At 49.9% G+C, this 55,244-nt stretch carries 48 protein-coding genes, 1 tRNA gene and 2 pseudogenes (1 of these 51 only partly in view); 16 read left to right on the top strand and 35 right to left on the bottom strand.

Features of this window, described 5'->3' with window-relative positions:
- A pseudogene (locus BUB38_RS16355) lies at nt 1–238 on the top strand (hypothetical protein); the annotation flags it as partial.
- Between the two features lie 41 nt (nt 239–279).
- Here BUB38_RS16355 and BUB38_RS09320 read toward each other — a convergent pair.
- From BUB38_RS09320 to BUB38_RS09305, 4 genes are all read right to left on the bottom strand, one after another.
- Nucleotides 280–633, bottom strand: a complete 354-nt coding sequence (locus BUB38_RS09320; protein ID WP_073159856.1) for a hypothetical protein — start codon at nt 631–633, stop codon at nt 280–282.
- Complete coding sequence (locus BUB38_RS09315; RefSeq protein ID WP_254794923.1) at nt 633–1,697, bottom strand: GGDEF domain-containing protein; 1,065 nt, start codon at nt 1,695–1,697, stop codon at nt 633–635. Before BUB38_RS09315 ends, BUB38_RS09320 begins: the two co-directional genes overlap by 1 nt.
- A 139-nt stretch (nt 1,698–1,836) precedes the next feature.
- Complete coding sequence (locus BUB38_RS09310; protein ID WP_073159852.1) at nt 1,837–2,238, bottom strand: hypothetical protein; 402 nt, start codon at nt 2,236–2,238, stop codon at nt 1,837–1,839.
- Nucleotides 2,239–2,351: 113 nt separating this feature from the next.
- A complete protein-coding gene (locus BUB38_RS09305; protein WP_139258380.1) occupies nt 2,352–2,774 on the bottom strand; it encodes a hypothetical protein in 423 nt (140 codons plus the stop codon).
- 151 nt (nt 2,775–2,925) lie between these two features.
- Between BUB38_RS09305 and BUB38_RS17010 the strand changes: the two are divergent.
- Nucleotides 2,926–3,663 (top strand): annotated as a pseudogene (locus BUB38_RS17010) (Gfo/Idh/MocA family protein); the annotation flags it as partial.
- 300 nt (nt 3,664–3,963) lie between these two features.
- Nucleotides 3,964–4,881, top strand: a complete 918-nt coding sequence (locus tag BUB38_RS17005; RefSeq protein WP_371328337.1) for a TolB family protein — start codon at nt 3,964–3,966, stop codon at nt 4,879–4,881.
- Nucleotides 4,882–4,964: 83 nt separating this feature from the next.
- Here BUB38_RS17005 and BUB38_RS09295 read toward each other — a convergent pair whose 3' ends face one another.
- From BUB38_RS09295 to BUB38_RS09255, 9 genes are all read right to left on the bottom strand, one after another.
- A complete protein-coding gene (locus BUB38_RS09295; protein ID WP_139258377.1) occupies nt 4,965–6,251 on the bottom strand; it encodes a hypothetical protein in 1,287 nt (428 codons plus the stop codon).
- Between the two features lie 2 nt (nt 6,252–6,253).
- Nucleotides 6,254–8,158, bottom strand: coding sequence for a hypothetical protein (locus BUB38_RS09290; protein ID WP_073159844.1), 1,905 nt, complete (start codon nt 8,156–8,158; stop codon nt 6,254–6,256).
- A gap of 128 nt (nt 8,159–8,286) precedes the next feature.
- Nucleotides 8,287–10,104: a S8/S53 family peptidase gene (locus BUB38_RS09285; RefSeq protein WP_073159842.1), complete on the bottom strand. Its 1,818-nt coding sequence runs from the start codon at nt 10,102–10,104 to the stop codon at nt 8,287–8,289.
- A gap of 485 nt (nt 10,105–10,589) precedes the next feature.
- On the bottom strand, nt 10,590–11,156 hold the full coding sequence (locus tag BUB38_RS09280; RefSeq protein WP_139258374.1) for a hypothetical protein: 567 nt from the start codon (nt 11,154–11,156) through the stop codon (nt 10,590–10,592).
- A 104-nt stretch (nt 11,157–11,260) separates the two neighbouring features.
- Nucleotides 11,261–12,904 (bottom strand): glycosyl hydrolase family 8, encoded by a 1,644-nt coding sequence (locus BUB38_RS09275; RefSeq protein ID WP_073159838.1) that lies wholly within the window; start codon nt 12,902–12,904, stop codon nt 11,261–11,263.
- A gap of 88 nt (nt 12,905–12,992) precedes the next feature.
- Entirely contained in the window at nt 12,993–13,619 is a 627-nt protein-coding gene (locus BUB38_RS09270) for a hypothetical protein (protein ID WP_139258372.1), read from the bottom strand.
- 8 nt (nt 13,620–13,627) lie between these two features.
- Entirely contained in the window at nt 13,628–14,722 is a 1,095-nt protein-coding gene (locus BUB38_RS09265) for a hypothetical protein (protein ID WP_073159834.1), read from the bottom strand.
- 151 nt (nt 14,723–14,873) lie between these two features.
- Nucleotides 14,874–16,691, bottom strand: coding sequence for a PEGA domain-containing protein (locus BUB38_RS09260; protein ID WP_139258370.1), 1,818 nt, complete (start codon nt 16,689–16,691; stop codon nt 14,874–14,876).
- Nucleotides 16,692–16,735: 44 nt separating this feature from the next.
- Nucleotides 16,736–18,169, bottom strand: coding sequence for a hypothetical protein (locus tag BUB38_RS09255; RefSeq protein WP_175547667.1), 1,434 nt, complete (start codon nt 18,167–18,169; stop codon nt 16,736–16,738).
- Between the two features lie 239 nt (nt 18,170–18,408).
- Between BUB38_RS09255 and BUB38_RS09250 the strand changes: the two genes are divergently transcribed.
- The 3 genes from BUB38_RS09250 to BUB38_RS09240 all read left to right on the top strand — a co-directional run bounded on the left by BUB38_RS09250 (nt 18,409) and on the right by BUB38_RS09240 (nt 21,674).
- Nucleotides 18,409–20,217 (top strand): collagen-like domain-containing protein, encoded by a 1,809-nt coding sequence (locus BUB38_RS09250; protein ID WP_217650874.1) that lies wholly within the window; start codon nt 18,409–18,411, stop codon nt 20,215–20,217.
- A gap of 83 nt (nt 20,218–20,300) precedes the next feature.
- On the top strand, nt 20,301–20,756 hold the full coding sequence (locus BUB38_RS09245; protein WP_073159826.1) for a hypothetical protein: 456 nt from the start codon (nt 20,301–20,303) through the stop codon (nt 20,754–20,756).
- Nucleotides 20,757–20,894: 138 nt separating this feature from the next.
- Nucleotides 20,895–21,674, top strand: a complete 780-nt coding sequence (locus tag BUB38_RS09240; RefSeq protein WP_073159824.1) for a hypothetical protein — start codon at nt 20,895–20,897, stop codon at nt 21,672–21,674.
- Here BUB38_RS09240 and dacB read toward each other — a convergent pair.
- The 3 genes from dacB to aroA are packed head-to-tail and all read right to left on the bottom strand — an operon-like array spanning nt 21,661 to nt 26,835.
- On the bottom strand, nt 21,661–23,865 hold the full coding sequence (gene dacB, locus BUB38_RS09235; protein WP_083542055.1) for a D-alanyl-D-alanine carboxypeptidase/D-alanyl-D-alanine endopeptidase: 2,205 nt from the start codon (nt 23,863–23,865) through the stop codon (nt 21,661–21,663). The two genes, BUB38_RS09240 and dacB, sit on opposite strands and share 14 nt — an antisense overlap.
- Before the next feature lie 21 nt (nt 23,866–23,886).
- A complete protein-coding gene (locus BUB38_RS09230; protein ID WP_073159820.1) occupies nt 23,887–25,479 on the bottom strand; it encodes an extracellular solute-binding protein in 1,593 nt (530 codons plus the stop codon).
- Nucleotides 25,480–25,503: 24 nt separating this feature from the next.
- Nucleotides 25,504–26,835 (bottom strand): 3-phosphoshikimate 1-carboxyvinyltransferase, encoded by a 1,332-nt coding sequence (gene aroA, locus BUB38_RS09225; protein ID WP_073159818.1) that lies wholly within the window; start codon nt 26,833–26,835, stop codon nt 25,504–25,506.
- A 92-nt stretch (nt 26,836–26,927) separates the two neighbouring features.
- Here aroA and BUB38_RS09220 point away from each other — a divergent pair, with 92 nt between their 5' ends.
- Complete coding sequence (locus tag BUB38_RS09220; protein ID WP_249269379.1) at nt 26,928–27,884, top strand: acyl-[acyl-carrier-protein] thioesterase; 957 nt, start codon at nt 26,928–26,930, stop codon at nt 27,882–27,884.
- A 354-nt stretch (nt 27,885–28,238) separates the two neighbouring features.
- Here the strand turns inward: BUB38_RS09220 and BUB38_RS09215 are convergent, their stop codons facing one another.
- A complete protein-coding gene (locus tag BUB38_RS09215; protein WP_073159817.1) occupies nt 28,239–29,369 on the bottom strand; it encodes a ComEC/Rec2 family competence protein in 1,131 nt (376 codons plus the stop codon).
- Between the two features lie 110 nt (nt 29,370–29,479).
- Here BUB38_RS09215 and BUB38_RS09210 point away from each other — a divergent pair, with 110 nt between their 5' ends.
- Nucleotides 29,480–29,845, top strand: coding sequence for a hypothetical protein (locus tag BUB38_RS09210; RefSeq protein WP_073159815.1), 366 nt, complete (start codon nt 29,480–29,482; stop codon nt 29,843–29,845).
- Between the two features lie 104 nt (nt 29,846–29,949).
- Nucleotides 29,950–30,023 (top strand) — tRNA-His (locus BUB38_RS09205).
- Nucleotides 30,024–30,266: 243 nt separating this feature from the next.
- On the opposite strand, the gene BUB38_RS16350 is transcribed toward BUB38_RS09205, so the two are convergent.
- The 12 genes from BUB38_RS16350 to BUB38_RS09145 form a co-directional block, all read right to left on the bottom strand.
- Nucleotides 30,267–30,413 (bottom strand): hypothetical protein, encoded by a 147-nt coding sequence (locus BUB38_RS16350; protein WP_175547666.1) that lies wholly within the window; start codon nt 30,411–30,413, stop codon nt 30,267–30,269.
- A 58-nt stretch (nt 30,414–30,471) separates the two neighbouring features.
- Nucleotides 30,472–32,169: an FISUMP domain-containing protein gene (locus tag BUB38_RS09200; RefSeq protein WP_073159813.1), complete on the bottom strand. Its 1,698-nt coding sequence runs from the start codon at nt 32,167–32,169 to the stop codon at nt 30,472–30,474.
- Between the two features lie 10 nt (nt 32,170–32,179).
- Entirely contained in the window at nt 32,180–33,013 is an 834-nt protein-coding gene (locus BUB38_RS09195; protein ID WP_073159811.1) for a TIGR02147 family protein, read from the bottom strand.
- Between the two features lie 220 nt (nt 33,014–33,233).
- Nucleotides 33,234–34,532, bottom strand: coding sequence for a hypothetical protein (locus BUB38_RS09190; RefSeq protein WP_073159809.1), 1,299 nt, complete (start codon nt 34,530–34,532; stop codon nt 33,234–33,236).
- Between the two features lie 268 nt (nt 34,533–34,800).
- A complete protein-coding gene (locus tag BUB38_RS09180; RefSeq protein ID WP_073159805.1) occupies nt 34,801–35,115 on the bottom strand; it encodes a hypothetical protein in 315 nt (104 codons plus the stop codon).
- Between the two features lie 171 nt (nt 35,116–35,286).
- The gene (locus BUB38_RS09175) at nt 35,287–35,556 is read right to left on the bottom strand and encodes a PIN domain-containing protein (RefSeq protein ID WP_073159803.1); all 270 of its coding nucleotides are present in this window, start codon (nt 35,554–35,556) and stop codon (nt 35,287–35,289) included.
- Nucleotides 35,556–35,834, bottom strand: a complete 279-nt coding sequence (locus tag BUB38_RS09170) for a hypothetical protein (RefSeq protein ID WP_073159801.1) — start codon at nt 35,832–35,834, stop codon at nt 35,556–35,558. Before BUB38_RS09170 ends, BUB38_RS09175 begins: the two co-directional genes overlap by 1 nt.
- 158 nt (nt 35,835–35,992) lie before the next feature.
- Nucleotides 35,993–37,153, bottom strand: coding sequence for a sodium ion-translocating decarboxylase subunit beta (locus BUB38_RS09165; protein ID WP_073159799.1), 1,161 nt, complete (start codon nt 37,151–37,153; stop codon nt 35,993–35,995).
- Nucleotides 37,154–37,177: 24 nt separating this feature from the next.
- Nucleotides 37,178–37,549, bottom strand: coding sequence for an acyl-CoA carboxylase biotin carboxyl carrier protein subunit (locus BUB38_RS09160; protein WP_073159797.1), 372 nt, complete (start codon nt 37,547–37,549; stop codon nt 37,178–37,180).
- Nucleotides 37,550–37,604: 55 nt separating this feature from the next.
- Nucleotides 37,605–38,444 (bottom strand): hypothetical protein, encoded by an 840-nt coding sequence (locus tag BUB38_RS09155; RefSeq protein WP_073159795.1) that lies wholly within the window; start codon nt 38,442–38,444, stop codon nt 37,605–37,607.
- Nucleotides 38,445–38,654: 210 nt separating this feature from the next.
- Nucleotides 38,655–40,850 (bottom strand): histidine phosphatase family protein, encoded by a 2,196-nt coding sequence (locus BUB38_RS09150; RefSeq protein WP_217650873.1) that lies wholly within the window; start codon nt 40,848–40,850, stop codon nt 38,655–38,657.
- Between the two features lie 125 nt (nt 40,851–40,975).
- The gene (locus BUB38_RS09145; protein ID WP_254793710.1) at nt 40,976–42,463 is read right to left on the bottom strand and encodes an acetyl-CoA hydrolase/transferase family protein; all 1,488 of its coding nucleotides are present in this window, start codon (nt 42,461–42,463) and stop codon (nt 40,976–40,978) included.
- A gap of 31 nt (nt 42,464–42,494) precedes the next feature.
- Here BUB38_RS09145 and BUB38_RS09140 point away from each other — a divergent pair, with 31 nt between their 5' ends.
- Nucleotides 42,495–42,914, top strand: a complete 420-nt coding sequence (locus BUB38_RS09140) for a GtrA family protein (protein ID WP_073159790.1) — start codon at nt 42,495–42,497, stop codon at nt 42,912–42,914.
- Here BUB38_RS09140 and BUB38_RS16895 read toward each other — a convergent pair.
- Nucleotides 42,901–43,671, bottom strand: coding sequence for an OmpA family protein (locus BUB38_RS16895; protein WP_176421819.1), 771 nt, complete (start codon nt 43,669–43,671; stop codon nt 42,901–42,903). The genes BUB38_RS09140 and BUB38_RS16895 overlap by 14 nt on opposite strands.
- Nucleotides 43,672–43,783: 112 nt before the next feature.
- Here BUB38_RS16895 and BUB38_RS09130 point away from each other — a divergent pair, with 112 nt between their 5' ends.
- From BUB38_RS09130 to BUB38_RS09115, 4 genes are all read left to right on the top strand, one after another.
- Nucleotides 43,784–44,569 (top strand): ABC transporter ATP-binding protein, encoded by a 786-nt coding sequence (locus tag BUB38_RS09130; RefSeq protein ID WP_073159787.1) that lies wholly within the window; start codon nt 43,784–43,786, stop codon nt 44,567–44,569.
- The gene (locus BUB38_RS09125; protein ID WP_073159785.1) at nt 44,569–45,774 is read left to right on the top strand and encodes an ABC transporter permease; all 1,206 of its coding nucleotides are present in this window, start codon (nt 44,569–44,571) and stop codon (nt 45,772–45,774) included. Before BUB38_RS09130 ends, BUB38_RS09125 begins: the two co-directional genes overlap by 1 nt.
- Before the next feature lie 64 nt (nt 45,775–45,838).
- Nucleotides 45,839–49,045 carry a glycoside hydrolase family 9 protein gene (locus BUB38_RS09120; protein ID WP_073159783.1) on the top strand — a complete coding sequence of 1,069 codons (3,207 nt, stop codon included), beginning with the start codon at nt 45,839–45,841 and terminating at the stop codon, nt 49,043–49,045.
- A 164-nt stretch (nt 49,046–49,209) separates the two neighbouring features.
- Nucleotides 49,210–49,851: a bifunctional 4-hydroxy-2-oxoglutarate aldolase/2-dehydro-3-deoxy-phosphogluconate aldolase gene (locus BUB38_RS09115; RefSeq protein WP_073159875.1), complete on the top strand. Its 642-nt coding sequence runs from the start codon at nt 49,210–49,212 to the stop codon at nt 49,849–49,851.
- 268 nt (nt 49,852–50,119) lie between these two features.
- Here the strand turns inward: BUB38_RS09115 and BUB38_RS09110 are convergent, their stop codons facing one another.
- Both BUB38_RS09110 and BUB38_RS09105 read right to left on the bottom strand, forming a co-directional pair.
- Nucleotides 50,120–50,986 (bottom strand): GGDEF domain-containing response regulator, encoded by an 867-nt coding sequence (locus BUB38_RS09110; protein ID WP_073159781.1) that lies wholly within the window; start codon nt 50,984–50,986, stop codon nt 50,120–50,122.
- 84 nt (nt 50,987–51,070) lie between these two features.
- A complete protein-coding gene (locus BUB38_RS09105) occupies nt 51,071–51,895 on the bottom strand; it encodes a menaquinone biosynthetic enzyme MqnA/MqnD family protein (protein ID WP_073159779.1) in 825 nt (274 codons plus the stop codon).
- A gap of 90 nt (nt 51,896–51,985) precedes the next feature.
- Here BUB38_RS09105 and BUB38_RS09100 point away from each other — a divergent pair, with 90 nt between their 5' ends.
- The gene (locus tag BUB38_RS09100; protein WP_073159777.1) at nt 51,986–52,276 is read left to right on the top strand and encodes a hypothetical protein; all 291 of its coding nucleotides are present in this window, start codon (nt 51,986–51,988) and stop codon (nt 52,274–52,276) included.
- 54 nt (nt 52,277–52,330) lie between these two features.
- Nucleotides 52,331–53,404, top strand: coding sequence for a glycoside hydrolase family 5 protein (locus BUB38_RS09095; RefSeq protein WP_073159775.1), 1,074 nt, complete (start codon nt 52,331–52,333; stop codon nt 53,402–53,404).
- 82 nt (nt 53,405–53,486) lie between these two features.
- Here the strand turns inward: BUB38_RS09095 and BUB38_RS09090 are convergent, their stop codons facing one another.
- The 3 genes from BUB38_RS09090 to BUB38_RS09080 form a co-directional block, all read right to left on the bottom strand.
- Nucleotides 53,487–54,008, bottom strand: coding sequence for a hypothetical protein (locus BUB38_RS09090; protein WP_073235998.1), 522 nt, complete (start codon nt 54,006–54,008; stop codon nt 53,487–53,489).
- 363 nt (nt 54,009–54,371) lie between these two features.
- Nucleotides 54,372–54,620 (bottom strand): hypothetical protein, encoded by a 249-nt coding sequence (locus BUB38_RS16050; RefSeq protein ID WP_139258368.1) that lies wholly within the window; start codon nt 54,618–54,620, stop codon nt 54,372–54,374.
- A gap of 309 nt (nt 54,621–54,929) precedes the next feature.
- On the bottom strand, nt 54,930–55,244 hold the 3' portion of the coding sequence (locus BUB38_RS09080) for a hypothetical protein (RefSeq protein WP_073159769.1). The gene runs 156 nt beyond the window's last position; the window shows 315 of its 471 coding nt (coding positions 157–471); the start codon falls outside the window, past its right edge — the gene reads right to left on this strand; the stop codon is at nt 54,930–54,932.

Below are 55,244 nucleotides of genomic sequence, written 5' to 3'. Positions count from 1 at the left end.
CCGCAAGGAAATGGAGGAGCGTCGTAGACTGGACGCGATTTCTACCCGCAAGTACACCGAAGAGCTGATCAAACAGCAGGAAGAGGAAATCGCAGAACAAAAGCAGGCCATCGAAGCCAACAGGCAAGAACTAGCCGCGAACAAACAGGAGCTAGAAGCAGTGAAAGCCCAAGCCGACAAAAACGCCAAGGAACGAGACGCATACGCCGAGATTCTCAGGCAGCACGGCTTGCTATAATTTCAAATAAAAAAAGGCTGCGCTAAATTTCAGATTTAGCTTTACTTCAGCAGAATCTTCAGGAGAGATTCTGCCGTTTCATTTTCAACGAAACGGACGCCTGTCACGGGCCTATATTTAAAGGCCATGTACTTTGCAAGTTGCAGGGCAGCGAACTTGCGGTCCTGAGAATAGCAGACGGAAAGTTCATACGTTCCATCTTCTGCAGATGACAGGCAATCCATCTTTGAAGCCATTTCACAGATGGTCTCGTCAGGCAGTTCCAGCAGTTCCTTGATCTTATCGCCGTCTTCGGAATTCAATTTCAGCTCGACGCAATCAACATCTGATTTCGTCGTATTGGAGAAAATCGATTCCTTAAGGCCTAGTAAGGTTTTGTTGTTTGAAATTTGCATTAGCGAGACTTCTTGATTCTATAAAGTTTTTTGTCGGCACGATCAAATAGATCGGGAATGGTCTCGCCAGATTCCTTGACCGCATCATAGCCGATGCTTACGGACAGGGGACAAACAAAGTTAGCGGACTCCGCCGTCAGCGCATCCTTGATTTCCTGCACAAGGCCATCGCACTCCTGCTCGCCATTGTACTTGGCCACCACCACAAACTCGTCGCCGCCAAAACGGGAAATAAAATGCCCCTTCGGACCACAGACTTTCTTGAGGACATTGGAAACAATGAGCAAGGCCTCGTCACCCTTCATGTGGCCAAAGTCATCGTTGATATGCTTGAACTTGTCCATGTCCAGCACGAACAAGTAAGCCTTGCCTTCGACAGGCGGATTCTGGATAAGACGATCCAGATAAATGTTAAACTGGTTCCTGTTATTCAGCTTGGTCAAGGGATCCGCAGAAACCTGCCCACGCTGATCCGACAGATGGTTGGTCAACAAGGTCAGCGCCATGCCCATGGCAGAACTGGGAAGATCCGGAAAGAACACTTCCAACGTCATGCCCACAATGGTAAAAAAGCCGAAGGACGACAGGGAAAGATACATGGATCGGTCTACATAGAAGCGCTTATTGAATGCCCTGCTCAGGCAGCCAAACATGGGAACAAGCAGGTAAACGCCAAGAATAGCCACGTAAGGCAAGTACAAGGGACCGCGCATATAGCCATCGGCCGCATCCACATAAAAGACCCAGCCATTCCAAATAGAGAGAATGCTAGCCACCGCGAAGAACGCCACCGGCAAGGAAATCAAAATACGAATCCAGGTGCTAAGACTTGGCTTAATGAACACGCGTCTCACCATGTAGACAAGCCACATCCAGGGCAGCAAGGCCGTCACCGCAAAATAAAGTCCATTGAAAGCCCGGGTCAGAAAAATTCCATCAGCACCAAAGAAGCCTGGATAGGTCCCGATATAGAGAAGACAGGAAGTGATGGCCACCAGCACGCTACGTACAAACAGAGCCCGGACGCCGCTATGGCGGATAGGCACATAGGCACTTTGCAGCACCAGCAGCAAAATGAAAATACAGAAAAATAAGACTCTTACAGATTGAGGGGTCATTGACATTAATATAAATACAAACCGAAAGGGGCGGCCAATCTTTTTCAGCCGCCCCACACTCTAGGCCGCTTTAAACCGCAACGATCTACTTTACAAAGGGCCGCAGGAGGATTTCAGCCTCGTCGCCTTCCGCAAAACGGATGTCGCATGTGGGAACGTAATCGAAACTCACATACCGGCAAAGTTGCATGGCGGCAAACTTGCGATCCTGGGAGTAGCACATCGAAAGACAGAACATCCCGTTGTCGGCGGGAACGGGCCGCCCCACCTTGCCAAGGACTGCCTCCAGGGACTCCCAAGGCGTTTCCAGGAGCATGGCCACCTTCTTGCCGTTGGTAAAATCGTATTCCATATACGAGCCCTTCACGATGGAGTTGGTCAGGGTGTAAATGACGTTTTTCTTTAGGCCGAAGAAAGCCTTCTTGACCTGGATATGAGAATTCTTGAACAGGCCACAAGCCAGTTCCATGTTGTTTATAAATTCCATTTTCTTTCTCTTTTTTGAGTGGATAAAAGGGGGTTCGCTCGCTCGGGAAGGCAAGCGCGAAAACCGCGGTTAGTGACCGCGATGAACGTCTAATTTTTTTTGAGAAAGAAAGATTAACAGAGCATACGTTCTAAGGTGTACACAAAGTAATCCTTAGAAACGTTAGAGGTTCGGGTAGGAGGAATCCCCTGCTGCAAATGGATTGCATCCGACGTAACTGCACCATGCAGCAAATCGCTCCAGGGGCCTGCAATCTTGAGCAGGGCTCGTCTGCCAAGGCCACCCTGAAGTTTGCGGGAGCTTAGCCTCTTGAGAAGTTCGCCCCTGATCGAAGTGCGGGGAAGCAATCCTCGAGTGTCATCCTGTGCGTCAAGGATCGCAGCGGCTCCGTCTTGATGGACCATACCGGTTTGCAGTACTTCCTGTGACGTCCCCACATCTTTATCTGAAACATAGGCACCGACATTAACGCTCAGGAACAACGCAAAAATCGCGTTTACCAAAAGCATCAAGATATTTTGCCTAAGCCAGTTCATAACGAATAAACTACATAAAAATCGGGCCGGTCAGTTGTAATTTTTTAGAAAAAAGGCGATTTTTTTTGTCTACAGCCCTTTTTACAGAAGTAAACAGTTTTTGCTACCGCCACCCACCCGACCGCCCCCGGGCCGAAGTATATTTCTGTACATGGAAAACATGAAATTTGGGATTCTTGGGTGCGGCTATATCGCCGATTTGATGGCAAAGGCCGTAAAGACTTTAGAAAACAAGGGCATGGGCGTAGAACTTTACGCCGTAGCCGCCAGGGACAAGGAAAAGGCCCAGGCCTTCGCCTCCCAGCACGGGGCCCACAAATTTTATGGAAGCTATCAGGAACTGGTCAATGACAAGGATGTGGATTTGGTCTACATCGCCACGCCCCACTCCCACCATTATGAACAGGCCAAGCTGTGCATCAACGCCGGCAAGAACCTGCTGATAGAAAAGGCATTCTGTGCCAACGCCAAGCAGGCCACCGAAATCATCGCCCTGGCACGCGACAAGGGCGTTTTCCTTTGCGAAGCCATGTGGACCCGATTCCTGCCAGCCGTGCAGACAGTGCGTCAGTGGATTGCCGCAGGACGCATCGGTGAAGTGCAAAGCGTCGAGGCCGATTTCTCGCAGCCCCTAACTCATGTGGAACGCCTGGTGAACCCCGCCCTTGCAGGCGGCGCATTGCTGGACCTGGGTATTTACAGCCTGACCTTCGCCGACCTGTTCCTGGGCGGACCCATCGCTAATCTGGATGCCCGCTGTATCAAGACAGACACCGGTGTGGATGCCACCGACTGGATCAACATTACCTACAGAAGCGGCAAGAAGGCCTACCTGAAAACATCCATTACGGAACCGTGGCATAACGAAGGAACCATCTACGGAACCCAGGGCCGTATCCGCGTGGTGAACCTGAACAACATGGAAGAGTTGCAGGTTTATGACGCCACCGGTGCCTTGGTAGAAAGCGTGAAACCGAAATGCCTCTGCAATTGCTATGAATATGAAGTCCTCGCATGCAGCCAGATCCTTCGACGCGCTTCGCTTGCTCAGGATGACACAAACGCAGGTTTGCTTGTTCAGGACATCGAAGCGGGAGAATGCGCGGAAATGCCCCTGAACAAGACCATGGAAATGATGGAGCTGATGGATTCCCTGAGGGAACGATTCGGTGTCAGCTACCCCTTTGAAATTTCGCCGGGCGACACCTGGAACCGCAATGGCGACAAGTCCATACTGCAGGTATTCGACATTGAAACCAGCCGCATCACCTCGCTGAAAAGATTCGACTTTGTCATCGAGGCCCCCAACTGGAGTGCCGACGGAACTTACCTGACTTACAACAGCAACGGACGAATCTACAAGATGGACTTGATCCGCGATAGCGACGGCAACCTCGCCGCCGGCAAAATCGAAGAAGTTCCCAGCTACTACGTAAACAACTGCAACAACGATCATGTGCTGGATCCCGATGGTAGCGGCCTCTATGTCAGCCACCACACCAAGGAAGACGGACTTTCCCGTATCTACAAGATTTTCTTTGACGGACGTATGCCGCAGTTGGTGACTCCCCTGGCCCCCAGCTACCTCCACGGCATCACCCCCGACGGAAAGCACCTGGCCTACTGTGCCGAACGAAACGGCGAATACGACATTTACACCATTCCTGCCGAAGGCGGAAACGAAACCCAGCTCACAACCGCCCGAGGCCTTAACGACGGTCCCGAATACGATTGCAAGGGCGAATACATCTACTTCAATTCCGTGCGCACTGGCCGCATGCAAGCCTGGCGTATGAAGGTGGATGGCTCGGAACAGGAACAGCTAACTTTCGATGAACATCGGAATACATGGTTCCCCCACATCTCGCCAGATCTGCAGAAGATCGTCATGGTGGCCTACCACGAGACTGATGTTCGCCCCGGCGAACACGTGCCTAACAAGATGGTGGAACTGCGACTGATGAGCGCCAACAAATCCGAGAACGGAACCCTAGACACTCCCAAGACTATCCTGAAACTCTTTGGCGGGCAGGGAACCATCAACGTGAATTCCTGGGCTCCCGACAGCAAGCACTTCGCTTTCGTCGTTTACGAAAAAGGCCGCTAATTTTCTGGCTAGTGGTGACAATTCACCATTCAATTTCAGACTGATGGTTGACGAAGTTCTGCATTCAGAAACCGCTACGGCAATCAGATAGAGAATGTAAGGGACGCCGTCACGAACATTCCGTTTCCGAAGCGGGCAATGGCACGGCTGTCATCAGAGATAATGGACGGTCCGCCGGAAGTTCCTCCTGCGGAAGGATCTGAAATTTCTCCGCCTTCTACTGAGTTCATGCCATCTGCGGTCTTCTGCACGTCAATGTAGAGGGGCACAATCTGACGAGCGTGTAGCGAAAGAGCCAGACGCCACCATTTAAGATTCAGGCCCAATCCGACAAAAGTTCCAAAACAGCTGGCCTCGCGACCGAACGCCGTTTCTTTGGAGGCTGTAGCAAAAAGTACCGTCGTCTCTTCAACTTGCTTGCCATCGATAGAACCGTCGGCGTAAAAGAAATCCGCCGAAACGACAGGCTCCAGCGCAAGGCTGCGGGTACCTCCTGCGGAACCGAGCCCGAAAGGTTTGCGGTAAGCGGCACCCACCATGACGGCAGAGATTTCCATGTCAGCGGTTTCTCTGAAATTCTTCTGCAAGAAGCTGAACGAAAGCACCTGCAGTACGGAATTGGGCAGGGCGCGGTTAGGGGCCAGAGATTCGTAGAAGCGGCTGCCCGAGTTGGTCAGATGTAATTCCATGCGGGCAGCAGCGGCGGAAACATTTACGGGGCCTATGTCAATCCCGAAATCAATCAGATGGAATGAACCCGAGAATGGCAAATACAGGAACCTTTTGCGATTACCGTCCTGGGAGCGAATTCCCTGCATGAACAAATCTGCGGAGACGTAAGTGTAGTTCAACTCCGCACCGAGCCGATCGAGGCCGAACCCAGCGCCCAGAATCCAGACGCCAAGGGAATCCCTGATGTAGTATTCTTCGTCGCGGTTCACCGGACTGCTGCTGACGTTCCCCAGGGAACCTCTCAGACGATATCCGCCGAATTCGACTTCGGCCCATGCGTCCTTCTGCAACAGGGACGATTCCCAGCCCGCATCAATTACAGGCAGTCCCGTCCCCTCTTCCGGGGTCCAGACCATACGGCCCACCCCAAGGGAAATCCCCTTGAAACTGGCTCCCAGCAGCACATGGTCGAACTCGCTCTGGAACCCGGCCATAAAGTTTGCGGTATTCCACCTGACATCCAAATCCCAACCTTCTATCCACTGAAATTCCAGCTGAAGATAGTCAATGCCGCCAAAAAAGGTATGGGATCCAACATGTACCGAATCCCGGTTAGACAAAAAAAGCCCGCTGCAGGCAATTTCTGCACTGCAGGCGAGGCTTACGGCCATTAGGCAAATGGCGAGAATCTTACTCACGATTAATAGTCGTAATCGTAGTCGTAACCGTAGGATTCATCATAGCCGCTCTGATAATAGTCATAGTAGTAATCATCATCGTCGTAATCATCGTCTTCCATGAATGCTCCGACCCAGTCCCACAATTCATCCGTGGTCATCTTGGGGAACACACCGCCAAAAGTTACATCGGGGAAGATGATTACCTGCTTCAGTTCTTCTACGGAGTCGAAATTGTCCAGTTCAATCACAGAAGCAGTCTTGTTTCCCTTGGCATCGGTAAAGTAGAACATATTGGGCCGCGTACTTCCACGAGTCTTCAAGAACTTGACCACGCCGTCTTCCACCTTGCAGAATTCCGGACTGATGGTATATGCGTACTTTTTCAGGATCAGGCTGTCCTTCATCTCGTAGTAAGAGGGCACGTAGTAATCCATCAGGCTGAGGGTTACGTCGCAGCCGTTTGCCACCACATCATAGGCGGCATCAGCATAGGTGTAAGACCCTAAATAGCCATAGACCATAACCATAAGGCCATCGGCAGCTTCATCGTCAAAGTAATATTTCTTGTCCACAATATAAGCGGAACGATTATCGATCGGGCCAGAAGTAGAGGCAACATTGTTTTCAGCCATAAATTCCAATTCAGAGGCACCAAAGGAATTTCCATCCAAGCCTTCTTCCCAGAAGCTGCCAGGAAGATCCTTGTACCAGTCAGCCGGATCCACAATCTTGTAGTAAGGCAGATACTTCTTGAAGTTGGTAATCTTGAAGAACTTGCCCAGGTTCACGACAATGCTGCGTTCGCCCAGTTTGAATTCCATGTCGCCATGGAGAGCTTTCTTGAAGAAGTTTAAGGAATCAATAACCATCTGCAAGTCAGACACGCTGACATCGGCATCTTCGTCATTGCCCACCACATAGACATCATTCATCTGGGTGGCAAGACCGTTGGCGGCTTCGTTAATGCCATACTGCAAGCCAAGCTGCACATAGGTAATGGCGCTATCCAGCATATTGGGGATCGCTCCATAAGCTTCGGCCCAGTTATCCTTGATGGTTCCAAAGCTGTTGTCTGCATCCATAAGGCTCAGCAACTTCTTGACACCGGGATTGGTCTTGTAGTTGGAGATGTCCATGGAATCCAGGGTCTCAATCCAACGGAAGGATCCGTTTTCGGTAATGTCCACATTGACACTGGCCACGCCAACCAACAAGGCTCGCATCAAGTAGAGGGCGCCGAGGGCCGGGGCGAATTCACCATTGTCAAGTTCCACGGGGCGGCTGCCACCGTTATACTGAATCGTCACGTTACCATTGCGAACCACGTTGGTCAGGTAGGTAATGGCGGTATCCGTTACAGGCAGCAGGTTTTCGCCGATGGCATCCTGCACGCGCACGATTACGGACTTGCCAGAGGCTTCCTTAGCCAGGGCGCGGGAACCCACCACCACCTGAGCAGTCTGTTCACTAGAAATCTTGTAGAGGCTATAATTGTCGCCAGTCTCGATGGTACCATTGCCCCTCAAGGTATCGATCAAGGCCTTCAAGCCATCGTTATTGACAATGTTGGCGATAGAGGCAAGGGCGTAACCCACCTGGGCTTCACAGTTTGCAGGATTGCCTGCAAGAATGTTGCCGTAGGAACTCTTGACAGAGGCACCCTTCTGCTGGGCCCCCTGCAAATCACCATCGCTCAGAGCCTTGAAATATTCAACCAGGCCTTCCTTGTTTTGTTCCAGTGCATAGACCGAACCCGCATCAATGTCAGAGTTACAGCTAGCAACATCAAAGCTCTGCACGTCGCTAGAGCCAGCGGCAACTGCGTCGGAACTGGAATCGGAATCAGAGCATCCTGTAAAAACACCAGCCAAACCAAACATGGCAAGGCCGCATGCAGCAATCGCTGCAGACTTCACAAACTTCATGGGAAATCCTCCTATTTAACGACTACCCAAAAGATATCGAACAGGAATATAGCACATTTGTAAGCAAAAAAATCGTTCAACCCGAAAGTCGAACGATTTTTCTTTTTTAGCTAAGGAGTAAAGCCAAATTACCAGGATTCATGGAGGTTATAACCGAGAAGCACGCGGCCACCGTCGTTGCGGTAACGCTTAATGACGATCTGGATGTCATCGGAAGACTTAGCCTCGAAGTCAACCATTTCATAGCCATTCATGCTAGATTCGCTTTTATATTCCACACGATTACCCATTTCATCCTTGGTAATGACCTTGAGGTCAATATCCTGATGAACAGTGTTCCTGCTGATCATGTTATCACCGCGCATGAGCCAGGCGATAGCAATACGATAACGTCTGCCCTTAGTGATACCAGATTCGGTAAATTCGATAGTGTTGGAGTTGCTGAAGTGGCTGGAGTTCTTACCCATCCAGTAACGGGAACGGTTGTTGGTAATCATTTCATCGAACTGGGGGAGACCCATGCCAATGTCACCAGCATGGTCGGAAACACGACAATCCTTTTCGTAGGCATACTTAATTATATCAGCGTCGGAAGCGTCAGTGGCAGTAGTCAGCAACAGAGCCTTAACCACTTCCGGATGCCACCTATAGAAGGAATTCAAGGAAATCAAGTCAGAAACCAGGCCTGCGGTATAAGCAGCAGCAACTTCAGATCCATAAGCAGTCGGAACATACGGATCACCAACGCTAAGATTAGTATTGCCCGAATAAATATCATAGGTCTTGTCTTGATCTATGTACAAATATCCGTAACCAGAAATTTCAGGCTTGATAAAATTGGTACCCGAAGCAGAGAACGTCGGATTGGAAATCGATGGGTAAAACACCTTTTTTTGCATAGGTTTGATTGCACCAACCGTAATCGCATTCAAGGCGGCAGCATTATTATTTGCCATTTCCATCGGAGCAACGCCTACCACACGGTTGTAGTAGATGTAGTCATCCAGAATAGCGGACTCTTCACCATAGATATTAAGATTTCCAGTGTTATTCTTATAAGCAGATGCATTCATAAGACCAACAGCAAGATTCTTGTTTTCTGGATTTTCGGGAAGAACTGCAAATCTCTTCTGATCTTCGTAGCAACCTTCATCATAAACGTAGACAAGTGCTTCGGGAGCGACATGAGAAACCGTTCCGGCACGACGAGTGGTCCTAATCCTAGTTTCAGCATCGTGAGAAGAGGATTTAGAGCAAGTATAACCATTCATCTTATTCTGAAGACCGCTATAAGTATTGCCCTTGTCAAAAGCAAAAACATTTGCATTATAACCATAGGCGGCATTATTGTGAGCGTATAGTCCGACACCGGTATTTGCGTGAGCATGTTCAATATTAAGGTAATAACCATAATGGTAACCATAATACTCGCTGCCGTACGGAGCAGTATTAGAGGCACGAACACTATAGGTCGGAGCAGGAGGATACAGGGTAAAGGAGCTAGGAATAGCAACCTTGGGAGCCACGTAATTACGATAGTAAGAACGGTAACGCTGTTCGATGGAATTTACGTCAGATTCGTAAGACTTCTTGCTCACGGCATTACCCTTATCGTACAGGTAATACTGTTCGCTATAACCCGGACGAGCAAGCATACCCTTAGAAACAAATGCGCCATAGACGGTTTCGATATTGTCGCTATCATCGTTGAACGGATTGTCCTTGTACACATCCTTCATGGAAGAGTATACTTTGCTTGTAGAAGTTGCTGCCAGGGGTTCGGCAGTCTTCTGAACGGTAGCGTTCTTGAGAAGGACGGGCTGCTTCTGATCTGCGCCAATGGCACGACCGAGAACATCTCGCTTAAGGGTGACTGTATTTTCTGCAGAAGCGTAGGCACTAGCGGCAACTACACCTACAGCCAGAACGGCAGTAAGTTTTTTCATTGTTTTCCTCTTTGTAACCCTACGCATTGTGAAAATGTGAACAAAATTTAGATAGAGATTCTTTTATTCAAAGGCCTACAAGAATAAAATATTGTCTCAGGAAAAATCGCATGATAAAAATCACGTAAAAACGCACATCACTCACGTTTTTTCAATTTTCGAACAAAAAAAATAAAATGCAAGACCAAGAAACTCAAGGACGTAATAAGCAACACTGAATAGTCACTAGTCAAGTTCAGACGAAAAGGAAGAATTTCAAAGAAAAACTACTTATAACGCAACAGAACCAAAACACCTTCGTACCCAAAACAGGCCATACCAAAATAGTAGATGAACAGCACAGGCATTTTAAAGTTAAACAGCATCTCGGCGCCTTTTCTCTGTTACACTTTCATAACAGTTATCGGATCTTGATGCTGACTTGTCAAATACTTTTATGCAAAAGTTCTATTCAGGTAACGAACGACAGACTTTAGAAGTCTCAATTACACGTCAAATACAGCAGCGGTCTCTGCCGCCTCGTTTTCGGCGCAGGCGAGCCAATAATCGAACTGTCCATCCACAAATTTCTGTAGAGGTTCTTCAGCAGATCTGGCAGCGTGTTCATATAACTTGTGGAACGTAAAATCCTGCTTTTTCGGAGTCTTGGACTTCAATTCCACACCCTTGGTAAAACTGAGCAACTTCTTGGTAGAAAGTTTGACCTGCACATAGGCATGCAATTTTTGAGAAAGCAAATTGCAGGTCCTGTACAAATCATCATCGGTATATTGTTCATCTCTGGGGAAGAACTTTACAGAAAATGCAGTAAGCAGGTGACTATAGTCCCTCTTTTCTAAAACAAGTCTGCCGCTCACATTTCCGCAGTCAAACAAAAAAGAAACGTACCTGTCAAAGCGTTCTTTTTTTACAAAAGGTTTGAGGAACGGAGCATCATCTTCAGTCAATGGCAGCGGGCGCAAAATACCCCTGTCGTTCATAGGAACAATATTCTTCTCAATGTAATAAGGGTCCTCAACAGCCAGGATCCCGGTCTTTACCATATCACTCATAAGACACAAACCAGATGATCCAAATATAGAATGAAAAAAGCCTCCCCGTAAAAGGGAGGCCATGCAAATGTCGTACCGATGCGCGGGCGTCGGCGGATCTACACTTACTTGATTACCTTGAAGGTCTTGTTACCGACCATCACCAGGAAAGCCCCCTTGTTGCTCATGGGGATTTCATGGGAAGCGGAGCTGACCTTGGACTTCATCATGACTCGGCCGTTCATGTCGGTCACGGAGAAGTTGGTGCCTGCGGCAACGTTTTCGATAACGACGGCGCTATTGGTAGACCATACGCGGGCGGCGTTCATAGCCTTGACAGAAGTAATCGCAATGGCAGCGTCGACGACAGGAGCGCTCTGCTTGCCGGTAATGGTGACTTCGTAAAGCTTGCAGCCTTCAAATGCGTTGATGGTGGTTTCCTTGTCATAGGTAACGCCATTGTATTCGGTACCTTCAACAGTCTTCTTTTCCACGGTGGGCTTGGGCTTCCAAATCTTGAAAGTGCCAGACAGGTGGAGCATGGAGAGGTAGTGAACCAGACCATCGTAGTAGCGGTACTGACCGGTCATCAAGCTTGCGTTCCAAGCCTTTTCCAGGTTGGTCTTGATAGCCTTTTCGTAAGACGGATTGTTGGCCAATGCCATGGCGGCAACAGCGTTGGCACCGGTTTCGCCCAGGGTGTAGGATTCAGAGGGATTGGAACCATCCCAGTTGAAACGGGCGTGCTGGTAACCGTCCTTTTCGAAGAAATCGATAATGCGCTTTGCCATTTCTTCTTCGCGCTTTGCGTCGGAACCGAACAGGTAGTAGTCCATACCGAAGTTCATAGCGCAACGCATGGCGTCGTACATATACCTGGTAGCGTCGTTATTGAAGCTAACGGCGTGGGGAGTACCATCGAAGTTATTGTAGTCAGAGAACAAGCCGGAGGAGGTGTTGGAGGACTTGTAAAGGTGATCGCGGGTTGCCTTAGTAGCGGCAGTCCATTTGTCAGTATGAGTCTTGGACCAGCGTGCGAAAAGGTCTACGTAGGCCGGCAGGTCGTAAGACGGGTCGGACCAGGTATTGTTACCGTTAGTGGGCTGGAAGGTAATGATATAGGAAGAGGTGTTGAACAGCTGATGGTTATAGTTGCTCCACATCTTGTCCAAGATGTACTGGGCGTCGTCCATGTACTGGCTATCGCCCCAGCGGTTTGCAGCGAAGAGCAAGGACATCATGAAGTACATTTCGCCATCGGGTGCGCAGTTGTCGTCGCCGCCCTGGCCGTTGTCGCCACGCTTCCATGCAAAGTAGCCATCCCAGTCGCCAGACTTGTGCCACATGTGATTCTTGGCCCAGTTCCAGAGCTTGTCGAATTCTTCCTTGTGGTTGGTCTGAACGGCGATCATCATACCGTAGGACATGCCTTCGGAACGGACGTCGTTATTGTTGATATCCTTGATGTAGGCTTCGTTGCCGTTATCGTAGTAGACCTTGGAGTTGTTGTCGCCCTTGAAGTAATGGTTCCAAAGCTGATCCATCTTTTCCTGGATTTCAGCATCGGTCTTGCCCAAGAAAGTCTTGAAGGGGCTGGTGTAGTCGCCGGTGTAGTATGCGCCAGAATAGTTGGTCTGGTCGCAGTCGGGACCGAAGTAGCCACCGTTTTCATCGAAGAAAGACGGAGCAGTGTAAATCGTTTCTGCTGCAAAGGCTGCAGAGGCACCCAGCAACAGGCCAAGAGAGAGAGAGGTCAATTTCTTTTTCATGCCCTTAATGATAACCCCAAAAAAAGGACGTGTTTAGGGTTTTAGCGAAAAAAGGATTGTAAAGTTTTACAACACCCCTAGACGAAAATCACCCCTCGAACAGGCGGCAGGCGCGACTCTCATCCGGCTTTTCGAATACAAAGGTTAGATGTACCGACCCGCAACTATTCCCAAAATCCTCAAGGTCGTTCATCCACATGGTCCTATAACCGGGGATCCTGATCTCGACCCAGGTGGAGTTGCACTCTTCTCCCGAGACTTCGGGAATCTTGATGACCTTGCCCCACTTTTTCTTTTCGATGTAATTCACGATGCTGACGTAATCCCTAGAAGATACTGCCGCAGACAGGTAGATTCCGTATACAAGGTGAAAAGTTCCCGACCAGGAGATCCCCCAGGGGACTTCTTCCACCACCTTGTGCAATACCTTGGTCATGGATTTTCCGTCGAAGCGGATGTAAAGCGAGCCTATGCGACCAAGGCCTCCAAGCCCCGAAACGATACTGCTCGAAGGCACCTCGGACACACCGTCGGTTTCCCAGTCCACGAAGGTGCCGGGCTCCGCCAAAAAGCGTTCGTCGTGTACGGTGCAGCGGCAACTTTTAGGGAGGGCGATTTCCTTGAGCAAGTCGGAGAATTCCACCCCGCGTACGGTTTCAGCCCCCTCCGCCCAGACCCATGCGGCACAGAGCATCACAACACAGAACAACCTCATAATCACCCCTAAATCAATCCTTCTGCAAACTCATGGTAATCCACCTGATAATCCCCAGAGAAATCTGTATACAGGAAGGGATCGGCGCACACCTTCGTAAAGGCGTAATTCAGCAGTGCATTCTCTAGAAGTGTTGCTTTCGGTACAGAGGGAGCCAGATCCTCTTCAAGAAATTTCAACATCTGGGAAACCCGTTTGCGCAATGTTTCTAGACCTTCGTGCAAGTAATCCCGATCATTTAAATCAGGATTATTTTCTAAGGAAATTTCAACATAGCCATGGGTTGTGGCAAAGCGCATTTCGGATCCATAGCATTCTCCCGAATCAAAAGCTTTCTGGCACTGAGCTAGCGCTCCATCAAGGGACTTGACATACCTGCACATATCGCCCAATGTCTGGTCACTCTTTACCCGCTGTTTTACCTCATAGTAATTTTTGTTCTGTAGCCAACCCACAGTCTGGCGTCTTTTCAGGCCTTCAAAAACATCCCTTTGATCCGTGGTGGATTTGCCGTACTTAAAGTACTGTGCGTAATTGTAGAGTACCTCCATGGAACCAAAACACCTTCTACCATACATCAGAAAGAACTTGCGACGAAGTATCGCTTCATCGGTAGACTTAGTGATGATGTAATAACCGGATTTGGTACAAATACATTCAATCCCATCCGGATTTACAATCACCTCGTACAGCACCCGCGGAGACGATCCCGCCTCGAACAATTCATTGGAACTAATCTTAAGGCCGCGATCCAGTTCATCGGAGTTCAATCTGGAAACAGCCTGATTTAGCGAAACCGAGGAATCAAAAGTCACGGTCACCACGCGGCCGCTAAACACCCACTTTACGCTGGAAGAATCCACTTTCAGCGAAACCTTGATGTTCCCTGCCACAGTCTTGGGAATCGGCAAGGTACAACCCTCGCCAAAAATCGATTGCACCATCTGGGCCACAATTTCTTCGCGAGCCAGCGATTCAGGCAGTTCCACCATGAGTTTGTTGTCCACAACCAGCAAGGATTCCCCTTCTAGAAGACGACGGAAACGGAAGCCCTCAGGCGTCTTGGCCCGATTCATCCAGTAACGCACATTTCGAGTGGGCATGTTGAAACTGATCCGTCTCCTTTTAATTTCCCCCTTAAAGTCAGACGAATTCAACCTGATATAATCATTAATGTGAAAAAGATCCCGCATACACCATTATATCGTGTACACGGGACCATTTTGTCAAATTCAGCCAAGGATGGATTGCGGCCTAAAAGGCCTTTCTACCCACGGTAGGAGCGTAACGGTAGCCAAAAAATATGCTGTTGTCGGAAGTAAGGTTCTGGGCAGTGTCTTCAAGCATACCTCCACTAACACCCACATAGAATTCATGGTTCCTTGCAAACCTGAAACCCAATTCAAACATGCCCACCGCAGGGACTGACTCTAGATCCAACATGCCTCCATATTCCATACTTACATTAAAGCTTAAGCCGGCCCTCGCAAAGAATTTAAAACCTGCCCAACCCACGCCCAGCACACAGAAGGCATCAATGTTTATCAGTTGCACATCATCACTATAGCTAACATAGTCGCTATAATAATAGTAGTCGCCATAATAGGAGCTGTTGCTATTGTAGATATCGTATTGAATATTCTGCGTTTCAAAAGACATGCCTAATCCGAGGCCAAAAACAAAGCGGCGGCTGGTGGCCAGGTCATATTCAAAACCTAAGCCAAATTTAAAATCCGTGTCAGAACGCTCCTCTCCGTTGCTTGTATAAAGCAATCCACCAAAAGAAACGTTAAAGAACAACTTGGTTTCACGACCGATTGTATCCTTGGGCATACCCGATCCATCAAAGGTCGAAGCCTTTACCGGTGCGTCCAGGTGAGAAGCCTGGTAGTCTTCTTTTCCGTAAACAGACGAGTATTTTGAGGGTTTGTACACATAGCGGTTCTTCTGGCCCGGTTTAAGGTCAGTAACCATGGTCTCCTTGCGTACGCCCATCTGGATCTTGGCGCAAACGGGAACCTGCCCCGTATAAGGAGTTACACCCACTTGAACCCCATTCACGTACACAGGCTCCGGATCATCCCAATTTCCATTTTCAGCAGACTCGATAGTAATACCAGCCATGGCCACATCTAGAGCCTTGCTAAACTTCAGCTTACTTCCGTTAGACACGTTCACCGTAGATTCACGCGTTTCGTAACAGCGATGAGAAACTGCAATCTTGTAATTGCCGGGAGCCAATCTAAACTTGGAGCCGCTCTGAGTCTTGCCATTTACAGTCACCCGTAAATGGCCTGCAGCCTCGTAATTATCCGTAAACACAGGAGCCACCGTAATCGTGCCGAAGTTAGCCTCCATAGAAGCCCACAATTTCTGATTATCCTGCCTTACATCGACGACCGTATCCAGATCCTTATAATTTTCACTAACAAAAAGGAATCGATGACGTCCGGGAGTCAAATACACGTTACAGGGAGTATTCTTACAGGACCCCTGAGGCTTTCCATCTACACTGAGCAAGGCACCAACCGGATCCGTTTGCACATCCACCACATAGCTACGAAAATCGTCGGCTTTGGAAGCCGGCACACCTGCGGGTCCGCCCTTCACCAGTTCAAAAAGTTCTGGGGCCTTTTCTTCGATATCTTCGATGAGGCCCTCCGCATCGGGCTTACGGGCGGTAAAGCTCCCCACCAGTTTATTGGATGCGGTTTCGTAGAGTTCCACAGTCAAGGTCAACTGCTGACCGAACATTCCGATACGCCCCTGGGCAATAAAGTCAGCGGCAATATTTCGGCCAGTTTCAGCCAGGCACGAACCTTCACATTCCTCAATCGTCTTACCCGGAGGCAGCATGGCGTTGATGTTCTCGCGAGTCATGATGGTGTAATCCATATAGGCAGGCAAGGTACGACTGGCAATTTCGCGGAGCTTATCGGTCAGGTACATTCTTTCGGACAGGCCAAGAGCACCCGTACTAGACATTGTCTCCAGAACAGCCACATAGGTTGCAAAGGAATTTACCACCAGGCAAAGCAAAAAGAGAACAGTAAACTTTATACGAGCACTCATAATAATACGCAATAACGATGATTGCAAAAAAAAATAAAAACTTTTTATTCAATCAGACCGTTAGCGTATATTACAACCTCTTCGATGTCGGAATCCGTATACAACAAGGGATCTAGCGATACCACATCTGTGATTTTTTTCGCAAGTTCCTTGCGGGAGCGAACAAGATCCCAATTATCCAAAAGAGATTGCAAAATATGGATCCAGGAATCCACTGTTTCAAAGAACGTCTCATAATCCCCAGGAGAACTCAAAACACCGGGGCTATGCCATCCCCGATAATCAATTTTCAGGTGGCAATTTTTAGGCGCACCGGCCTGCATGATCTTAAGCAAGGGCGAAAGCAGATTCCACTCATTTATTGTCCCAAAATCACAAAAACATCTCAGCATATTTTCAAGACACCATACGTCACCAAAGTACTGCTTGTACTTGAAATCCCTATATTCCTCTAGGGTCGGAACGGTCATCAGGAAACAGTCACTCACACAAAGTTCAAGAGGATGTTCAAACAGGTCGCGAAAAAACTGAAAAAAATCCGCCCTCGAAAAGTCCATATATACCCCGCCTTTATATCGACTTAAATCATTGGAAAGTTCGGTTCCACCTACCAGGTAACCACGACTTTCAACAGAGCAGACGAATTCAACAAAGGTAATATTACCGTCGGAATCGTAATCCCACTCAAAATAATTGACAAAGTCACCCCAAAAGTCATTTTCATCTGCAGGCTTTCCTTCATATGGATCACAGGAATAGAAACAGACATCAGACACTTGTACCGTATCTAAATCATGTTCAACTTTTATGCGGGAATCTCCAGTATCTGCATAGTAGTGTTCCACAAAATGACGGGCCATTTTTAGCAGGCCCCGCGGAGAGGTGTCGTTACAAGTCGCTACAAACTTGAGTCTAAACCGACTGGTCGACTTGATTTCCTGACCACACAGGAAACTATAGGTCCTAGGGTACAAGATTTTTGCCATAGGGCAATTAGGCAGGTACGCAGCCGTCTCCATCAAGCGATGGAAAATACCATAGGCAGAAAAGGTTTCTGAATCACCCAAAGTATAACCGTCAATTCGCCCCGCCTTATGTTCCGCCCAATAATCAGAAGACTGGATTCTCGGAGATAAAAAGGAATCGTTAAATTCTAGAAACGAGATGCGTTCATATTCCGGAAAATCTCGTACAAACCGCTGACCTCGTTCATGGGGGGCAACGACCTTGAGAAGGTCCCCATAGCTTGCAGTTCGCTTGCGCTTCCACTTTTCCGAAAAGCGATACTCCATAAAGCCATTCCAATCGCCCTTGATTTCTTGTTGAATATTGTACAGGTGCGCCATACCTAGACGAAAATCAACCAGTTGACTTACGAGGCGTTCAATGTTTCGCTTCGTATGATGTCCTACAACCTCGCTGTAGAAACCGACGCTCATTATGTCTTCTCCAGGTAGACAGCCTTGTACGATACCCACGCCCCTCAAAAGTCTCCAGACGCCATAGAGATTCTTTGACCCGAACTTAAACCGACGAAAGCTTTCAGACATACACGCACCTCAAAAGCATTATCGTTTTGAGTGTGAGCGGCGTCAAGTAAACCTTTCATTTTTTACAGCTACTGTTCCACTTGAGAATAGGGCTTTGGGACTTTTCCATTATAAAGGGCTTTATGTCAGCATATATTACATAGCATACTTTTGACAGGGAGCCTTTCATGATTTTCCCAATTTTAACATCACGAAAAGTGCTGATGGCAGCATTGCCTTCGGCCATGCTCCTTGCAGCCTGTTCTAACGAAGACTTGATCAACGCAGAACAGGCAGTTAACGCCAACGGCGAGATTACGGCAAACGTTACGGCATCGGGCACAGTCTCCGGCTCGACCGCAACCAATGTCCAGAGCGTTCCCACCTGTTCCATGGTTAGTGTGTCTAGCGGCATCCATGTCATTTGCAATGGAACCCTAGTCGGAGTGTTGACTAACAGCCAGGTGAATACGTCTGGAACAAATACCGGCAATCAGGAGTTGGCGGGCTGCGACCTGATGGAGCTCGAGAGCAACCTCGGCTACACAGTGACTTGCGGCAACAAGTCCGGAGTAATCCTGAACGGGAAGGATGGTAAAGATGGGGCGGACGGCAAAGCCGGTAAGGACGGCACCTCCTGCCAGACCACTCCTATTCCCGATGGCTCCGGCATCTACGTCATTTGCGACACCTCCGTGGTGGCGGTCTACAATGGTCGCGACGGCCTTGATGGCGCAAATGGCGTAGATGGTAAGGATGGCGTCGACGGTAAAGACGGCCGTGACGGTGTTGACGGCAAGGATGGCGTTGACGGTAAAGACGGTCTGAACGGCCGCGACGGCGTAGATGGCAAGGATGGCGTTGACGGTAAAGACGGTAAGGATGGCAGGGATGGCCAAGATGGAGTCAACGGAACGGATGGCGTTGGGTGTCGCATCCTGAATTCCTCGGACTCCACCCTTACCGTTGTTTGCGGTACCGATACCAGCACGATCAAAGCCACCATCTATAACAACTACACCAACGGAACCCAGACCAGCATCACCTACGAACCGGTCATCGTATATGTTTCCTCCAGTTCCAAGGCTCCCACCAGTAGCGCTGCCCAAGTGACGGTGAACCCCCAGCCCGCCTACAGCTACAGCGTGGAACCGGGAGTCGTAAGCGGATACTGCGGAGCATACTATCCTGGATGCGTTGGTTGTATGACAACTATATACCATGGAGATTCCGTCAAGTTCCAGTTCGACGCCAACGAAACTTCCTCTATCGTAGACATTCTCAATTCCGTTTACGAATGGAAGTTCCCCGGTGCCACCATGGCCTCTTATGATGCTACCGGCAACGACGGTATTGTAACCGCCAACGTGTTCTACGACACCATCGGAACGTTCTACTCCAAGCTTTCCATCAACGGAAATGGTTACGAAAGATGCGGCGGTTATGTAGAGGTAAAGGCATCCCAGATCAGAAACTGTGCCTGTACCGAAGATACCGAAAACACCACCGATACCCATCGCGCCTGGAAACTGAGCGGTTGCCAGTCCTACGCCCCCATTACCAGCTATACCTGGGATGGTGTGGAATCCACCTCTGCCGACGGCATGAGTGCCCTGGCCCCCTACGAATACGAAGGTCAGACGAGGGTGACCCTGAAGAACTCCGACAATACGGTAAAGGAAGTGGCTTGCGGCTATATTCTGGACAACATGACCGGATATACCTTCACCCGCCCCGGCACTTACTACCTGACCTACATGTGCAACAAGGTTGGTCGTTCCTTTGTAACATTCAGGGCCCAGAACGAAGAAAGCGAAGGCATGTGGGTCACGAGCAAGACATCCGCAGAAGTGAACTACAGCACGATTTCCAACACCCTTTACGGAAACGTAAACTACAGCAGATTCTTCAACGCAAGTTCCAACGAGAACGCATCCGGCTCCGCAATCGCCTTCATCTTGAAATCCGGTTCTTTCAGAGTCCACTGCGATTACTAATACAAAACAAGTCTACTCCTCCAAATCAAAGTCCGCTCGCTGCATTTCAAATCCGGCGAGCGGATTTTTTCTATCCTTGTGATATGAGCATCAACGACGCCACAGCCCTCATCAAGAAACTTTCGCCCCTTATGGACGAATCTTCCGAAGTATTTCGGGAGCTGGCCTTCTTTTTCGGAGGCAGCGCCAAGGTGATGGTAAATCAGGCGGACCTGACAAAATTCCTGGGCCGCAAAAGGCTATACCGCGTGATCCGTCTGAAGGGCGAATCCTACAAGGATTGCGTTTACCAGCTGGTAGATGACTACCCCGAATCCATGGAAGCACTGGGCATGCTCAGGTACTACAAGGCCCCCGCAGGCAAAATCCAATGGCAAGAAATCGAGAACGCCGAAATTGCCATGGGCAAGGAACTGACCATGAATGCCTACGGTTGGGCCCCCGATGCATGGACTGCCTTTGAATCCGGCGCCATCAAAAACGACAGCGAAGAAAGCCCCCTCCACGAGATGGTGGCCATTCTGGCCTTCGATTTTTAACGGATTTTTTCTCCCCCCCGCCTTTTAAAGGTGTTTTATAGTGTTCTAAAACACTCTTATCATTTATTTTACCGTTAGACGTTCAAAATGTGCGTTCACATAGTTATTATTCTCTAGTGAATTAACTCGGAGGATTCAATGGCCGACGCCGTCGCAATTTGGAATGGATTTTTGCAGAAAACAGCAAGTCTCCCTGGAATCAGGGTCGACAGGAACGAGTACCTGACCAAGGAACTCAGGCTTTACTGCACCCAGGAACAGCTGGACATGATCCCTTCGAAACGTCCTTACGCCATTGTCAACGAAGACGTGATCGATCGCGTTGCAACGGCATGCATCCGTAACCACACCATCGCCGTCACATCCGCCTCGGCTGTTGCAGGAATCCCCGGCGGCATCGCCATGCTGGGCACTATTCCCGCCGACCTTTCACAGTACTATTTTCATGTGCTGGTACTCTCGCAGAAGTTGGCCTACCTGTATGGATTCCCCAATATGGTTGACAACGACAGCGGCGAACTTTCTGACGTGGCCCTCGACATGATGACCATTTTCGTGGGAACGGTCATGGGCGCAGGGTCGGCATCCCAGGCCATCCACTCCCTGGCGCAAAAGCTGGCCAAGCAGGCCCTGGAACAGCTCCCCAAGAAGGCGCTGACCAAGACTGCCATTTTCCAGATGGCAAAACCCATTGCAAAGATGCTGGGAATTAAGCTAACCAAGAAGGGATTCGCCCAGGCCGTCAGCAAGGCAATTCCCTTTATCGGGGCTCTTGCATCGGGCGGCATTACCGTAGCCACATTCCTCCCTGGAGCCAAGAGGCTGCAGAAAGAACTGATGGCCCAGCGCGGCCTCTTCGCCAACGAAGAGATCAACCTGACCAGCTACGAAAAGGCAACCGAAACTACTGCGGAATAAATTCGAAGAGAACTATGCCAGGAAGCTTTCCGCGGCGACTTTCAAGATAATCTGTAAGGGGAACTTCCACCACCTGCTTCTGCAAGGAAGAGGCGTGGCGCAGCTGCGGCAACTGACCGGGACGCAACACAACGAATCCGGTGTGAGTCACGTCGATCTTTTCGGACTTGGCCACAAAGGCAATTCCAACCACAGTAAAGGGACCCTCGTAGGCACGAGACATCAGAACCATAGCCTTGTCATAAGGCAGGTAACGAAGGTCTGTGGGTTCGTCGTCCCTCTTACGGGTAATGCCCTTCGCCTTAAAGAATTCCTTTTTGGGCATGGTGCGCTGAATAATGGTATCGCCAGGCAGAGGCAGAACCCTGGCATACTTGCTGCCATTCACCCAATCAACAATCATGTAATGTTTGCGATGAGCGAAATCAATAATGCCCTTGTAGTAGCGAATACGCTGAAGGGTATTGAAAATTGAATCTTCATCCGCGGCCCTTGCCATAGCCAAGGCATGTTCCAGATAAGTTACACAGTTCACGGAATCCATGTTCACCAAGGGTTTATTCTCGATGGTATCCAGATAGCTTTCACCCATAGCGGCCAGCAAGTAGGGCTTACCGATCATAGCCTTGGAGAAGTAATCCAGACGTTCATGGAAAGGTTTGATGTGTCTGGCAGACAACCACAAAGATTTCATTTCCATGAGGGAGGCGTAACTGTCGTTGGTCTGCATGACAATGCGGGTCCACAGAGTATCCAACACATCTTTCAATTTGGCATCGGGGTTCTTACCGGTATCATTCAGGTACATGGCCAGGGCCAGAGTATCGCCATCCATGGGGAACACATAACCCACCAAGGCATGGGCTTCACCAATGAATCCTGTCTTGAAGCGGGTAAGCCAAGGATAGGGATTTTCCAGCTGACGCTTGCTACCTGTACCAGCGCCAGGGCCAGCAAAACTGTTGATATAATAACTGCCCTTGGGATGACGAGCCATCTTTGTCAGCAACAAAGTTTCTGTAGAGGGCAGCAATTTGTTCTTGGGAGAAAGTCCGCAACCGTCCCACACTTCAAAGTGGGTAGAGTCTATTCCCATTTCGGCAAGGAACTTGCGTTCCATAGCCTTGCCGCCTTCGACGCTTCCTTCCCCAGCCATCTGTGCGCCAAGATTGCGGAACAAGGCTTCGGCGTGGAAGTTCTGGCTGCGCTGATTGATTTCGTCAAGGATACTCAACAGTGGAGCGGCGCTAAAGGTGAATTTCTTGATTTCGATACCGGGAGTAACCGTGCTATCGGGAACGTAGCTGAGGCCCTTTTCCTTGAAGGCGTGCATCAGGGCTGCCCTAAAATAAGCCACCGGATTTCGCACAGGAAGAACCAGCTGATTGGAATCAATGCTAGTGCCAATGGTACCGCCAAGGACTATCTCGGGTTTTACCGGATCCAGAGCCCATGTCCATCTCTTGGAACGCCCCTTAACCGTCTGCAGTTCATTCTTGAGAACCACATAACCTACATCGGGAACGATTTCGGCAATAGCACGATCACCAGGTTTTGCACCGGGCTTAAAGCGGATCATGGTGCAGTTGTCATTAAAGTTCAGGGGAGCGATTTCTGCACCGTACCAGGCATCATAAAAATTCTTGCGCCAATGCTCAGCCTTCCAGGGGCCAGTGTAATAACTGGTATCCAAATTCAAGTTTCCGCGGATAGTATCAATCCCAAGGCTCTTGATAGAATCAGCCATGGCATACAGGGCGTCAAAGGGATCCGCATAATAGCGTCCCGAAAAATTTGGATCCCCTTCTCCACGAACATTTACGGTTCCTACAAAAACCGGCTTCAGGTCATAGCCATCCATACCCTTGTTCTTCTGGATACTGCCCAACAGAGAAATCTCGGTCTTGGGTTCATAATCCAGAGGCAGAAAATGCAGGGCCGTAGCCGTAGTCAAAGTCTTTAATGTACTTGCCGGAGTAAACTTTTCGGAGCCGCGAATCTGACCCAGTTCCACACCGGATTTCACAGAACGGATCGAAAGACCGAAACGGGAACCCGGCACAACAGAATCCACATAAGACTGGAAAGGGGCCAGGTCAAAACCGGCAAGGGCGTTTACACAAAGGAACATCGAGAGCGCCGTCATCTTGCGGGCCATCGAAAAATTCTTAAGGCTAGAGAAAAGCTTCATATTCAGGAAACCGTACAGGCATCAACGCTTGCGGCGCAAGACAACAACAATAACGACAACAACAAGGACAAGAGCCGCGGCAGCAACTAACACGACAAACAGGGGACGTTCTGTTTCCTGAAGTTCTTCGCGGATTTCATTTTCATGTTCTTCTACAGGTTGCATCAACGCCAGGCGGATACAAGCCCATAAGGAATCTCGGTCTAGGCCGCTTTCGTGGCGGAGCAGGCTATCAATCTGTTCGTGTGCGGCAAGAACCACTCGAGGAATTTCATCGGACTCATCACTGCTGGTGTCTGCCAGGGACTTGGCAATGCGGCCCACCATATTGTTCATGACCACTTCAACTTCACGCCATTCAGGAATGTTAATGAAGCTGCGGCCATCCTTTTCGAGACCATTAATCAACTGGTAATAGCGGGAGTCCTGAGCCCACAGGTGGATCAGGCTGCGGTCTGCCGGCAAGAAACCGATCTGACGGGAATACTGGTCCACGTTGTCGGCGCGGAGCAGGAACAGGAACAAATCCGCAGCCTCCTTCTGACGTTGGGCTGACCTGTAAGACAGAAGCTTCGGGAGAGCCAGATGACTTCCGCCCACGAAGGTAAAGCGACCGGCAGGTCCCTTAGGAGAAGGGATGACAGCAATGCCATCTTTAGCCAGGGGACTTTCCATAAGGCCACCCACATCACTACCGAATTCCATCTTGCGGATGATTTCGGAGGTCCCGTGAATCATGAGCATTTCGGAACGGACAAAGCGGTCGGCAATCTGACTGGAATTTTCGCGAAGACCGTTAGGAGAAATTTCCCGGTCGCGGACAAACTTGAGATAATGACGCAAACCTACCAGGGAAGCAGAATCCACCAGGGCGCTGCGATAGCCAGAGAATCTAGAGGAATCGTTCTCGTGGACCTCGCATTCCACCACCAGGTCACCACCAAAACTCCACAGGATCGGAGCCATCTGCTGTTGAGCCGTCCAGTCTTCGCGTACACCAAATTCAAAAGCTGTCACAGGACGACCGTAACCATTCTTAAGCTGAGCCTTGGCCACGGAACGCAATGTTCCATAGAATTCAGGGAAGTTCTCTACATCTTCATCGTTAAAGCCCATAGAAAGCCACAGACGTTCATTCACGAACAAGCCGCGCACATCCAGGAACCATGGCAGGGCGTAAGTTTCCTTGCCACGTCCAACGTGAGTCGCCTTCATAGCCTCGCTATAGAAGCGTGTGGAGTCCACAACATCCAGAAGGGAATCAATGGAGGAAATCATACCAGCATCGGCAAAGTAGGGAACCCAGCTGGAGCCCAACTGCACAACGTCAGGGACTTCGGCACCAGAAGCTTCCACCTCAGAAGAGTCCATAGCAAACACGCGCTGCAATTCGTCAAAAGCCTCGCCCCAATTCAGGAAGCGAACCTTTACAGGCTTCTTTGTCTGCTGGGAATACTTACGGGTAATCTTCTGCAGGGCAAACCCTGAATTGACACCGTCGTCCATAACCCACAGAGACAGAGTATCCTTGGCAGGCACCGCATGCAGCTCGGGATCGGCAAAAGCCGCTACCGAGAAAACAACCAGCAGAAATAATCCAAAGATCTTATTCACTTTTTCTAATCCAAACACACCGAATTACTTAGCCAACTTCTTGAAATCCTCGAAGTACTTAGGATAAGTCTTGTTCACGCAGGCCGGGTCCATAATCTTCACCGGCACACCACCCAGGGCCACCAGGCTAAAGCACATGGCCATACGGTGGTCGTTGTAAGTTTCGATAGCTACGTTCTCGTTGAGCTTGGCCGGCGGGGTCACGGTAATGGAATCGTTGGTTTCTACCACCTGGGCGCCAACCTTGCGAAGTTCGGCAGCCATGGCGGCGATACGGTCGGTTTCCTTGACACGCCAGCTGGCAATACCGCTAATGGTCATGGGGCCGTCGGCAAACAGGGCCAGCACGGCAACGGTCATGGCGGCATCGGGAATGTCGTTCAGGTTCATATCGCAGGCATGCAACGGAGCGCCTTCGCATTCCACCCAGTCGGGGCCCATGGTAATCTTAGCACCCATCTTCTTGAGCACTTCCACAAAGGCCACGTCACCCTGGCGGCATTCGCTGCCCACGCCCAGAACGCGGCACTTGCCCTTGGCGATAGCGGCGGCGGCAAGCGGGTAGCTGGCAGAACTGGCATCGCCTTCCACCATGTAGTCACCGGGGCTTACATAAACGCCCTTGGGAACGTAAAAATCAGTCAGGCCATCGTGACGCACTTCGATGCCGAAATGCTTCATCACATCCAGAGTCAACAGGATGTAGGGGGCAGAAATCAGCTGACCTTCTACATGAATGTGGAGTTCGGAACCTTCTTCGCCAATGGCGTAGGGGGCGCAAATCAGAAGGGCGGTCAAATACTGGCTAGAAATATTGCCGCGAACACTTACGGAACCGCTCTTCAGGCCGTTGGAGCGGATGCATACCGGCGGGAATCCAACCGTTTCCATATAGGTGATGTCGGCGCCAAGGCTGCCCAGGGCATCCACCAGGTCGCGGATGGGGCGTTCCTTCATGCGCTGCTCACCACTCAGGTGGAATTCGCCCTTGCCCAAGGTAAGGGCCGCACAGAGGGAGCGCATGGCGGTACCGGCATTACCCAAATAAAGGTCTGCCACATAATCGCCATCTACATTTTCGGGGGCATCCATAGGACCACCGTTGCCCACCACAGTGGCTTCGGTATAGTCGTCGGACATTTCGATCTTGATGCCAAGTTCCTTGAGGGCCTCGCCCATGTAGCGGGTATCATCGCTGCGCAAAAGGTTATGCAGCTTTGTGGTTCCGCGGGCCAATGCCGAAATAAGGAAAACACGGTTTGTAATACTCTTGGATCCGGGGACTCGAACTTCACCATTGTAAGAACTGAGTGCCGGCAACTGTAACGAACTGGGACGAGAAAATGCTTCTACCATGGGCACAAATTTATAAATTGTGAAGGAATTTTTCTGTGATGTTGCAAGCATTTAAGGGTCTAACGAGAGCGACGTCACACTGCGAGGATTTAATGATTTTTGAAAAGCTATTTGGTAAAAAAAAGCAGGCCGGTACCGCAAACACAGCAGATGGTGCCGTCGAAGTCGCAGGTACCGCCGCGAAAAAATCCCAGGGATTTGACGCCTCGTCCATCGCCGTAACCCCCATCAGCCCGGAGCTCATGGCAAACGCCACCCGCACCGCCCCAAACTCCGACGAAGACGACACCGACGAAATCACCGAGCTGAAATTTACCGTACGCTTTTCGGACTGCGATGAACACAATCGCCTCAAGCTTTCTAGGCTGTTTCAGTTTACCGAAGAAGCCGCCTTGTCAGATGCCGAACGCAAGGGCTATGGCTTATGGAACATGATGAAGGCCGGCTACGGCTGCGTCGTGACCCGCATGAAGTTGCGCCTGAACCACACTCCCGTTTTAGGCGAAGAACTGCTGGTCAGCACCTGGGCCAAGGAGAACTATAAGGACAAAGTAATATACAAGGATTACAGGGTCTGCGATGGCCGCGGCAACATCCTGGTCGAAGGCACCTCCTCCTGGCTGCTGGTGGACTTGAAAACCGGCAAGGCAGTCCCCCCATCTACCAGCCCCTTCCCCCTGCCCATCGAAGAAGGCCGCGAAGCTCTGCCCTCCAAGCTGGACATCCTTTCTATGGGATTGTTCCCCAAGGTTGTGGACCAGGTTCAGGGCCGCAACACCGACCTGGACATCAACCATCACGTCAACCACTGCCGTTATGTGGACTGGGTTCTGGACGCCTTGACCCGCGAAGAAGTCAAGGACCGCGGCATCCGTTCCATCCAGATGAATTACATCCATCAGATTCCCCTTGACGAAAAGGTCGACATCGTCCGCTTCAGGGATTCCAAGCACCACGCCGTACTCTTTGGCATGAACGCCGAAGAAATGAAGAAAAACCCTCTCAAGGCCAAATGCCACTTCCAGGCCCGCGTAGGATTTTTACGATAAACGCGAAAAGGCTTTTCAAAAAGGCATTTTTTGGGGAAAGTACTAACCAAATGAAGGAAAAAGGGCATTCGGTTAGTAAAGATTTAGTTTGTTCGCAAGCAAAACAAGCAAATTGGGGATTTTTACCACCCACAAACCTCAAAAAAGGCCATATCTCCCGCAACAACGTCTATTTTCGCCACAAAAACAGTTAATTTATTCACAAAACTACTAGCCAAGCGCTCGTAAAAAGGCCATTTGGTTAGTAAAATCCGAAAAAAAAACACATTCTCAAGGTTGCGGGAGTGGCGGTTGCAGAGTCGCGGGAGCGGCGGTTGCAGAGTCGCGGGAGCGGCGATTGCAGAGTCGCGGGGACTATGGTACAACGCCTACGCCAGGCACCAGCATGAAAGTAACATCGCCCTCCCGGTCGGTGCGGAAAAGATTCGTTACGTCTGCGGAGTTTGAAGTTGTCGCAGAAATTTCCGCATCCGCGGAGTCGGGGGACGTCGCGGTATCGGCCGCGGAGATTGTCGCGTCTGCGGAGGGAGTCGCGGAATTGGAGATCGCCGCGGAGCCCAGCACGTATTGCAGCTTTCGCAGGACAGGTTCCGCGGGGTGGCCGTAACTATTGCGGGCCCCCACGCTAATAACCGCATACCGGGGCGACACCCCGCTCAAAAATCGCAAGGTGGAACTGTGGACGGAACCGTGGTGCCCCACCTGCAAAAGATCCGCCGACACATCCGAGGTCACCTCCAGCAGGCGGCACTCCCCCAGCGAATCCAGATCACCCGTCAGCAGAAACGAGCCTTCGTCAGTACCGCCGGCGGACACCCCGACGTTCCCAGCAGACTCCCCGGAGCCATCATCGACAAGGCGGCCCCGCAAAACGACGCTGGCCCCGTTTTCGCCCACCTGCAGATATTCCACCGGCCAGAGCACCGTCAGCAGCACCTTGCCCAACGACACTTGATCGCCGCGGTGTAAAGTGTCTATGGGAATGCCCCGCCGGCGGGCGGAGCGCAGTACGCTGTCCACCAGAATGCCTCCCGAGGTATCCGGCCCTACCATAAGGCGCCCCACCGGAATGGCCCGGCGACCGTCCGACGAAACAGACCGCGAATTGTCCGACGGACCAGACCACGAATTGTCCGACGGACCAGACGACAAATCGCGCGACGGACCAGACGGATCTGCCAGCAGTTCCAGCAGCCCGCCCAAATGATCCCGATGATTATGACTCAGCAGAACCCAGTCTAACGAATCCACCCCGTGGTCCCTCAATTTTTCTATAAAATTTGCGGAATCCGGCCCGCTGTCATATAGGGCGTAACGCCCTCCATATTCCAGCAGCACCGAAAGCCCCTGACCCACATCCAAAAAAGTCACCCGGCCAACCTCCTCTTCAGCCCCTCCCCCAGACACGTATTGACAGCCCCAGGAAACCATGGCAAAAAACGTCAAAATTGCGCAAAACAGACCAAACCAGCCATATTTTTTCATCAACAGACCTCCAAATTAAGGAATAGCATGTACTTATACACGCACGAAAACGCAAAACGTTCATTTTTCCGCCTTTTTTTTACTATCTTTCCCCTTAAACGAGGTTTGTTATGCAATTACCCAAGTACAAAAAGAAGAAGCGCATCAAGTTGAAAGTCTGCCAGGAACCCGGCTGCGGCCGCGAATTCTGGGGTCACCCGATCGCCAAGTACTGCGAATTGCACCGCGACATCAAGCAGCGCCAGAAGCAGAAGAAGGATGTGGAAAACATCGAATCCAAGAACATCATCTTCCGCCACAACTACACCGAGTCCATGGACTTGACCTTCAAGTGCTGCCTCGACGGCTGCGGCGAGTCCTTTAGCATCCGCGTGTTCCCCAAGCAGTACATTTACCCCCGTTTCTGCGAAGAACACCGCAATGACTTTAAGCGCGCCAATTTCCAGCGCATTATGGCCAAGATGAAGAACGACTAATTTTTTTGGGGCCCGCGGGCCCAAAAAATCAGATTTTATAAAAAAAAATTAGGAGCTACCCTTGAATTTCGGGGTAGCTTTTTTATATTTGGGCCACATTCATGGTGGATGTAGCTCAATTGGTTAGAGTCCCAGATTGTGATTCTGGATGTTGTCGGTTCGAGTCCGGTCATCCACCCGAATAAAAGAAGCCTCGCAGAAATGCGAGGTTTTCTTTTTTTTTCATGCAAGGGCGAGGCCCCCTTGGAACCCACTGGCAATCGCCCTGCGATTGCTGACTGTAGACTCCGCTTTCATTTAGTCTGTTTCATACAAGGGGGAGATACTCCCCCTTGCCCCCCCCCTGGGCAATCGCCCTGCGATTGCTGGATGCTGATGGTTGCTGATGGATGCAAAAAAAGCAAGGCGATACCTTGCTTTCTTAACAGTCTTTGGGGAGTTCGGGTTGGCTGTTGAAGCCGACTTGCGTTACTGGGGGCGCGTCCAGGCCGCTGCCGGAATACAGCAGAGGGCGAGCCTTCAGCTTTACCATTTTCATCCGGGGAGGATTGTAGTCCTTTCGCTTCATATCCAAGACTCCTCCTAACTAGTTCAGCATTCCTCCTAACCCTGAACCCCCAAACGCGTTAGTTCTTGACGCAGCGGACAGACATAGGAACACCAAATTCATTCGTATGGTTGGCATATACCCTAGGATATGCAAATCCTATTCTATTTCCATCATTTTCTATAAAGGTTCTGTCATCAGAAGCATTAGGTTCTTTTTCAGGAATGAATACGAATTCATCGTAAGACGCAAGCCCAAATTCCACGACATCCGGCCAAGCCCCATAAACACTTGGGTAACCAACAAAGTTCAGCAGAGTCATCCAATCCTCTCTAGACGGGATTCTCCAGCCATCGGGACATATTCCTTGATGATTCTGAACATCTATCGTCTCAAGAAGTTCATCAGTCCGAAGCTCGGCCAAGGAACAAACTTGGTAAGCTACAAGGCTATCTAGTTCATCCAAACGACTTTCAACGCATTCCTGCAAATAAGTTGAGGCGTAATCATCACCGAGCATCTCCGCCAAATCTCCCAAAAAGGAGTCTAAATTCCCTTCCTGCACATAGCCTGTCGTATCCAAATTCATCGCCTCAAGCCAGGTATAAAGATTTCCCTCGTCGTCACATTTTTTCGGATCTTTTTCAGGACACCTGGATTTTCCATTCAATGCATATTTCAAATTTTCCGACATCCATGTTTGCGTTTCCCCATTCGCAATAAAAGATGTCGTTTTATAGACACGTCCATCGCGAGCATCCGTCATAGATCCCACCGTATGAAGGTATTCCTTCATCTGTCGGATCCACAACCCGTCGTGACACATCAACATTGTGTTGGAGGCGAACTCACCCCATACGGGGCCAGCGGTAGACCAGCCTACTTCATGGAATTCGCCTTCTTTCAAGTTGTCACATTGACCGAGTTCCAACAAAGCAGCTATATAGTTAGACACGTAATTACTTGCCAACTGAAGCATTTCCTTGGAAGGTCTAGCAAATCCGGCTTCTTCAAAACAACTTCCATTCAGCAAATACTGATTGTCAAAATCATAAATCGCCATCCTCAAAAGGCAACTTTCATCAAACGAACAATGATCAAGTTCCCTAGTCGTCTCGGCAAGATAACTTGCCGCAATTAAGACTGCATCCGACCTGGTCGTTCCAGAGATAGTCATTTTTTCAAATTTTTCATATTCTCCGTAAACGCCTAATTTCCTTAGAATGACCTGTTCCGCAGAATCTAAGGCTTGCACAGCACTTACTCCTTGAGAAACAAGGCGAAGAACTTCCGCATATTTCCATTCCGTCAAGACATTAACATTTATGGTCGAAAGATCGTTTGCATCGACAATGGCATGGTATTTCACTTCTTCGCTTGTAGAATGAGTTTTCAGTTCTCCAGCCACAGTCAGTAAACCATATTTCCATTTAGGAAAGTCAATGTTTAATTCAAAGTCAAAATCGTTATCCAAGTCAAGTGTTCTGCAAGACTCCGTTTCAGAAAATGAAACTTCATCTAGCTTACAGTATTTCACTGTTTTAGGAACAAAGGGTAAACCGGAAACTTCAACCACCTTTGAATTTTCCTCCGTGGCAATTCTAGCAAGAGCATCAATGTGTACCTTCAAGGCAACACTTGTTTCCTCTGAAACTCCATTGGCCACATTGCCGCCGTTGTCTGTACAGCCCATCATTGCTACGACTGCAGCAGTCATCAAGCTCGCGCCACTTGCGGCAGCAAAGCCTGCACCTATCTTTTTGAACAACTTCTTCATGATAATCCTCCTATTTCTTTTCCCCTGAAATTTTTTGAGACATGGGAAAGAGCTGCATGTTCAAGCGATAGACTCTTTCCATTTTATCGTCAGCCATGACGATGTCTGCCACACTCTTTCTGAACTCGGCGATTTTCTGCACCACCTTTTCGTAGGACTTTTCAGAAAGCCCCATGGTAAGGCCAGAAAAATGCCGTTCCTTTTGAGCCACGTTCTCGATGGTATCTATGGCCAGCTCGCCCATCTGGCGGTGCAACTGACGAACAGCCAGTGGCGTGATTTCCATGGGGCCGGTGGTGACGAACTGCTCCGTTTGGGTGTAGCTGCCGTCAGCGTTCTTCTTGAGAAGTCCGGCCTTTGTCAAGAAAGCCAATGTCTCGGAGACTTCCGCTGCGGTAATCTTTGATATGCAGGCGCGAGCCATGGCCAGGGGCTTCGCACCAGGCATCGCAGGTGCCAATTCGCGGATTACAGGATTCTTCCAGTCGCTAAAGAAGCGGAAGGAATCCCCTTCTACAACCGTGGCCTTATGGACATCCGCAATGCGGAGCATTTCGTTAAAATACTCCCTTCGACTTTCGTTGTCCTTGGCGTGATTCAGGCTCACCAGGACCTTGAAGTAATCCACCTCCCAGTCCCTGAGCCCCATGGCGACAGCAACGCGCTCGACAGCTGCATCGCTCAGGTTGTACTTGCCCTCGGCAACCAGCTTCAGGTAAACCGGCGACGAGAAACCTGCGCTCTTGGCAAAGTCACGCCATGTAAAGGACTTTCGCGCCTTGCGATCCGCATAGTAATCAGCGATGTACCTGCGGTAATCTGTGTACTCAATAATTTTTTTCAAAGGAACCTCCTTTCCCTTGACCCCAAATTTACCTTGTTACAAAGAAAAATCAATATTTCGCAACACAGAATATCAAAATTTTTAACAAGAATTAAGAAAATTTTGTATCGTGAAAATTTCTAAGCAAAAATACAATACAGAAATAATAAAGGAGATGCCGGATCGCGCCCGGCATGACAACAAAAAAGCACGGCACGACTTCTAAAGTTCAGCTTCCGTTTTATTCTTCGCAGGGGCCACTCACCCGAATACTAAAATCATAGGATTCACTGAAAAATTTTTTCCCATCCTGAATCTCTAAGACTAATTTAGCAGGCAAGATTTTGTCATTAAGTGATTTCATATTTTTGACGTTATTCGGCAAATAAAACCATTCCTTAGGTAAATAATCATCACCTTTTCTTTCAAATGCCCCGTCCTTAACAGAGACATATCCTTTCCCATAATCAATCTTTGTCATAATCCTTCTTTTAACACTATCATCACAATAAATACATTTTCCTTCAGACTGAAAAGCATGTCGAGGAATGTAGTCAAGTTCCTTCTTTAACGTTAGGCTGTGACGTTTGTTATCAAAACAATACTCAGCAACAACCCTATTTTTAGCACACGGGCCAACAATAACCGCATCAAAAGATTTACGATACAAACAAGAACCCCCATTCGATTTAAATTCCCACATGCCCTTAAAGGGCTTCCAATAATACCGGACAATTGAATTCAACGCATCTTTCAAATGAAAATGCAGTCTATCACGATCAACAGGACTTATTTCCATTGCAGACATTTTTAAATTTCTACAAGAAGTATCAGATAATGATGGCGCATCAAAGGACTCAACAATACGCGCCTGAAAATCACCAGAAGAATCTGAGGGAGCATCAAGAACAAATTTAGTTTTATAAATTTCTCCCATATCAGAAGCGTATGGTTCTATAACCCCCTCTCTCACCAAGTGAAGACCATACATATCCGCAGACCTAGATTCCACACAAAATTCAAATGTTTCCGGCTCAACAGAGCACTCTCCCACTATGACAGCCATAAAATCCGAGGAGAGTTTCACTTCTGTATTGTAGAGTTCCGCAAACCACGTTCCCTTTAATTCTTTTCCATAATACGGTTTCAACGATTTTTTAGCATTTTTTAGATAATAACAAAGACAGGAAGAACCTTTGACTAGCTCTGTTTTCAAAGATTCAGTTTTTTTCTTAACATCTTTAAGCCCCCCAAAACAAGCATGAAAACCCATTCTAAGCAGAGAATCCATTTTCTCATCCTCTGGGGCATCAACAAAGTAATTGTAGTACCAGTCAGAACAACCCACTTCAACAGAATCCGGAATAATCCAGTTTGAGTCCGTAGGAATTCTAATATTTTTCAGCAAATACAATTCATACGAGTTATCAGTTCCGATTTTCGCACAAAATTCAGCAACTTGCCCGTTCTTGTTTTCGGCAATCGCATGAGAAAAGAAAAGAACGGTAAAAACCAATCCTAAACATCGAATTTTCATCATAACTTACACCTATCAATTTGCATATCGTGGTATTTTTTCACAGTATCCTGAACACTAGGATAGCTCAAATGGCCTTGGCTACCATTGTAATCAATTGCATTTTGAGCATCAAAAAGCGACTGAAGTTTCCACTCTACTTGTTTCCAAAACGTCTCTGCCGCCTTCTCTGCATAAGCTCTATTTTCATAAACAATGCAATCAGCAAGTAACGACGTGTTAAGCCAAAACAAACAAGCCAACAAAATTATCTTTTCACCACTCCAGCCCTTTACTCTACGAATTTCATGTTAGGATATTTCGCCTGAACGCATTTACGGAATTCCTTCGTGCCGGAACCATACTTCTCCTTACATTCGCTAAAATCGTAGGCACCTTTTGTAATGGGCTTAGGAGGAGCAGCATTTAAAAAACGCTCTTGCGTTTCCAACGGTCTTTGGAGATGCAATTCATTCGGACCCGTCAGGATTTGCGAATCTTGAATTCTTGAGGTTTCAGGATGGTTATGGGTCAATGCCTTACGTTCTTCATCATTGCAAGCTGCGACAAGGAACGTCATTGCAATTAGCATCGCAATTGTCTTCATATCATTCTCCTATATTCCTAACAGACAAAAAAAATAATCATTCCTGACAAATTACGCAACCTCGTTTTTTGTATATTCTTACCAACGTTCGCGGACGCGGCTTTTGATCCGTCGCAGGCGCAGCGATTTTCTTAGATGGCGGCCATTGACTGCCCATGGAGTTAGCCCCAACTAGGCTATTCCACGATTTTTTACATCCACATATTCAAGTCCCGTTTCCAATTGCAACTGGTTTACAGCATCCACAGCAATAGATTCATCCACAAGAATAAAAGACTTTTCCCTTATCTGCTGAATTTCGTCAACGAAGTCTTCATTGCAGGTCAATTCGCGATAAACGGCATGCGGTATAACAACAGTTTCAAACAACTGCTGCAACATATCCAAGCGATTGATTTTCAGGAAAGATATTAACGGAGTGGTATCGGATACAACGAGCATTACCCTTTCCTCCGCACTGCATCGTAGGCCGCCAATTCTTCGTTCAGCATATTCGCATCACCATCGATATACGGAATTCCCATATCTCCATAGAGAGCAATTAGCCTTTCCTTTGGTATTCCTAAAATTTCAGCAGCACGGCCGTGGGAAATAGTCAAATCTTTAATGTAAGGGTATAAAATCAAGGCATTACGCACCAACTCGTCACGGCACCGGTTTTCCGTGATGAAATCATGCATTGATTCCGGGACCTTGATTGCTACAGTTGTGAGTTCCATATTGACTTGTCCTTCTAATATACAAACACATATAAGTTGGAGCAAGTGGCAGAAAATGACATTGTACAAAAAAAGGAAGACCTCGGTTCATCACCGAGGTCTTCTTGGATCCTGTCTGATCCTATCGCTACGCTCCAGGATGACAGCTCCAGGATGACTTAGCTCAAGCGGCTAATCATGTAACCAGCGCAAACTGCGGTACCGATCACGCCAGCCACGTTGGGGCCCATAGCGTGCATCAGCAGGAAGTTCTGCGGATCGTACTTGGCACCTTCAACCTGAGAAACGCGGGCAGCCATGGGAACTGCAGAAACGCCTGCGGAACCAATGAGCGGGTTCACCGGATTCTTGGGAGAAAGTTTGTTCATGATCTTTGCGAGGAAGAGGCCTGCGGCAGTAGAGAAGCCGAAGGCAACCACGCCCATAGCGATGATCATGAGGGTCTGGGGGCGCAGGAAGATGTCGGCAGACATGGTGAGGCCCACAGAAGTACCAAGGAAGATGGTCACGATGTTCATGAGTTCGTTCTGACCGGTCTTGACGAGACGATCAACAACGCCAGATTCCTTGAAGATGTTACCAAGCATAAGCATGATGATCAGTGCAGATGCATCGGGCACAACCAGGATGCAGACGATCATAACCATGACGGCGAAGGCAATACGTTCGGCCTTGGAGACCTTGCGGAGAGACTTCATGCGGATCTTGCGTTCTGCATCGTTGGTCATGAGGCGCATGATGGGCGGCTGAATCAGCGGCACCAGAGCCATGTAGGTGTAAGCAGCCACGGCGATGGGGCCGATGAGGTGCTTAGCCAGCTTGTTGGCGGTAAAGATAGAGGTCGGACCGTCAGCACCACCGATAATACCGATGGAAGCTGCTTCGCCCAGAGTAAAGCCACCGAAAGCAACGGCGCAGAACATGGTTGCGAAGACGCCGAACTGAGCACCACCACCCAGGAGGAGGGTACGCGGATTTGCAATCAGCGGTCCAAAGTCAGTCATGGCACCCACGCCCAGGAAGATGATGGGCGGGAAGAGTTCCAGGTGGATACCCTGGCTGATGTAGTAATAGAGGCCTTCAGTCGGGACAAACATGCCCTCGATGCTCCAGCCACCATCATAGAATCCCTTGGTGGGGATGTTCACCGCAAGAGCGCCCAGTGCGATCGGCAAGAGCAGCAGCGGTTCGAACTTTTTCACGATTGCCAAGTACATCAGGACGAAGCTGACAATCCACATCACGATCATAGACGGCGTGATGTAGGCAAAGCCAGTGTCGCCAGCGAACTGGACAACGGAGTTAAGGATTGAACTCATTTATATGTACCTCAGTAGGCTAAATTAAGCGATGGTGAGGAGAGTCTGGCCATCAACGACGGTGTCGGTTTCCTTAACGGAAACAGAGTTCACGGTACCTGCGCAAGGAGCGACAACCGGGTTTTCCATCTTGAGAGCTTCGATGATTGCAACTTCCTGGTTAGCTTCGACCTTGTCGCCAACCTTGACCTTCAGCTTGAACACAGAACCAGCGAGGGGGCTCTTAACTTCGGTGCCACCAGCGACAGCAGGTGCAGCAGCGGGAGCAGGAGCGGCAACCGGTGCGGGAGCAGCAGCCGGAGCGGCAGCGGGAGCAACGGCAACATTGGAATCAAGAACTTCAACTTCTACATCGTAGCTCTTGCCTTCGAAACTGATACGTACGGTCTTCTTCATTTTTCTTTTTCCTGGCTTTATAGCCTGTTGAATTTTTAAAGGTTGTTCCTAGATCTTAGACAATGGTCCAAGCAGGGGAGTTAACATTCTTGTAAGCGGTGACGCGGCAGGGCTGACCCAGGACCTGAGTTGCAGCTGCGGTCATGATCACCACCAGTTCGTCGTTGGTAAGGCCCGGATGTTCTTCGAGGGCGGCAATAGCAGCGATAGACAGGAAAGCCTGGAGCTGCTTGTTGGTCATACCCGGATGAACGCTCTTGGCATTGGGATCCCAGTCGCAGTGGGCGGGGCCAATGGTACGGGGTGCAGCGGCGGCAGGGGCTGCAGCGGGAGCGGCAGCAGGAGCAGCGGCGGCGGGCTTGACTGCGGGTGCAGGTGCCTTGTCCACGTTGAGGCCAAGCTTTGCCATGATGAAGTTCATCAAGTAGCAGAGCAGGCAGAGGCCGATAATAACAGCCATCACTACGATAAGGCCAGTAGCCTGGAATTCAGCCAGCTTGCCAATAGTGAAGGTTTCCTTTTCGCCCTGGCAGACGCCTTCGACAACGTCGCCATTGCAATATTCCTTGCCCAAAGTAGCCTTGGCAATGGGGAGCACCTTTGCAGATGCATCGTCCTTAGCCTTGAGGGCGTTACGGGCGGTCACAGACTGATCGTAAGTCTTGTAGAGCACCTGGAATCCACCACCATGAGCTTCGACAATTTCGAAGACGGCGGAATCGGCACCAGGAGTCAGGTCAAGCTGAGCCTGAACCTTAGCGGCATCAGTAGGAGACATCAAGGCGATCTGCTCGTCGAAACGTCCCTTAGCCTTTGCAGCCGGTGTTGCAACTACAGCTTCTTCGGCAGCGGGAGCTACCTGGGATTCTGCAGTGATTTCTTGCGTTTCATTCATATTGGATTTTATCCATTCTTTTAGGTGAACATTTTGATAAAAATCAACGATGGAAATTTAATTAATTAGCGGAAAGCGAAAAGGTTAAAGGTTAAAGATAAGGGCAAATGAGGGGGAAATTTTTAGACTAAAAAAGCGCCCTTTTTTACCAGGCGCCCATTGATAAACATTTCTTTACATCGGACGTAAACCGTCCTATAAAATCCGGGACTAGAGCTTCATGACTCCCGATTCCAGACCGCGGACAGGAACGTAACGGACGTTGCCTGCATTGTCAAAAATGATTGCGGCACCTGCCAGGAAGTTCACCCAGTTTCGATTACCCTGCTCATCGAAGTAACGCAGGTCCACCTTCTTCTGGGAAGCGTAAACCGCAAGGGGCAAGACCATCCTGTCATGGGAAATGTAGAAGTTGACCTTCTGCAACTTGCTGCGGTTGGCCAGAATGTAATCGGACACCAGTTCCTTGGTGCGGTCTTCCAGGTCGTAGAAGTTTCCGGCAGGCACGCCCCTATAAGCCCAGCTAGACAACTCGATAATGGAGGGGTCGCCAGACTTCACATACCATTCCCCATCGAGGCCATCAAGAACATCGGGGTTAATGCTACCCTGCCCAGCCCCATCGGCAATTCCTTCGCAGGTTTCCAGGGTGCGGGTGTAACCGGAATAGGCAAAGTAAATCCTGCCGACGCCACTAAACTTGGCACCGACACTCTTAGCCTGAGCCTTGCCGTTATCGGTCAGATGCCCCTTGGAGCCAGTTTCATTGGTACGTTCTGCATGACGGAGTACAAACACCACGGACTCGCCTGCACCCAGATTGCGGTACACATCGGCCACGTCAGAGAAATCCATGATATCGTTGCTGGTAGCAACACGCCATTTTCCGGTAGAAGTTTCATAGATGTAATTTTTGTCCTTGTTGATCACACCGGGGCGAATAGCGCCATCGTACTTGGAGGTATCGGCTCCCAGCCCCACCGTATCCTTTTCGATATCGGTAGCGGCACGCCAGCGGCCCAATTCAGCATCGCAGGTAAAGCGGAGCTTGGTCTTGGTTGTATCCCTGTAATCACAGCCAAAAAGAGAGCTCTGACTTTCAGAAATATGAGACACCATTCCGTCAGTAGACGCATTGCATTCGGGGAACTTCAATTCCTTTGTCCAGAAATTGCGCAAGTGCTTTTCGAAATCGGGAACATCCCCCAGCTTCCAGCTAGCCACGTTCTTACGGATTTTTTCAAAGTCACCATTAATGTCAAGAGACATAAGCCAGTCAGCCAAATGAGCCCTGGAAGTCCAGTCGTCCCAGTTTCCGGTATTGGCGACTTTCTGGGCAATGGAATCTGCAAACAGGAGCATTTCCTGGCCAGAACCATGACGCTGCAGCATTACGGATACAGCCAAGAGAGCGGCACTGAATTCGTCTCCGTCAAACAGGTTGACTTCGTCGGAAATCTTCGAAACAGCAGAAGTGCCCGGGCCGAACATACCACCCTGGCCCTGCATAAAGAGGTCGTCATTGAACCCTTCAATCTTGATGCCGAAAGCGTAAAGCACCTTCTTTAGGGACTGTTCCTTGAGCATACGGATCGGCGTATTGAAACCACCCTGTTCCGCAAGCTTCATCACCACGACGGCATCGATATGAGTCAGGATGTTCACGTTTACGGAATCACGTTCCGTAAGGTCGGTAACGTTCCTCAGCTTAATCAATTCCGAAGACAGGCCACCAGTCAGTTCGTTTTTATAATAGCCTTCGGCCTCCACTCGAACATAGGGGGAAACCACGTCAAAGGCATCGAAGCCATAGGAACCGTCGGCAGTAACAACGCAAGTCTCATGTATACGGTCGGAATCGGCCATACGGTTCATGCTATCCAGTTCCACCACCTTCACCGAGGTACCAAAACGGAAGGGCCCCTTTTCGGCGATGCCAACCACAGAAACATCCTGACGGCGGTAGACGAACTCGCCAGAAACAGTATCATAACCGAACATGGAAGACACCGTATCCAGAGGCATCCGCATGCCCGCAATCAGAGAACCGTTTTCGCAAGAAACGCCAATGTCTTCCACAACGCCAGTAACCCATTCGCCTTCATAGCAGAAATAGATTGCATTCTCGGAAGCGACCATCATCGCTTCACCCTGATTTTCCGAAGTACACTTAGGCAGGTCATCGGAATCGGAGACCACGGTGGAATCTTCTACAGGGGGATCATCGCTAATCACGGGCCCCGGAACCACTTCCCCAATGGAGCTATTGCCAGAAACTTCACTCTGGGATCCGCTACTACCATTCTGGGAATCTGCGGAATTCGGAATTTCATCATCGTTTCCGGACGGGGTAAAATTCGAGGAATCGTCGCCGCAGGCAACGAACAAAGCAGACAGAAAAATCAAAAAAGCCAAACGATACATCAGGCCTAATATAAAAAAGTGAGCCCGATGTTTCCAAATCAATTTTTACTTACAATGATTACATCCGCTGTCAAAAAAAACGTGCTAATTTGGCAAAAACAGCAAATTTAGAGCATGCTTCCCGTTTCCAGGAATTTCTCGTGCATTTCGAAAGCCCGGGAAAGAGCCAGCGGCACATGCACGCCCTTGGCATGCTTCAGGCTGAATTCCAGGAAATCGGCCAGAGGTTCCTTGAAATTGGGATGGGCGCAATTCTTGATAATCAGGCGGGCACGTTCTTCGGCGGGGAGGCCACGAAGGTCAGCCAAGCCCTGCTCCGTCACGAAAATCATGGTATCGTGATCGGGGTGGTCCACATGGCTCACATAAGGCACCACGGAACTGATGGTTCCATTCTTGGCCACAGAGGGCGTCATGAAAAATCCAAGCAGACAGTTGCGGGCAAAATCAGCGGAACCGCCGATACCGTTCATCATGGCGGAGCCTGCCACCAGGGAACTGTTCACGTTGCCGAAGATATCGACTTCAAGGGCGGTATTCATGGAGATAACGCCGATGCGCTTGATAACATCGGGGCTGTTGCTCACTTCCTGCTGACGGATCACCAGATGCTTTTTCCATTCCTCGGCATTGGCGACGAATTCCTTCTGGGTACTTTCAGACAAAGTAAGAGCCGTTCCGGAAGCAATCCCCAGCTTACCATTCTTCAGCAGCGGAAGAACCGCTTCCTGAATCACTTCGGTATAAAGGTCAATCTTGCTCAGGCGATCATCCGCCGCCATGGCAGAAAGAACAGCGTTAGCCACCTTGCCTACGCCACTCTGGTAAGCAAGCCCCTTCAGGAGTCGGCCACGCTTTTCCTCAAAGCGGACAAAGTCCAGGATGCGTTCGCCAATGTTGCGGGAAATTTCATCGGGCTCCACAAAGGGAGTCACTTCGTCGAAGCGGGACTGTTCTACAATGGCCACCACCTTCTCGGGATTGACGCAGGCAAAGGCCTCGCCCACGCGATCACCGGGCGCATCGATAGCCAGGGACTTGGCATGGGGCGGCAAATCCGGAAGTGCCACGTCGTGAATGCCCACGCAAGCATCGCCAAAGCGGGTATTCAGTTCCAGGATAACACGGTCTGCCATTTCCAGGTACGTTACGGAATTACCGCCAGACGTAGAAAGGCATACACGACCATCGGGAAGAATACAGGTCACCTCCACAATAGCTACCGTGGGGCGGGGCAGCGCACCGGTACGGATCCAGTAGCCCATCTTTCCAAGGTGTGCGTCAATATACTTGATGGAACCGCCATTAATCGCCTTGCGCAGCGCCGGATTGGACTGGTACGGCATGCGGAAACTGACCGCATCGGCGCGGGCCAGCGCACCATCGCAGCTATCGCCGGTCGATGCGCCAGAGAACAGCGTAATCTTGAAAGGCTCGCCATTGGCGTGGAGTCTTTCGGCACGTTCGGCAAGAGCGGTCGGCACCACCTTAGGGTAACCCGCCAAGGTAAAACCGGACACGCCAAGAACGTCCCCATCCTTGATCATTTCGGCAGCTTCCGCCGCAGAGCACTTTCTAGATTCGATCCATGACATAATGGGGTCAAAAATAATTATTTTGCGGGCCATGCTTCACTTTATCAAATACAATCTGATCGGAATCATGAACACTTTGATTACCCTGGCAGTCGTCTGGGTGCTGCATCAGCTGCTGGACTGGAATCTGGAGCTTTCCAACTTCCTGGGTTTTGTGGCCGGGGGCTGCAACAGCTACATCATGAACCGCATCTGGAATTTCAAAAGTTCCAACAAGAAGTCTGCGGAAATTACCCGATTCCTCATTGTATTTTTATGTGCCTACGGCCTGAACCTTCTGGTTCTGGAAGGATGCGTCTACGCCCTTGATAATTGGGGTCCGCTGGCCTCAAGCGCAAACTTGATTTCCAAGTTCATGAAACCCAGCTACTTCGCAAACATTGTTGCAAACGTAGTCTACGTATTGGCCAGTTTCACCCTCTACAAGAAGTGGGTCTTTACCAAACAATAAATTCGATGCGACGATTCGCCTTGCGGCCCTGCAAGGTTCCATTGTCGGCAACAGGACGGCTAGATCCAAGCCCCACCGCTTTCAGGCGACGGGCATCAATCCCCTTGCCAACCAAGTAGTCAACCACAGACTGGGCACGTTCCTGAGACAGCATCAAGTTGATGTTCTCGGGACCGGCGTTATCCACGTGGCCCTCGATTTCAAGTTTAATGGTGGGAGCGCCGATCAGGATGTCTACCAGGGAATCCAAGGCAGAAAAACTTGCCTTGGTCAGCTTGGCAGAGCCAGTCTGAAAATCAATTCGGCCCCTCAGATAATCCAGAGTTGAATTCCTGGAAACAGGGCAGCCAACGGAATCTACAATGGCATCGTAGGGTGTATTGGGACACTTGTCCACCTGGTCGGGAACACCGTCCCCATCATCATCACGGACACAGCCTCGTTCATTCACCAAAGCACCTACCGGACTGTTGGGGCACTTATCCAGATAATCGGGAACGCCATCCCCATCAGTATCCAGGGGGCAGCCAGTCTGATCTACGGGAGTTCCCGGTTCCGTACCGGGGCACAGATCCCTGGTATCGTAAACACCGTCATGGTCAGAATCCAAGGGGCAACCTAGGGAATCAACGGGAGTGCCCGGCCTTGTATTGGGGCACTGATCAATATCGTTGGGTACACCATCACTATCGCCATCTAAAGGCTGTGCTACAACCATGGCGCAAAATACAAACAAAATTGAAACGAGTCTTTTCATCCAAAATCCATTACTTAACTTAAGTAAACCCAAACTAACTCGCCTTCCAAAATTTAGTATTTTATCGTCCGCTGCAACCCCGTGGAATGTAAAAGCATCTAAAATTACGACTATGGACAACTCCCCTATCCTTTCTATACAGAACTTACGTCGCGACTTCAAGATGGGCGATGAAACTGTACACGCCCTGCGCGGAGTAAGCTTCGACATTCACAAGGGAGAGTTCGTCACCATCATGGGAACCAGCGGATCGGGCAAGTCTACCATGTTGAACATTCTTGGCTGTATGGATAAGCCCACCGCAGGCCACTACATTCTGGACGGGGAGCATACCGAAAAATTGAAGCGGGACGCCCTGGCAAAAATCCGAAACCAGAAGCTGGGTTTTGTCTTTCAGAGTTACAATTTGCTGAGCCGAACTACAGCTCTCGAAAATGTGGAACTGCCCCTCCTGTACAATTCAAAAGTTTCTGCTTCGGAGCGTCGCAAGCGAGCCGTCCGCGCTCTTGAAATGGTAGGGCTTTCCGACCGCATGAATCACCTGCCCAACCAGATGTCCGGCGGTCAGCAGCAGCGAGTGGCCATTGCCCGCGCCCTGGTCAACGATCCGGTCATTATCCTTGCCGACGAAGCCACCGGTAACCTGGACACCCGTACCAGTTACGAAATCATGAGCATCTTCCAGGACTTGCATAGGCAAGGGAAGACTATCGCCTTCGTGACCCACGAACCGGATATCGCCACCTTCAGCGGACGCACCATTACGCTGCGAGATGGCCTTCTAAAAAAAGACGTCATCAACGAGAATGTGGCCGACGCAAGGGCCGCCCTTGAGGCATTGCCCCCGCCGGAAGTTTTTGACGATGATTCAGAAGATCGTCGCGGGGAGGGCGCATAATGGGTCCTATAACCCTTGTTAAAATTGCAGTGAAGGCCCTGTTCCGCAACCGCATGCGAACCTTCCTTTCGGTGCTGGGCATCGTCATCGGTGTGGCCGCCGTGATTGCCATGGTAGCCATGGGCGAAGGCTCCAAGCAGTCCATCAAGGAACAGATGACCAGCATGGGCACCAATGCCATTATCGTCATGCCTAATCGCGACCGTCGCGGCGGCGTGCAAACGGAATCCGCAGTTTCCCTAGAAGAAGAAGACGTTATCGAAATCCGCAACAGGGCACAGTTCATCAATGGCGTATCGCCCATGATTACCGCCAACGGCCAGGCCATTGCAGGAAACAACAACTCCCCCACCCAACTCAGCGGAATTTCCAGCGACTACCTCAAGATCCGCAACTACGAAATCGAGGACGGCGTCATGTTCGACGACGAAGCGGACCGGATGTCCAAAGTCTGCGTCATCGGCCAATCTGTCATCAAGAACCTGTTCCCCGATACAGACCCCATCGGAAAGACCATCCGATACAAGAGCATCCCACTGAAGGTCATCGGCACATTAAAGGCCAAAGGCAGCGGTGATTTCGGGCAGGACCAGGATGATGTCATCTTCACGCCCTACCAGACGGTAATGAAGCGTTTTAACGCCACCACGGAAATCCGCCAGATTTACGCAAACTCCATCGGCGAAGGCTACGCGGAACAGGCCACAGAAGAAATCATGGGTATCCTGAAGGAACGTCGCAGCTGGACAAAGCCCACGGACCCCTTCCGAATTTTCACCCAGGAAGAAATGATTACCATGATGACCAACACGTCCGATATGTTGTCCTTAGTCCTTACGGCAATTGCGGGCATCAGCCTTCTGGTTGGCGGTATCGGCATCATGAACATCATGTACGTTTCCGTTACGGAACGTACCAAGGAAATCGGCCTGCGCATGGCTATTGGCGCACGCGGTCGCGATATACTCTTGCAGTTCCTGATTGAATCCGTCATGATCAGCCTGCTGGGCGGTCTCATCGGAATCGGTCTCGGCATCGGAGCCTCTCAGGCAGTCAAGTCCATACTGAACTGGCCCATGAGCGTTTCCATTACCAGCGTGGTGGTCAGTTTCGGCGTCTGTTTTGTGACTGGAGTATTCTTCGGCTGGTACCCTGCACGAAAGGCAAGCCGCCTGGACCCCATAGATGCTTTAAGGTTCGAGTAACATACTTTTTACTTGCATTCTTATAAAGGTTAGCTATTATTACCTTGTGAACAACGAGGTATTAATGCGTCACCCCAAAAAGAAAACCCTGATAGCCGCTTCCGCCATTGCAGCACTTTCTGCAACCGCCTTTGCAGCTACCACCCCCTATGACCTGATTCGCCCCACCTGGCCCCTGACCTGGGACGCCAAGGCTCTCGACAATTTCGAGCCGAATGCAAAAAAGGATAACGTCCTGCCCGAAGAAAAGACCCCGGCAAACTTCAAGGCCGGAGCCCTCATGCCTGACACCCTGGACCAGGCCTATCTTGACGTCATCAACACGACCATCTCTCCCATTCGCGTAAACCAGGCCGGCTACCTGAAGAGCGATACGGAACGTCAGTTCTATTTTATCGGCACCGCCAAGGAATTCGAAGTCGTCGATGAGAACGGCAAGTCCTTAAGCAAGAAAATTACCGGGACCCTCACGAAGACTTCCGAAGAAACCACCTCCAGCTGGCTTATCGTCGCAGGCACTGACGCAACTATTAGCGATCATAAACGCTACTCTGTCGAGTTCAACGGCCCCTCCGGAAGTATCCTCGTCGGAAACATTCCCCAGTCCGTCCCCACCGACAAGCGCCTCCGCATCAAGGTCGGTGACGAGATCTCCAGCACCTTCATCGTAAGCGAAGACGTCTACACCATGGTGAAGGATGCGGCCATTAAATTCTTTGGCATCCAGCGCAGCGGCAATTCCGATTCCTGGTTCCATGGTCCGAGCCACGTCAAGGACGGCGCAGGCAAGGTGGTCCTCGACGAAAAAGTAGTCTCCGGTGTAACAACCAATGAAGGCGACCTGCAGGGTGGCTGGTACGACTGCGGTGACTACCTGAAGGAATCCCAGACCCAGGCTTACGCATTTGCAAATCTTGCCGTCGCCGCGGTCTCCAACCCCTCCAAGGACGTTGACCATTATGCATACAACCACGGGGAATTCGTAAAGACCGACAACGTTCCTGACGTTCTTCGCGAAGCAAAGCACGGTGCGGATTTCTTCCTGAGATCATTCAAGGCTGCCAATGGCGTTGTCGACAACATGGCCGTTTCCGTGGGTAACTTCGGTAGCGATCACGGTTCATGGGTTCGCCCTGAACTTCAGGACTACATCGTCATTTCGATGCGCGGCGGTCCCGCAGATCGCGACGTCCGTCTCGGCGAACTGGGTTCCAATATTTCCGGTCAAATCGCGGCTGGCCTTGCCATCCTGAGCAAGGACTACGCCAAATACGACAAGGACTTCGCCGACTCCTGCCTGATGGTCGCCGAAAAGATGTACGACTTCGCCAAGAACCTGGCACTTGGCAACGACTCCTATGACAAGGGGAAGAAGTTTGTTTACAACACAATGGCCGCAGGATGGAGTACCCCAGCCTACAACGGCAATAATGAATATCACGACGATCTCGCCCTGGCAGCGATCGCCCTCCACTACGCCACTTACGAAAAGTCCGGCAAAATGGATTACCTGAACGACGCCGTCGAAGATACGGAAATCGGGACAGATCAGATGAGCAGAAGCTTCGCCTTCAATGGCGGCTGGATGGCCCATGGTCGAAACGGCATGTTAAAGTCCAGCAGGAACACCAGCTGGGCAAACGTCAACACGCTGACACTCTATGCTTTCTACAAACTGTTGCTGAAGGATTCAAAGACCGCAACCAAGTACGGCATCTCCGATGAAAAACGTCTGGGATATGCAGAAAAGGTAGCAAGCACCATGGCCATCAACCTGCAAAATCTTTCGAACTCCGGCACAAGTAGCATCGAACTTCCTGTCAGCCAACTCTCAAGCGAATCCGGAGCCATCAGCTATGACGGTGCATGGTATAGCATGCAAACGGATCAATCATGGATATATAACCGCTATCAAGCGGGAAATATCTTTGAAGTCCTCGCCCTTGCCGATATCGCCAAGGACCTGGAAAAGGTAAAGCTTCCGACATTGGGCACCTTGAACTGGAACTCCGAAAAACTGCATCAGTTGGGTATCAACCAGCTGAACTACATGCTAGGCGTCAACCCCTGGGACGTTTCCTTCATTTACGGCGTTGGCGACAAGAACGACAACCATCCCCACCACAGAATATCAAACCCCGAAGGACGTAATGCACGAGGTAGCGTCGCATACAAGTACGTACGACCCGTTGGAGGTCTTTTCGGAGGAATCATTCCTGGTGCAGAAAATTCCATTAGTCCTAGCTCGTTGAGCTGGGAAGACTATCATCTTTCCGAGACTTGCCTCGATGGATCTGCTGCACTTGTCTCTGCCTTGACAATCGTCAGCAACGGCGGCGACGACTACTTTGAAAAGAAGTGCGACAACTGCAACAAGAATCCCGACATTTTCCAGGCAGACAACATTCACGTCGGTGCATACCATTACGAGTTCAACGAACTGGACTACTTGACCATCAGCTTCAGCAACAGCACCCTGAAGAGAATGGACAGCGTTGTTACATACGTCTACTTTGACGCAACCGAAGATGACGTCGAAAACTGCAACGTACTGTTCAACCTGTCAATCTGCCAGGCCTACGACCAGGGCGGATTCAACAGGCCTTGCAGCAACGAAGACGAGATTCGCAAGGAACTGAGAAAAAACAATCCCCAGAAGATCAAGGATACCTACGACAAGAAATCCAAGACCTACACCTGGGCACTCCCCATTGTTCTGGACTCCTTAGGTATCGGCCGATATGTCCGTCTCGACCTTAGCGTAACCTCCGGTACAAAGGTTAGCGGAGCCTGCGAATACGCTCTTGAGCCCGCAAAGGTAGACTTCACCAAAGGCTGGAGCTTCAAGTCGCATACCGCAAGCAACAGCATGCCCGCCTACGATGGAATTTCCGACAAGGATAAGGATTACATCGAAGTCCAGGAAGCGCCTGATGCTCCCTACATCGTACTCCGCAGCCAGGGCAAACTCATCTGGGGTTATGGTCCCGCAGACGAAACCAGCGACCGCGTAGGAGTCCGCAAGATTGCCGCTCCTGCCGCAAATGCAAAGATGATCGTCAACGGCCGAGGCCTCTATGTAGTTGCACCTGCACAGGGCACAAAGACCCTGAAGGTCTTCGACATGCTGGGCAACCAGCTCATGGCACAGACCTTCGAAGGGACTTCCGCACAGGTCAGCCTCGCAAAGCTTCCTCATCGTAGCGCCATGGTTGCACGCCTCATGTCCGGCGAGAAGGTTCTTGCCGCCAAGGCATTCAAACTGAAGTAATCCATCAAATTACATCAAGCGTAAAGAACGTCGGCTACAAAAAAGCCGGCGTTTTTCATTTTGCGGAAAAGTCGCAGAAAACGACAAGCACATCCCCTTAGACCCATGTGAGATTTTTCATGCAAAAAATCCAATCCAATTTTTTTTGCACTATATTTATTGCCATGGAACTACTTGAATTTTTGAAAGACATGCCGGTCATCGGCATCCTTCGCGATATCCCCCGGGGATCCGAAGAACTCTGTGCACAGACTGCGGCCAAGTGCGGTCTTAAGGCTATTGAAGTCACCATGAACACCGACAATGCCGCAGAAATCATTACGGCACTGAAGGCCGCCTGCAAGCCCTACGGCATTACCGTCGGCGCAGGCACCGTGCGCCATGATAGCGACCTGGAAAAGGCCATGCACGCAGGCGCCAACTTCATCGTAACCCCAAACACCCGTAGCAACATCATCCGCACGGCGGCAGGCTCCAAGACCCCGATTATCCCCGGAGCACTGACCCCCACCGAAGTGCAGAAGGCCTACGACCTGGGCGCAACGGCCGTCAAGATTTTCCCGGTAGATTGCGTTGGCGGTCCCAAGTACATCAAGGCTTTGCGCGGTCCCTTCCGCGACATACCCCTGCTGGCCTGTAGCGGCGTGAACGCCGAAAATGCCGGTGAATACATCAAGGCAGGCGCCAACCTGCTGGCATTCGGCGGAAGCATCTTCAGCGCCAAGCTGATGAAAGAAGGTAACTGGGAAGAAATCGGCAAGCGCCTGACAGAATTGCTGGACGCTGTACGCGCAGCCCTTAAGTGAGGGCGCGCGCGGAGCGCGCTTCCAGGCTTCAGGTATGAGGTATGAGCTCGGGCCTGCGACTCCTTTCAGCGGTGAGCTATGAGCTAGATAATCGCACCAACGGCGCCCTGTTCAGTCATGAGCGTTCAGCTTTGAGCCATGAGTTTTTATAATCGCACCAACGGCGCCTTACTTTAACTCATAACTCATATCTAGTTATATCATCCCACAATTAAAGGACCCGGATTTCTCCGAGTCCTTCTTTAAACTGTCAGCTATAAGCTCTCCGCTATTTTTCACTTTTCATCTTCTTTTTACATTCGTACATAGATACATCTGCACTGTGAAGCATGTCGTCCATTTCGGAGTAGTCTTCAGAAGAGTGTGCGATACCATAAGCGAAAGTCACCTTCTGATCGACGATGGTAATTGCGTTTGCAGCCCTTTCCATACGTTCGACACAAATGAAGGCCCCCTTCTTATCGGTTTCGGGGCAGAGGATCATAAACTCGTCACCGCCCATGCGGAAGAACAAGTCGGAATCGCGGAGCAAAGCCTTGACGGAATTCACCACGGAACGGAGCATCAAATCGCCAGCCTGGTGGCCATAGCGGTCATTCACCTGCTTAAGTCCGTTCAAGTCAAAATAAATCAGGGAGAACTGCGTTCCATAACGGCGTGCGCGAGAGAAAAGTTCGCGGAGTGAATTCATGCCGTGGCGTCTGTTGTAGCAGCCGGTCATGTCGTCCGTCAGGGAAATATCGCGCAGATAGCGCAGGGAACGGGACAGTCGAATATGCACATTGACGCGGGCCAACAGAATGTCTTCCACGGCATTCTTGCTCACAAAGTCAGACGCACCTGAATGGAATCCCTTAGTCACGCTTTCGGTATCTTCACGGCTCGTCAAGAAAATCACCGGCAGATCATCCAAGGCATAACGCTGACGGATTCGAAGACAGACTTCGTACCCGTTCATGCTAGGCATGTTAATGTCAAGAAGAACCAGGTCAACGCAGTTTAATTCCAAATACTCCAGGGCCTCTTCGCCAGAGGTACAGGCAGTAACATTATAACCCACGTGAGTCAGAAGGTTGCGGGTACGCTCAAGAACTTCCGCACTATCATCAACGATGAGAATCTTTTCTTCGACCATTTTATCCCTATCTTTGTCTCTTAACCTTTTACACACACACCAACAGAGACATACTAAAAATAGATTTTCAAGGGACCAAAGTCATCACCGTTCTTGTAAAAATTCCAATACCGGAGCGGCCTGAACAAGCCCCAAATCTGCGGCATACCTAAAGAAAAGGTTCAGGGACTCCTTGCGTTCCTCGGTAAAACGGTAATCCAGGGCCGAGTAGTAACTTTCAATAACGGGGCGGGGCAAGTTGACAGGATAACGGGCAAGCCATTTATCTAGGGCCGCAGAAGGCCTAGCGCTAAATGTTTCGATACTGTTCCTGGTCGCATCCATGTACCGCAGGAGAGTCGGGCGCAGTTCGTCGGACAAAGCCTCCTTGGCAATAATCCAGGCGCCAAAGACGAAGGGCAATTTCTGCCAGTCCTGCCACAAGGTTCCAAGGTCGTAACTGTAGGCGAACCGGCGACGTTCATTTTCTTCAAGGGCCTGATCGCCAATAAGCAGGCAGGCGTCATCCCCAGGCTGATACGCCCCATCCACATAGTCGGGACGCAGACCGAAGCGAGTCTCCAGCAAGATCCGCAAAAGCGTCACGGACGTCTTGCTCTGGGCTGTCATACGCACCCGCTTCCCCGACAGTTCCTGGACCGGCAGATTTGAAAATAACTTAACGGAACGGACTTCAAAGGAGCAGGAAGTGCAGAGCGTCGGAGACAGCACAAAAGCCCCCGGTTTCTGGGCAAAAGTAATGGAAGATGCCGGGGAAAGGTGGATAGAGCCATCTTTTAGACCCGCACAATGGGCGCTAGGTGGCCCATCCACAAAATCTACATCGCCAAATTCGGATTCGCGGCCCAAAAAGTCGTGAAAAAAGGGTGCACAGACCAAAAAAGGAATTCGTCCTACTCGCAAAGTCATATAAAAAAATTAACTTTTCCCAAAGCCTTACAACAGGCTGGATTTAATAAACTGAGGATTAACTGAAGTATAAATAGTGGCTAAAGTACAATGGCTGTATTTCACGTAAAGAAAACCTCCCTTGGCGAAGACCAGAATACTCTGGTGTTCAAGGGTAAGATTATTGAAGGCCCCATCAGCAAGGGGATGACCATCGAAATTCCCGTTACCCAGGAAGCTGTGGTAAAGATGAAGATTTACGATGTCGCCCTGTTCGAAAAGCAGAAGGACGACGAAAAGAAGGTTGGCCTGATCGTTGACTTTAACGGACTTCCCGACGACATGGAAGTAGTTCTCGGTCTGAACATTGCAGACGAAGACCTGAATATCGTTAACGAGTAAAGTTTCTCAATCGGCCGTCAATTCCGACGGCCACAACTTAAATGGGATGGTAACATGATTAAAGAAAGACTGCGGGGAGTTAATTTGGGCGGCTGGTTCAGTCAGGTAGACTGCATCCAGGAAAAAGATCCCGTGGGTTTCCCTGGGATCATCCAACACGTAAAGACCTTCCTCGGTGTGGAAGATTTCAAGCGCATCCGCAATGCTGGGTTCAACCACGTCCGTCTGCCGGTGGACTATTTCAACATGTTCGACGGCGAAGAACTGAAGCCCAACGAAGAAATGTTCGCCCTGCTAGACAAGGCCCTCAAGGAAATCCAGGCTGCAGACCTGGATGTCATCCTGGACCTGCACAAGTGCCCCGGCCATGACTTCCACCTGGCCAGCTACGAAGAACAGGCTTTCTTTGTCAGCGCCGACGCCCGCAAGGACACCAACAAGGTCTGGTCTTATCTGGCAGAACGCTACAGCGGTGAATCCCGCGTCATGATGGAACTGCTGAACGAACCTGCAGCAGGCGACTCCAAGGTCTGGGACAAGGTGAAGGATGAAATCTTCTGGACCATCCGTAAGCACGCCCCCAAGAACACCATCGTGGTCGGTGCCAACAAGTGGAACAGCGCCCGCGAATTCCAGTACCTGACTCCGCTGGACGACGACAACGCTATCTATAGCTTCCATACCTACACTCCGGTGACATTCACCCACCAGGGTGCCGCATGGATCAAGGACCCGTTCTTCCACATGGAACGCCCCTGGCCCGGTGACTATGCCGCCCCTGTCGATGACGGTTGCACCCGCCTCGACGTTGAATATGGCAAATGGGACAAGGCCCGCCTGCAGGCAAGCATCCAGAACGCCCTGGATTTCCGCGCCAAGTACGACCTGCCCGTTGCATGTAACGAGTTCGGCGTCTACGTCCAGGTGGCCCGCAAGTACCAGATGGCATGGATGCGCGACTTCATGGAAATCCTCCGTGACGCAGATGTCGGCTACAGCTACTGGAACTACAAGAACCTGGACTTCGGTATCGTATCCAAGGGCGAATCCCTGCACAACAACCTGGCCCAGTACAACAATCCGGAACGCCTCGACAGCGAACTCATGGAACTGCTGGCAAAGGGCTAGAATTCAGGCGTCAGGATTTAGGTATCAAGTATCAGGCGCCAGGCCGCATAGAAAAGGCTCCAGTTAAACTGGAGTCTTTTTTTTAAAAGTCAGCAACGATACCTAGACCCACGGGGAAAACAAGTTTATCATTATCGAGTCTGCCATAAAGCTCGTCAAAATTTGTATAGTAGCCGCCATCTCCAGCAAGGAACTGGAACCCAACTTCAACATAGGCTCCCAGATGCTTTGTTATCAGGTACTGAAAACCCAGGCCGAAAACCAGACGCCAGTAGTCAAACCTTCTGCAGGTTTCCTCCACATCGGCAAATTCACCATCTTCCAACCTAATCCTAAAGCCCTCCACTTCACCGGTCATCCAATCGGAGGAATGGAATACATAGGCGCCGGACAGTCCACTGAAACGATAGGCGACACCCATTCCACCAAAAAAATCATAATCGGTGCTAAAGTTCGACAAGTGGATGTTCGCAGAAAAATGATCATCCATCATGGTGTACCCGACACCGACTATTCCATGATAAGGTCCAAAACCGAGAGAAGCCTCAATTCCGGCAAAACTCAAACTGGCAAGAACCGATAGCAAGAAAACAAGTTTCCTCATAAACAACCTCCTATTCATTTTTTCCACTAACGCTTTAAAGACGGAACTATGTTACACAATGCTGGAGTACCTCCTGGCCTGTACGCAAAAGCCGAAGCCGCGCATATTCCCATGCGTAGTAATAAGTTCGCTTCATTTTTGGGCTGATTAGCCATAACCGTAGAACTATCAAAAACAAATTCTTTTATCGTATCAGAAAATCCAGACAGATTTACGGACAACGAATCCGACTTCACGGAAGCCTCTTTTGGAGCGACTTTAATTAATTGCGCAAGGCAGATTCCTTGAAAAAAAAAGAACTACCAAAAGCATAAAATAGATCTGTATAGGTTTCATCATAGAGTCTCACCAGCACAACATTATTCAGCGATAAGAAAGAGTATACTTTGAAACAATCGCTTTACGAGTTTCGCTTGTTAAATTCTTGCTTGTTTTAGCCTTAAATTCCAAATCTTTATGTTTTACATAATGCAATCCAATCACTCCGTATTCAGATGCTTTAGTAAAATTCGTATTCTTTTCGTTCCCAGTCAATTGCGTATTAGCATTCGGGTTATAACCAGTTAAATCTTCATTCGGATTTGAAGGACTGCCCCCCGTTGAAAATTCCACAAAAGGTGTAATTTTACATCTTACAGTAATATCTTCCGTATCACAACATTTGTCCAGGTCAGTTTCATGGGAAGTTTTTGCACATGAAAAATTTCCATATCTATCATAACCACAATAACGCCATAATAGAGTAAACTATTTTTTTCATTCTTTGTTCTCCTTATCATTTGGCCCAAAGAATATAGCACAATTTTTCTTAAGTTGTTTACAATAGTGCAATTTTTCACACGCATTTATAAACTTAAAAAGGACTCCCCCACGGGAGCCCTTTTTTAAATGCAATAACGTTACCGATTAGCGGAGCGCAGCTTACAGTTCAATGAGAATGCCGGCTTGCACGTAAACGTATCCGTGGCCGTCGTGTTCCAGGAATTGGTAGCCGCCCATCAGCATGATAGAGGAATAGTCCCCATTCTTGATGTCAACGCCACCCCCTGCGCGCCAGAACATCTGATGGTCCGATCCGATCAGGTAGCCCCAATCGCCCGTTGCCACAGGAAGCATCTGACTGCCAATAGGCAAGCGCACCCAGGCACTGGCCGCAATCGGCACAAGGGACACATTGTCCAGTTCCTGATAGCCGCTACCGACACCCACAAAAAGCATCTGATCGATGGGGAACCA

This window comes from Fibrobacter sp. UWH5 (genome assembly GCF_900142505.1).
Lineage (GTDB): Bacteria > Fibrobacterota > Fibrobacteria > Fibrobacterales > Fibrobacteraceae > Fibrobacter.
The sequence above is the reverse complement of the archived record's forward strand: the minus strand, read 5'-3'. Positions and strand labels throughout refer to the sequence as shown.

Bases quoted from the DNA above. Each gene is read 5' to 3' on its own strand.
- BUB38_RS09320 (WP_073159856.1), bottom strand. From the start codon at position 633: ATGCAAATTTCAAACAACAAAACCTTACTAGGCCTTAAGGAATCGATT.
- BUB38_RS09310 (WP_073159852.1), bottom strand. From the start codon at position 2,238: ATGGAATTTATAAACAACATGGAACTGGCTTGTGGCCTGTTCAAGAAT.
- BUB38_RS09305 (WP_139258380.1), bottom strand. From the start codon at position 2,774: ATGAACTGGCTTAGGCAAAATATCTTGATGCTTTTGGTAAACGCGATT.
- BUB38_RS09290 (WP_073159844.1), bottom strand. From the start codon at position 8,158: ATGAAGTTTGTGAAGTCTGCAGCGATTGCTGCATGCGGCCTTGCCATG.
- BUB38_RS09285 (WP_073159842.1), bottom strand. From the start codon at position 10,104: ATGAAAAAACTTACTGCCGTTCTGGCTGTAGGTGTAGTTGCCGCTAGT.
- BUB38_RS09280 (WP_139258374.1), bottom strand. From the start codon at position 11,156: ATGAGTGATATGGTAAAGACCGGGATCCTGGCTGTTGAGGACCCTTAT.
- BUB38_RS09275 (WP_073159838.1), bottom strand. From the start codon at position 12,904: ATGAAAAAGAAATTGACCTCTCTCTCTCTTGGCCTGTTGCTGGGTGCC.
- BUB38_RS09270 (WP_139258372.1), bottom strand. From the start codon at position 13,619: ATGAGGTTGTTCTGTGTTGTGATGCTCTGTGCCGCATGGGTCTGGGCG.
- BUB38_RS09265 (WP_073159834.1), bottom strand. From the start codon at position 14,722: ATGCCCACTCGAAATGTGCGTTACTGGATGAATCGGGCCAAGACGCCT.
- BUB38_RS09260 (WP_139258370.1), bottom strand. From the start codon at position 16,691: ATGAGTGCTCGTATAAAGTTTACTGTTCTCTTTTTGCTTTGCCTGGTG.
- BUB38_RS09250 (WP_217650874.1), top strand. From the start codon at position 18,409: ATGATTTTCCCAATTTTAACATCACGAAAAGTGCTGATGGCAGCATTG.
- BUB38_RS09245 (WP_073159826.1), top strand. From the start codon at position 20,301: ATGAGCATCAACGACGCCACAGCCCTCATCAAGAAACTTTCGCCCCTT.
- BUB38_RS09240 (WP_073159824.1), top strand. From the start codon at position 20,895: ATGGCCGACGCCGTCGCAATTTGGAATGGATTTTTGCAGAAAACAGCA.
- dacB (WP_083542055.1), bottom strand. From the start codon at position 23,865: ATGAAGCTTTTCTCTAGCCTTAAGAATTTTTCGATGGCCCGCAAGATG.
- aroA (WP_073159818.1), bottom strand. From the start codon at position 26,835: ATGGTAGAAGCATTTTCTCGTCCCAGTTCGTTACAGTTGCCGGCACTC.
- BUB38_RS09220 (WP_249269379.1), top strand. From the start codon at position 26,928: ATGATTTTTGAAAAGCTATTTGGTAAAAAAAAGCAGGCCGGTACCGCA.
- BUB38_RS09215 (WP_073159817.1), bottom strand. From the start codon at position 29,369: ATGAAAAAATATGGCTGGTTTGGTCTGTTTTGCGCAATTTTGACGTTT.
- BUB38_RS09210 (WP_073159815.1), top strand. From the start codon at position 29,480: ATGCAATTACCCAAGTACAAAAAGAAGAAGCGCATCAAGTTGAAAGTC.
- BUB38_RS16350 (WP_175547666.1), bottom strand. From the start codon at position 30,413: ATGAAGCGAAAGGACTACAATCCTCCCCGGATGAAAATGGTAAAGCTG.
- BUB38_RS09200 (WP_073159813.1), bottom strand. From the start codon at position 32,169: ATGAAGAAGTTGTTCAAAAAGATAGGTGCAGGCTTTGCTGCCGCAAGT.
- BUB38_RS09190 (WP_073159809.1), bottom strand. From the start codon at position 34,532: ATGATGAAAATTCGATGTTTAGGATTGGTTTTTACCGTTCTTTTCTTT.
- BUB38_RS09180 (WP_073159805.1), bottom strand. From the start codon at position 35,115: ATGAAGACAATTGCGATGCTAATTGCAATGACGTTCCTTGTCGCAGCT.
- BUB38_RS09175 (WP_073159803.1), bottom strand. From the start codon at position 35,556: ATGCTCGTTGTATCCGATACCACTCCGTTAATATCTTTCCTGAAAATC.
- BUB38_RS09170 (WP_073159801.1), bottom strand. From the start codon at position 35,834: ATGGAACTCACAACTGTAGCAATCAAGGTCCCGGAATCAATGCATGAT.
- BUB38_RS09165 (WP_073159799.1), bottom strand. From the start codon at position 37,153: ATGAGTTCAATCCTTAACTCCGTTGTCCAGTTCGCTGGCGACACTGGC.
- BUB38_RS09160 (WP_073159797.1), bottom strand. From the start codon at position 37,549: ATGAAGAAGACCGTACGTATCAGTTTCGAAGGCAAGAGCTACGATGTA.
- BUB38_RS09155 (WP_073159795.1), bottom strand. From the start codon at position 38,444: ATGAATGAAACGCAAGAAATCACTGCAGAATCCCAGGTAGCTCCCGCT.
- BUB38_RS09145 (WP_254793710.1), bottom strand. From the start codon at position 42,463: ATGTCATGGATCGAATCTAGAAAGTGCTCTGCGGCGGAAGCTGCCGAA.
- BUB38_RS09140 (WP_073159790.1), top strand. From the start codon at position 42,495: ATGCTTCACTTTATCAAATACAATCTGATCGGAATCATGAACACTTTG.
- BUB38_RS16895 (WP_176421819.1), bottom strand. From the start codon at position 43,671: ATGAAAAGACTCGTTTCAATTTTGTTTGTATTTTGCGCCATGGTTGTA.
- BUB38_RS09130 (WP_073159787.1), top strand. From the start codon at position 43,784: ATGGACAACTCCCCTATCCTTTCTATACAGAACTTACGTCGCGACTTC.
- BUB38_RS09125 (WP_073159785.1), top strand. From the start codon at position 44,569: ATGGGTCCTATAACCCTTGTTAAAATTGCAGTGAAGGCCCTGTTCCGC.
- BUB38_RS09120 (WP_073159783.1), top strand. From the start codon at position 45,839: ATGCGTCACCCCAAAAAGAAAACCCTGATAGCCGCTTCCGCCATTGCA.
- BUB38_RS09115 (WP_073159875.1), top strand. From the start codon at position 49,210: ATGGAACTACTTGAATTTTTGAAAGACATGCCGGTCATCGGCATCCTT.
- BUB38_RS09110 (WP_073159781.1), bottom strand. From the start codon at position 50,986: ATGGTCGAAGAAAAGATTCTCATCGTTGATGATAGTGCGGAAGTTCTT.
- BUB38_RS09105 (WP_073159779.1), bottom strand. From the start codon at position 51,895: ATGACTTTGCGAGTAGGACGAATTCCTTTTTTGGTCTGTGCACCCTTT.
- BUB38_RS09100 (WP_073159777.1), top strand. From the start codon at position 51,986: ATGGCTGTATTTCACGTAAAGAAAACCTCCCTTGGCGAAGACCAGAAT.
- BUB38_RS09095 (WP_073159775.1), top strand. From the start codon at position 52,331: ATGATTAAAGAAAGACTGCGGGGAGTTAATTTGGGCGGCTGGTTCAGT.
- BUB38_RS09090 (WP_073235998.1), bottom strand. From the start codon at position 54,008: ATGAGGAAACTTGTTTTCTTGCTATCGGTTCTTGCCAGTTTGAGTTTT.